The sequence below is a fragment of the Pseudomonas alliivorans genome (assembly GCF_017826695.1).
GTDB classification, from domain to species: domain Bacteria; phylum Pseudomonadota; class Gammaproteobacteria; order Pseudomonadales; family Pseudomonadaceae; genus Aquipseudomonas; species Aquipseudomonas alliivorans.
Window position 1 is genome coordinate 115343 of record NZ_JAFFZW010000009.1, and the last position, 55615, is coordinate 170957.

General features: G+C 60.1%; 57 protein-coding genes and 1 pseudogene (2 of these 58 cut by a window edge). 31 read left to right on the forward strand and 27 right to left on the reverse strand.

Going from position 1 to position 55615, the window contains the following annotated elements; translation table 11 throughout:
- Positions 1–375 carry the 3' portion of a DNA-3-methyladenine glycosylase gene (locus tag JTJ32_RS21160; protein WP_184323527.1) on the forward strand. 297 nt of this gene lie to the left of the window's left edge, so only the last 375 of its 672 coding nucleotides appear in the window; its start codon lies off the left edge, out of view; the stop codon is at positions 373–375.
- Positions 376–378: 3 nt separating this feature from the next.
- Complete coding sequence (locus tag JTJ32_RS21165) at positions 379–1695, forward strand: bifunctional DedA family/phosphatase PAP2 family protein (RefSeq protein WP_210043200.1); 1317 nt, start codon at positions 379–381, stop codon at positions 1693–1695.
- Positions 1696–1757: 62 nt separating this feature from the next.
- Here the strand turns inward: JTJ32_RS21165 and JTJ32_RS21170 are convergent, their stop codons facing one another.
- Genes JTJ32_RS21170 through JTJ32_RS21180 form a run of 3 tightly spaced genes read right to left on the reverse strand, consistent with a single transcriptional unit; the run spans position 1758 to position 3435 of the window.
- A complete protein-coding gene (locus tag JTJ32_RS21170; protein WP_099227103.1) occupies positions 1758–2348 on the reverse strand; it encodes an LON peptidase substrate-binding domain-containing protein in 591 nt (196 codons plus the stop codon).
- An 11-nt stretch (positions 2349–2359) separates the two neighbouring features.
- Positions 2360–3070 (reverse strand): LrgB family protein, encoded by a 711-nt coding sequence (locus JTJ32_RS21175; RefSeq protein ID WP_180274274.1) that lies wholly within the window; start codon positions 3068–3070, stop codon positions 2360–2362.
- Between the two features lie 2 nt (positions 3071–3072).
- Positions 3073–3435 (reverse strand): CidA/LrgA family protein, encoded by a 363-nt coding sequence (locus tag JTJ32_RS21180; protein WP_099227105.1) that lies wholly within the window; start codon positions 3433–3435, stop codon positions 3073–3075.
- 204 nt (positions 3436–3639) lie between these two features.
- On the opposite strand from JTJ32_RS21180, the gene JTJ32_RS21185 reads away from it, so the two are divergent.
- From JTJ32_RS21185 to JTJ32_RS21195, 3 genes are all read left to right on the forward strand, one after another.
- Positions 3640–4095, forward strand: a complete 456-nt coding sequence (locus JTJ32_RS21185) for a MaoC family dehydratase (RefSeq protein WP_099227106.1) — start codon at positions 3640–3642, stop codon at positions 4093–4095.
- 138 nt (positions 4096–4233) lie between these two features.
- The gene (locus JTJ32_RS21190; RefSeq protein WP_184323529.1) at positions 4234–5961 is read left to right on the forward strand and encodes a C13 family peptidase; all 1728 of its coding nucleotides are present in this window, start codon (positions 4234–4236) and stop codon (positions 5959–5961) included.
- A 27-nt stretch (positions 5962–5988) separates the two neighbouring features.
- Positions 5989–6630 (forward strand): oxidoreductase, encoded by a 642-nt coding sequence (locus JTJ32_RS21195; protein WP_184323530.1) that lies wholly within the window; start codon positions 5989–5991, stop codon positions 6628–6630.
- 100 nt (positions 6631–6730) lie between these two features.
- On the opposite strand, the gene JTJ32_RS21200 is transcribed toward JTJ32_RS21195, so the two are convergent.
- The 3 genes from JTJ32_RS21200 to mpl are packed head-to-tail and all read right to left on the reverse strand — an operon-like array spanning position 6731 to position 8983.
- A complete protein-coding gene (locus JTJ32_RS21200; RefSeq protein WP_099227173.1) occupies positions 6731–7015 on the reverse strand; it encodes a YceK/YidQ family lipoprotein in 285 nt (94 codons plus the stop codon).
- Positions 7008–7637 (reverse strand): flavin prenyltransferase UbiX, encoded by a 630-nt coding sequence (gene ubiX, locus JTJ32_RS21205; protein WP_099227109.1) that lies wholly within the window; start codon positions 7635–7637, stop codon positions 7008–7010. Before ubiX ends, JTJ32_RS21200 begins: the two co-directional genes overlap by 8 nt.
- Positions 7634–8983: a UDP-N-acetylmuramate:L-alanyl-gamma-D-glutamyl-meso-diaminopimelate ligase gene (gene mpl / locus JTJ32_RS21210; protein ID WP_210043201.1), complete on the reverse strand. Its 1350-nt coding sequence runs from the start codon at positions 8981–8983 to the stop codon at positions 7634–7636. The genes ubiX and mpl overlap by 4 nt, the downstream gene beginning before the upstream one ends.
- A 226-nt stretch (positions 8984–9209) precedes the next feature.
- Between mpl and exaC the strand changes: the two genes are divergently transcribed.
- The 9 genes from exaC to JTJ32_RS21255 all read left to right on the forward strand — a co-directional run bounded on the left by exaC (position 9210) and on the right by JTJ32_RS21255 (position 18125).
- Positions 9210–10730 carry an acetaldehyde dehydrogenase ExaC gene (gene exaC, locus JTJ32_RS21215; RefSeq protein ID WP_184323533.1) on the forward strand — a complete coding sequence of 507 codons (1521 nt, stop codon included), beginning with the start codon at positions 9210–9212 and terminating at the stop codon, positions 10728–10730.
- 260 nt (positions 10731–10990) lie between these two features.
- Positions 10991–12385, forward strand: a complete 1395-nt coding sequence (locus JTJ32_RS21220) for an ethanolamine ammonia-lyase subunit EutB (protein ID WP_184323534.1) — start codon at positions 10991–10993, stop codon at positions 12383–12385.
- Complete coding sequence (eutC, locus tag JTJ32_RS21225; RefSeq protein WP_210043202.1) at positions 12382–13260, forward strand: ethanolamine ammonia-lyase subunit EutC; 879 nt, start codon at positions 12382–12384, stop codon at positions 13258–13260. Before JTJ32_RS21220 ends, eutC begins: the two co-directional genes overlap by 4 nt.
- Positions 13261–13345: 85 nt before the next feature.
- A complete protein-coding gene (locus JTJ32_RS21230) occupies positions 13346–13807 on the forward strand; it encodes a GNAT family N-acetyltransferase (protein ID WP_184323536.1) in 462 nt (153 codons plus the stop codon).
- A gap of 191 nt (positions 13808–13998) precedes the next feature.
- A complete protein-coding gene (locus JTJ32_RS21235) occupies positions 13999–14646 on the forward strand; it encodes a DedA family protein (protein WP_210043204.1) in 648 nt (215 codons plus the stop codon).
- 3 nt (positions 14647–14649) lie between these two features.
- Positions 14650–15459, forward strand: coding sequence for a M90 family metallopeptidase (locus tag JTJ32_RS21240; protein WP_210043206.1), 810 nt, complete (start codon positions 14650–14652; stop codon positions 15457–15459).
- A gap of 120 nt (positions 15460–15579) precedes the next feature.
- Positions 15580–16107, forward strand: coding sequence for an inorganic diphosphatase (gene ppa, locus JTJ32_RS21245; protein WP_184323538.1), 528 nt, complete (start codon positions 15580–15582; stop codon positions 16105–16107).
- Between the two features lie 339 nt (positions 16108–16446).
- Positions 16447–17184: a LexA family transcriptional regulator gene (locus JTJ32_RS21250; RefSeq protein ID WP_099227117.1), complete on the forward strand. Its 738-nt coding sequence runs from the start codon at positions 16447–16449 to the stop codon at positions 17182–17184.
- A 341-nt stretch (positions 17185–17525) separates the two neighbouring features.
- Positions 17526–18125, forward strand: coding sequence for a histidine phosphatase family protein (locus tag JTJ32_RS21255; RefSeq protein ID WP_099227118.1), 600 nt, complete (start codon positions 17526–17528; stop codon positions 18123–18125).
- Between the two features lie 12 nt (positions 18126–18137).
- On the opposite strand, the pseudogene JTJ32_RS21260 reads toward JTJ32_RS21255, so the two are convergent.
- From JTJ32_RS21260 to JTJ32_RS21270, 3 genes and pseudogenes are all read right to left on the reverse strand, one after another.
- Positions 18138–18470, reverse strand: a pseudogene (locus tag JTJ32_RS21260) (IS66 family transposase); the annotation flags it as partial.
- 80 nt (positions 18471–18550) lie between these two features.
- A complete protein-coding gene (locus JTJ32_RS21265; RefSeq protein WP_236059388.1) occupies positions 18551–19423 on the reverse strand; it encodes an alpha/beta hydrolase in 873 nt (290 codons plus the stop codon).
- On the reverse strand, positions 19423–21663 hold the full coding sequence (locus tag JTJ32_RS21270; RefSeq protein WP_210043240.1) for an autotransporter family protein: 2241 nt from the start codon (positions 21661–21663) through the stop codon (positions 19423–19425). The genes JTJ32_RS21265 and JTJ32_RS21270 overlap by 1 nt, the downstream gene beginning before the upstream one ends.
- A gap of 398 nt (positions 21664–22061) precedes the next feature.
- On the opposite strand from JTJ32_RS21270, the gene yghU reads away from it, so the two are divergent.
- The 5 genes from yghU to dxs all read left to right on the forward strand — a co-directional run bounded on the left by yghU (position 22062) and on the right by dxs (position 27496).
- The gene (gene yghU, locus JTJ32_RS21275; RefSeq protein WP_210043207.1) at positions 22062–22904 is read left to right on the forward strand and encodes a glutathione-dependent disulfide-bond oxidoreductase; all 843 of its coding nucleotides are present in this window, start codon (positions 22062–22064) and stop codon (positions 22902–22904) included.
- Positions 22905–23021: 117 nt separating this feature from the next.
- The gene (gene metC / locus JTJ32_RS21280) at positions 23022–24188 is read left to right on the forward strand and encodes a cystathionine beta-lyase (protein ID WP_210043208.1); all 1167 of its coding nucleotides are present in this window, start codon (positions 23022–23024) and stop codon (positions 24186–24188) included.
- Between the two features lie 126 nt (positions 24189–24314).
- A complete protein-coding gene (locus JTJ32_RS21285; protein WP_004883751.1) occupies positions 24315–24560 on the forward strand; it encodes an exodeoxyribonuclease VII small subunit in 246 nt (81 codons plus the stop codon).
- Positions 24557–25444, forward strand: a complete 888-nt coding sequence (locus JTJ32_RS21290) for a polyprenyl synthetase family protein (protein ID WP_210043209.1) — start codon at positions 24557–24559, stop codon at positions 25442–25444. The genes JTJ32_RS21285 and JTJ32_RS21290 overlap by 4 nt, the downstream gene beginning before the upstream one ends.
- Before the next feature lie 156 nt (positions 25445–25600).
- A complete protein-coding gene (gene dxs, locus JTJ32_RS21295) occupies positions 25601–27496 on the forward strand; it encodes a 1-deoxy-D-xylulose-5-phosphate synthase (RefSeq protein ID WP_210043210.1) in 1896 nt (631 codons plus the stop codon).
- A 119-nt stretch (positions 27497–27615) separates the two neighbouring features.
- Here the strand turns inward: dxs and JTJ32_RS21300 are convergent, their stop codons facing one another.
- From JTJ32_RS21300 to nrdR, 9 genes are all read right to left on the reverse strand, one after another.
- Positions 27616–28035 (reverse strand): MFS transporter, encoded by a 420-nt coding sequence (locus JTJ32_RS21300; protein WP_099227123.1) that lies wholly within the window; start codon positions 28033–28035, stop codon positions 27616–27618.
- A complete protein-coding gene (gene ribA, locus JTJ32_RS21305) occupies positions 28032–28649 on the reverse strand; it encodes a GTP cyclohydrolase II (protein ID WP_099227124.1) in 618 nt (205 codons plus the stop codon). The genes JTJ32_RS21300 and ribA overlap by 4 nt, the downstream gene beginning before the upstream one ends.
- Before the next feature lie 150 nt (positions 28650–28799).
- The gene (thiL, locus tag JTJ32_RS21310) at positions 28800–29765 is read right to left on the reverse strand and encodes a thiamine-phosphate kinase (RefSeq protein ID WP_210043211.1); all 966 of its coding nucleotides are present in this window, start codon (positions 29763–29765) and stop codon (positions 28800–28802) included.
- A 16-nt stretch (positions 29766–29781) separates the two neighbouring features.
- The gene (gene nusB / locus JTJ32_RS21315; protein ID WP_099227126.1) at positions 29782–30279 is read right to left on the reverse strand and encodes a transcription antitermination factor NusB; all 498 of its coding nucleotides are present in this window, start codon (positions 30277–30279) and stop codon (positions 29782–29784) included.
- Positions 30276–30752, reverse strand: a complete 477-nt coding sequence (gene ribH, locus JTJ32_RS21320; RefSeq protein WP_002555427.1) for a 6,7-dimethyl-8-ribityllumazine synthase — start codon at positions 30750–30752, stop codon at positions 30276–30278. The genes nusB and ribH overlap by 4 nt, the downstream gene beginning before the upstream one ends.
- Positions 30753–30881: 129 nt before the next feature.
- Positions 30882–31973 carry a bifunctional 3,4-dihydroxy-2-butanone-4-phosphate synthase/GTP cyclohydrolase II gene (gene ribBA / locus JTJ32_RS21325; RefSeq protein WP_025995567.1) on the reverse strand — a complete coding sequence of 364 codons (1092 nt, stop codon included), beginning with the start codon at positions 31971–31973 and terminating at the stop codon, positions 30882–30884.
- A gap of 21 nt (positions 31974–31994) precedes the next feature.
- Positions 31995–32657 (reverse strand): riboflavin synthase, encoded by a 663-nt coding sequence (locus tag JTJ32_RS21330; RefSeq protein WP_025995568.1) that lies wholly within the window; start codon positions 32655–32657, stop codon positions 31995–31997.
- A 47-nt stretch (positions 32658–32704) separates the two neighbouring features.
- Entirely contained in the window at positions 32705–33850 is a 1146-nt protein-coding gene (ribD, locus tag JTJ32_RS21335) for a bifunctional diaminohydroxyphosphoribosylaminopyrimidine deaminase/5-amino-6-(5-phosphoribosylamino)uracil reductase RibD (RefSeq protein ID WP_099227127.1), read from the reverse strand.
- The gene (gene nrdR, locus JTJ32_RS21340) at positions 33847–34311 is read right to left on the reverse strand and encodes a transcriptional regulator NrdR (protein ID WP_083182360.1); all 465 of its coding nucleotides are present in this window, start codon (positions 34309–34311) and stop codon (positions 33847–33849) included. Before nrdR ends, ribD begins: the two co-directional genes overlap by 4 nt.
- 180 nt (positions 34312–34491) lie before the next feature.
- Between nrdR and JTJ32_RS21345 the strand changes: the two genes are divergently transcribed.
- From JTJ32_RS21345 to trxA, 3 genes are all read left to right on the forward strand, one after another.
- Complete coding sequence (locus tag JTJ32_RS21345; protein WP_099227128.1) at positions 34492–34941, forward strand: YbaY family lipoprotein; 450 nt, start codon at positions 34492–34494, stop codon at positions 34939–34941.
- A complete protein-coding gene (locus JTJ32_RS21350) occupies positions 34938–35594 on the forward strand; it encodes a class I SAM-dependent methyltransferase (RefSeq protein ID WP_210043212.1) in 657 nt (218 codons plus the stop codon). Before JTJ32_RS21345 ends, JTJ32_RS21350 begins: the two co-directional genes overlap by 4 nt.
- Before the next feature lie 82 nt (positions 35595–35676).
- Positions 35677–36549, forward strand: coding sequence for a thioredoxin (trxA, locus tag JTJ32_RS21355; protein ID WP_210043213.1), 873 nt, complete (start codon positions 35677–35679; stop codon positions 36547–36549).
- 57 nt (positions 36550–36606) lie between these two features.
- Here the strand turns inward: trxA and JTJ32_RS21360 are convergent, their stop codons facing one another.
- Together JTJ32_RS21360 and JTJ32_RS21365 are read right to left on the reverse strand one after the other, a co-directional pair.
- Positions 36607–36960 (reverse strand): hypothetical protein, encoded by a 354-nt coding sequence (locus tag JTJ32_RS21360; RefSeq protein WP_210043215.1) that lies wholly within the window; start codon positions 36958–36960, stop codon positions 36607–36609.
- Between the two features lie 61 nt (positions 36961–37021).
- Positions 37022–37444 (reverse strand): nuclear transport factor 2 family protein, encoded by a 423-nt coding sequence (locus tag JTJ32_RS21365; RefSeq protein ID WP_184323550.1) that lies wholly within the window; start codon positions 37442–37444, stop codon positions 37022–37024.
- Positions 37445–37708: 264 nt separating this feature from the next.
- On the opposite strand from JTJ32_RS21365, the gene JTJ32_RS21370 reads away from it, so the two are divergent.
- The 5 genes from JTJ32_RS21370 to JTJ32_RS21390 all read left to right on the forward strand — a co-directional run bounded on the left by JTJ32_RS21370 (position 37709) and on the right by JTJ32_RS21390 (position 41660).
- Positions 37709–38290: a DUF2796 domain-containing protein gene (locus JTJ32_RS21370; protein ID WP_210043217.1), complete on the forward strand. Its 582-nt coding sequence runs from the start codon at positions 37709–37711 to the stop codon at positions 38288–38290.
- A 69-nt stretch (positions 38291–38359) separates the two neighbouring features.
- Complete coding sequence (locus JTJ32_RS21375; RefSeq protein WP_184323552.1) at positions 38360–39070, forward strand: ABC transporter ATP-binding protein; 711 nt, start codon at positions 38360–38362, stop codon at positions 39068–39070.
- 1 nt (position 39071) lies between these two features.
- Positions 39072–40337, forward strand: a complete 1266-nt coding sequence (locus JTJ32_RS21380; protein WP_184323553.1) for an ABC transporter permease — start codon at positions 39072–39074, stop codon at positions 40335–40337.
- Between the two features lie 11 nt (positions 40338–40348).
- Positions 40349–40870, forward strand: a complete 522-nt coding sequence (locus JTJ32_RS21385) for a DUF3299 domain-containing protein (protein ID WP_004883732.1) — start codon at positions 40349–40351, stop codon at positions 40868–40870.
- A gap of 103 nt (positions 40871–40973) precedes the next feature.
- Positions 40974–41660 (forward strand): OmpW/AlkL family protein, encoded by a 687-nt coding sequence (locus tag JTJ32_RS21390; RefSeq protein ID WP_099227136.1) that lies wholly within the window; start codon positions 40974–40976, stop codon positions 41658–41660.
- 318 nt (positions 41661–41978) lie between these two features.
- Here JTJ32_RS21390 and JTJ32_RS21395 read toward each other — a convergent pair whose 3' ends face one another.
- The 4 genes from JTJ32_RS21395 to JTJ32_RS21410 form a co-directional block, all read right to left on the reverse strand.
- Positions 41979–42908: an NAD-dependent epimerase/dehydratase family protein gene (locus JTJ32_RS21395; RefSeq protein ID WP_184323554.1), complete on the reverse strand. Its 930-nt coding sequence runs from the start codon at positions 42906–42908 to the stop codon at positions 41979–41981.
- Positions 42901–43785: a sugar nucleotide-binding protein gene (locus JTJ32_RS21400; protein ID WP_099227138.1), complete on the reverse strand. Its 885-nt coding sequence runs from the start codon at positions 43783–43785 to the stop codon at positions 42901–42903. The genes JTJ32_RS21395 and JTJ32_RS21400 overlap by 8 nt, the downstream gene beginning before the upstream one ends.
- 116 nt (positions 43786–43901) lie before the next feature.
- Positions 43902–46178, reverse strand: a complete 2277-nt coding sequence (locus tag JTJ32_RS21405; protein ID WP_210043219.1) for a mechanosensitive ion channel family protein — start codon at positions 46176–46178, stop codon at positions 43902–43904.
- 124 nt (positions 46179–46302) lie between these two features.
- Positions 46303–46656 carry a DoxX family protein gene (locus JTJ32_RS21410; protein WP_236059394.1) on the reverse strand — a complete coding sequence of 118 codons (354 nt, stop codon included), beginning with the start codon at positions 46654–46656 and terminating at the stop codon, positions 46303–46305.
- A 281-nt stretch (positions 46657–46937) separates the two neighbouring features.
- Between JTJ32_RS21410 and JTJ32_RS21415 the strand changes: the two genes are divergently transcribed.
- Positions 46938–47756: an alpha/beta fold hydrolase gene (locus tag JTJ32_RS21415; RefSeq protein WP_184323557.1), complete on the forward strand. Its 819-nt coding sequence runs from the start codon at positions 46938–46940 to the stop codon at positions 47754–47756.
- A 170-nt stretch (positions 47757–47926) separates the two neighbouring features.
- Here JTJ32_RS21415 and JTJ32_RS21420 read toward each other — a convergent pair whose 3' ends face one another.
- Together JTJ32_RS21420 and JTJ32_RS21425 are read right to left on the reverse strand one after the other, a co-directional pair.
- The gene (locus JTJ32_RS21420; protein WP_184323558.1) at positions 47927–48775 is read right to left on the reverse strand and encodes an ureidoglycolate lyase; all 849 of its coding nucleotides are present in this window, start codon (positions 48773–48775) and stop codon (positions 47927–47929) included.
- 38 nt (positions 48776–48813) lie between these two features.
- Positions 48814–49548 (reverse strand): SDR family oxidoreductase, encoded by a 735-nt coding sequence (locus tag JTJ32_RS21425; RefSeq protein ID WP_210043223.1) that lies wholly within the window; start codon positions 49546–49548, stop codon positions 48814–48816.
- 339 nt (positions 49549–49887) lie between these two features.
- Here JTJ32_RS21425 and JTJ32_RS21430 point away from each other — a divergent pair, with 339 nt between their 5' ends.
- Positions 49888–50700 (forward strand): class I SAM-dependent methyltransferase, encoded by an 813-nt coding sequence (locus JTJ32_RS21430; RefSeq protein ID WP_210043225.1) that lies wholly within the window; start codon positions 49888–49890, stop codon positions 50698–50700.
- Positions 50701–50906: 206 nt separating this feature from the next.
- A complete protein-coding gene (locus tag JTJ32_RS21435; RefSeq protein ID WP_210043226.1) occupies positions 50907–53195 on the forward strand; it encodes a TonB-dependent receptor in 2289 nt (762 codons plus the stop codon).
- Between the two features lie 11 nt (positions 53196–53206).
- Here JTJ32_RS21435 and JTJ32_RS21440 read toward each other — a convergent pair whose 3' ends face one another.
- A complete protein-coding gene (locus tag JTJ32_RS21440; protein ID WP_210043227.1) occupies positions 53207–54337 on the reverse strand; it encodes an ROK family transcriptional regulator in 1131 nt (376 codons plus the stop codon).
- Between the two features lie 167 nt (positions 54338–54504).
- On the opposite strand from JTJ32_RS21440, the gene JTJ32_RS21445 reads away from it, so the two are divergent.
- Positions 54505–55615: the 5' portion of an extracellular solute-binding protein gene (locus tag JTJ32_RS21445; RefSeq protein WP_210043228.1), read on the forward strand. Its footprint extends 200 nt past the window's final position; only the first 1111 of its 1311 coding nucleotides appear in the window; it begins with the start codon at positions 54505–54507; the stop codon falls past the right edge of the window.

Consider the following 55615-nt stretch of genomic DNA (forward strand, 5'->3'; position numbering starts at 1 on the left):
TACCCCTGGACCGACTCGCACAGCGATGAAAATGCGCTGGCGCAAATGCAGCTGAACAACCCTGATGCCAGCGGTGCCATTCGCCCACCACAGCGACTGTGTGCAGGCCAGACGCTGCTGTGCAAGGCGCTGGGACTGAAAGTGCCGATGTGGGACGCAAAGCGTTTCGACCCACTGAGGCTGCTGGTCGAGGATGTCGGCGAGCACCCGACCCGCATCATCCAGACCACTCGACTCGGCATTCCCGCCGGGCGCGACGAGCACCTGATGTACCGCTTCGTCGATGCCGATTACGCCCGTTTCTGTACGCGGAACCCTCTCAGACGCGGTCAGGTCGAAGGCCGCGACTACTTACTTCTCGATCAAGGAAACTGACCCATGGGCGATCTGCTCAATGGCATGACCGGCTGGCTGACGGCAAACCCTTCGTGGGTCGCCGTCGCGATCTTTGTAGTCGCGTTCATAGAGTGTGTCGCGATTGTCGGCATCGTTGTGCCGGGCACGGTCATCATGTTTGCCATTGCCGCATTGGCTGGCAGCGGCATCCTGCCGTTGAGTGAGGTGTTGCTGCTGGGCTTTCTCGGCGGGTTACTGGGTGACGCGGTGTCGTACTTCATAGGCCGCCGCTTCCATCAGAGCATCCGTCAGTTGCCGGGGCTGCGCACACACCCGGAATGGATGACTGGCGCGGAATCCTATTTCCACAAATACGGCATCGCCAGCCTGCTGGTGGGACGCTTCATTGGCCCGCTGCGGCCGATGCTGCCGATGATTGCGGGCATGTGCGACATGCCGTTCCCACGCTTTGCGGCGGTGAGCGTGGTGGCTGCAGCTGGTTGGTCGATTGCTTACCTGATGCCGGGCTGGGCAGCCGGCGCGGCCATCCGGATGCCGTTGCCAGAAGGCTTCTGGCCAGAGGCAGCCTTTGTCGGCGCAGGCCTGGCACTGCTGTTCGGCCTGAGTATTCAAAGCAGCATTCGTCAGAAACGCTACGCGACCAAAGTCATTTCCCTGATCAGTCTTGCGCTGGTCGCCGCGCTGTTCATTGGCTGGCCTTACCTGACGGATTTCGATAACGGGCTGATGACGCTGGTGCAGGAGCACCGCAGCGAGACAGCGCAGCACATTGTGGTGCTGGTCACCAGCATCGGCGATTTCAAGGCCCAGCTGTTGGCTGCTGCGCTGTTGATCATTGTTCTATTGATCGCCAGACAGTGGCGTCATGCAGCATTCGCGCTGGCGACCACGCTGGGCACCGCTATGGCGAATGGCACGTTGAAAGCATTTTTCGCGCGGGCTCGCCCGGAAGTCCTGCTCGAGCCGCTCACCACTTACAGCATGCCGAGCGGGCACAGTTCAGCAGCTTTCGCGCTGTTCATGACCGTCGCGGTACTGGCCGGACGCGGCCAGCCGGTGCGGCTGCGCCTGACCTGGTTGCTGGTCTTCGGGATTCCGGCGCTGGCGATTGCCTTGTCACGCGTGTATCTGGGCGTGCATTGGCCGACAGATATTCTGGCGGGCATGCTGTTGGCGTTCTGCATCTGCGCCGCAAGCCTTGCGATCATCCAGCGCAACGAGCCGCTGCCAGCCATGTCGCCCAAAGTGTGGTGGCTGATCATCCCGGCGCTGACCGCACTGCTCGGCACGTTTGCGGTGCACGCCCTGTCGCATGGCGTGCTGCGTTATCAGTATTGATGGTGCTGGATAGACGCAAAACTTGTGGGGCGGCTCGCGATCTACTGCGGGACGCCACAGGCTCAAGCCTGCAAATCACCCTGCATCTCATCCAGCAATTCCTGAATCGCATCCAGGCGCTCTTCGGGATCGTCGATTTCCAGCAGTTCGATCTTGTCTTCTTCGGTAAACGGCAGCAGGTAAGCCAACTGGTTGGACAGTGACTGCTGACCCGTAGCGCTGACGCCCATGTTCAGCGACGCAACCATCGGGTGTTCGGCCAGCGCTTCGAGCAGCGCAACCAGATCGGCATCCTCTTCCTGCAACGGGCGCTCTTCGGGCTCGTCCAGCCACTCTACCTCTGCCACCAGCAACTGATCGCGCTGCACCTCTGCGGCCACCACGCGAAAGCGCCGTGCGCCGACGACCCGAATGCCCAGCAGACCGTTGTCCTGCTGCTGAAAGTCTTGAACAAGCGCTTCGCAGCCGATCAGCGAGTAGCCGCCCGGAGCAGAACCCGTTTCACTGCCCTGGGTGATGCACACCACACCGAACCCTGCGCCCTGCTTCATGCAGCGACCGATCATGTCCAGATAACGCGCCTCGAACAGTTGCAGGTCGAGCACGCACCCAGGAAACAGCACAGCGTTCAATGGAAACAAAGGCAACGTCATAAAAAGCCCCCTCAAACGACCAACGACATCGCCAACGGCAGAAACACTGCCGTCGCAACCCCCATCAGGCTCATCGCCAATGCGGCGAACGCCCCCGATTCCTCGCCTTCCTGCAGCGCAACGGAAGTACCGACCGCATGCGCTGTCAGGCCCAGGGCCATACCCCGGGCAGCCTGATTCTCGACACCTGCCAGCGACAGCAGGCCGGGCCCGAAAATGGCACCGAAAACGCCGGTAATCAATACGAATACCGCCGCCAGCGCTGCGACGCCACCCATCTGCTCCGCGACCAGCATGGCAATGGGCGAGGTCACCGATTTGGGCGCCATCGTCATCAGAATCATGTGATCGGCCCCGAATAACAGGCCCAGTCCGACACAAAGACCTGTGGCAAAAACGCCGCCAATCACCAGCGTAGTCAAGGTCGGCCATAACAACTGCCGAATGCGACGCAGATTCAGATAAAGCGGCACGGCTAGAGCGACCGTGGCTGGCCCCAGCAGAATCCCCAGTATTTCAGTGCTTTTACGGTATTCGGCGTAATCCAGTCCGCAGGTCAGCAGGATGCCGATCACCACCAGCATCGAGACCAGCACCGGCTGCAGAAACAGCCAGCGGGTTTTCTCGTAGGCGGCCATGGCCAGCTGGTAGGCGCCCAACGTGATGGCGATTCCGAATAGCGGATGATGGATCACCGAGACCCAGGCGCCGTGCCAGTCCAGACTCATGACGGCTCCCGACGGCGAGCCTGACGCTCGATGAGCTTTTGCATCAGCCAGCCGGCGAACGTCAGGGAAATCATCAACGACAGTGACAGGGTGCCGAAAATGGCCCAGAAATCCTCGGCAATGGCTGCCGCATACACCATCACACCCACTGCGGGCGGTACCAGCAGCAACGGCAGGTAACGCAGCAGGCTGCTGGCCGCCATGCTGATGGGCTCACTCACCTCACCGCGCGTCATCAGAAACGCCATGAGCAGCACCAGACCGATGATCGGCCCCGGCAGTATCGATAGAAACAGATGGTTGAGCGCTGTCCCCAACAATTGGAACAGCACCAGCCAGGTCAAACCCCGTAGCAACATGAGCACTCCAGCACACTAGAAAGATCCGGCGATTTCTCGGCCGCATTATAAACATGACGCGCCAGTGCCTATGTGCAGGTATTCGCGTGCATGACCTTCCTTGACCAACCCGCAACCCTCTGCTGATCTAGTGGTTCGCCCGCAGGCAGTGTCCTGCGCAGGCATCGGCATTACGCTACAACATCACATGACAAGGAGAGTGAAATGCCTTTTGTACCGGTTACAGAGCTCAAGAACTACATCGGCAAGGAACTGGGATGTTCTGACTGGCTGACCATCGATCAGGAACGAATCAATCTGTTCGCCGAGGCAACAGGGGATTTTCAGTTCATCCATGTCGATCCGGTCAAGGCCGCCCACACCCCGTTCGGCGCAACCATTGCCCACGGCTTTCTCACGCTGTCGCTGATCCCCAAGCTGATGGGCGATCTGCTGGTCCTGCCCGACGGTATGAAGATGGTGATCAACTACGGACTGGATACCGTGCGCTTCGTTCAGCCGGTGCTGGTCAATTCCCGTGTGCGCCTGAAGGTTGAGCTGACTGACGCTACCGAGAAGAAACCCGGCCAGTGGCTGCTCAAGGCGACCACGACCATGGAGATCGAAGGTCAGGAAAAACCGGCGTTTGTCGCCGAGCCACTGTCGATGTGCTTCGTGTAACACGTCTGAAAAACGAAACAGTCGTAACAGACTGTTTCGTACCCGTTACTCACTGCGGCATACTCGCCGACGGTTGAGACATAACATCTGCATAAGCAGAGCCACGCTCAATCCTGAATCACTCTTCCGGGATCTCACATGCGCGCGCTCGCCCCACTGGCTTTGACACTCTTGATCGCAGGTTGCGGTGATGGCGAATCACTGCTGCCCCCCGATGGCCGTCTGCCCGATGGCGGGCGTTACCGCGGAGACCTGGTAGACGGCGTGCTGCAAGGTCAGGGCCGGATCGATTACCCCAACGGCAGTTGGTACGAAGGCCAGTTTGATCGCGGCCAGAGGCAAGGCATCGGCGAGTTGCATGCCAGCAACGGCGACATCTACAAAGGCGGCTTCGAACAAGGCCTGTTCAACGGCCAGGGCAAGCTCACCACCCGCAGCGGTGCCAGCTATGTCGGCGGCTTCAGGCTGGGTCAACGCGACGGCGAAGGCACCCAGAAAGACAAGGGCCTGTTGTATCGCGGCCAGTTCAAGCAAGGGCTGTATGACGGCCCGGGCCGCCTGGAGATGGAAGACGGCAGTCAGTATCAGGGCCTGTTCGCCAACGGCAAACCCAACGGCGAAGGCATACGCAGTGATGCCAGCGGCAATCAGTACAGCGGGATGTTCGTTGATGGCCAGTTGCAAGGCAACGGCAGCTTCACCAGCGCTGACGGCGATCAATACGTCGGCCGCTTTCGCAACAGTCAGCTCGACGGACAGGGTCGCTATGAAAACAGTGACGGTGACGTCTGGAGCGGAGAGTTCAAGGAAGGCGCGCTGACGGGCAAGGGCGAGTTGCTCGGCTCCGACGGCAGCCGCTATCAGGGCAGCTTCGATAACTGGCGCTTCGCAGGCCAGGGAACTCTGCACCTGCCCGATGGAAGTTCCTATGTCGGTGAGTTTGCCGATGATACCTATCAGGGCGAAGGCGTTCTGACGACGGCTGACGGCACGGTCCAACGCGGTATCTGGGCCAACGGTCAACGCATCCGTGACGCCAAGGGCAAGTTGTTGCCAGACGCATTGGAAACAGGCCTGCTTGTTCAGGGCTCACTGTTGGAGAAGGCGCTGTCTGCTGTGCCCGCCTCTACCGCCGCCCCCGAACTGTACAGCCTGGTGGTGGGCGGCGACGGCAAGCAAAGCGTGTTCATGCGTGAAGCGGACTATGTGAGCAACCTGCTGGCCACGCGCTTTGGCGCAGTCGGGCAGATCAGCCTGGTCAATCATCGCGACCACATGGATGACCGCCCGATGGCGACCCGCGAGACCATTACGCGCGCCGTGCAAACGCTGGCGCAGCGCACCGGTCCTGAAGACCTGATCTTCATCTACCTGACCAGCCACGGCACACAGGACCATGAACTGGTGCTCGACCAGCCGCGTCTGTCGCTGGCCGACCTGCCTGCCGACGCACTGGCCGCCGCACTGGCGCCGCTGAAAAATCGCGACAAGGTTGTGGTGATCTCGGCCTGTTATTCAGGCGGTTTCATACCGGACCTCAAAGACGAGCGAACGGTGGTCATGACCGCATCCCGCGCTGACCGCGTTTCCTTCGGCTGCTCGGAAGAGGCCGACTTCACCTATTTTGGCGATGCACTATTCGGTAAAGCCCTGGTCGAAACCGATGACTTGCAGCAGGCGTTCAATGAGGCCAAAGCCTACGTGGCACGACGCGAAACCGAAGACAACTTCGAAGCATCAGAGCCGCAGATATGGGCCCCCAAAGGCGTCATTGCCCGCTGGCAACTGCTGCGCAAGAATCAGGCAGAACGCGCGCTGAACACGGCGTTGACTCGCAAGGAAGCGAAGACCTCGAGTAGCCGCTAGGCTTATCCGTATCAAGGGAGAAACATTATGTACTTGACGCCGCAACACATCCTGCTCGCAGGAGCCACAGGCCTGACCGGCGAACACCTGCTGGACCGTTTGCTCAACGAACCTACCGTCAGCCGCGTTCTGGCCCCTACACGCCGGGCACTGGCGGAGCATCCTCGCCTTGAAAACCCGGTCGGCGACCTGAGCACACTACTGCCATCGCTGGGTGGCCGGGTGGACATCGCATTCTGCTGTCTGGGTACGACCATCAAACAGGCGGGCTCGCAGGATGCATTCAAGGCGGTCGATCTGGATCTGGTCGTTGCGTTTGCCAAACGAGCGCGTGAACTGGGCGCCCGGCACCTGCTGGTCATCAGCGCGGTCGGTGCCGATGTCAAATCCAGTGTCTTTTACAACCGCATCAAAGGCGAGATGGAGCAGGCGCTCAGGGCGCAGGACTGGCCGCAACTGACCATTGCCCGTCCGTCCCTGCTGGTCGGCAATCGCCCGGAAACCCGCTGGGCCGAGCAACTGGCCGCGCCCATTGCCAAGCTGATTCCCGGCAAATACGGCGCCATCGAAGCCTGCCAACTGGCCCGCGCACTGTGGCGACTGGCGCTGGAAGAGCAGGATGGCGAGCGGGTCGTCGAGTCGGATGAGCTGCGCAAGCTGGGGAAATAAAGAAGGAAATTGCTGATCGTTACCACGCTCCAGCCTGGTAACGCCTTCCGTGACGCTCCGCGTCACAAAGCATCGGTACAGTCGATAAACTCAACGACTGTCAAAGCCCGCCTGTGGCTTGAACGCCGAACCCCAGCGCGGTCAGCACTGACAAGGGCAGCAGCAAGGTATCGAGCAACGCACTGCCAGGCAGATCCAGTCCGGGATAGCTCGGCGCTTCAGCCCCGAAACGGTCGGTCGCACAGCAACCGCCCTGCAGTGCATACAGGTTCAGCCGCGTTCCGGCATAGACCACCGGCGCGCCGGGCTTGGCGGCATTGAGCGTACGTGCGGTGGCGCAGCCGGTCATGACCAGCGCCAACCCAATCACCAGCAGTTTATTCATCGCCACCGACATGATGCTCACCCCAACGCGGCAGCATGTCCTGCGGCACGTTCAGCAGATTGAGAATCCGTGCGACCACGAAATCCACCAGATCATCAATGGTCTGCGGCTGATGGTAAAAGCCAGGGGACGCGGGAAGAATCACTGCGCCCATGTTCGACAGCTTGAGCATGTTCTCAAGGTGAATGCTGGAGAACGGCGCCTCGCGTGGCACCAGAATCAACTGGCGGCGCTCCTTGAGCGTCACGTCGGCCGCACGCTCGATCAGGTTGTTGCAGGCCCCGGTCGCAATCGCCGACAGCGTGCCGGTCGAACAGGGCACCACCACCATAGCGCTGGGCGAGCCCGACCCCGAAGCCACCGGCGACATCCAGTCATCGCGCCCATAGACCCGAATCTGCCCCGCCGCTGCACCGGTGTACTCGGTGAGGAACGCCTGCATCATCATCGGCTTGGGCGGCAGGCGCACATCGGTTTCGGTCGCCATGACCAATTGCGCCGCCTTGGAGATCAGGAAGTGCACTTCCCGATCTTCACGCACCAGACAGTCCAGCAGACGCAGACCATATTGCGCGCCCGAGGCGCCGGTCATCGCGACGGTAATACGCTCCGGCCCGTTCATTTCAAAGCCTCGGCCAGTTTGCCATGCAGGCCGCCGAACCCGCCGTTGCTCATGATCACGATATGCGTGCCCGGCTGTGCCTGGCTCTTGACCCGCGCAATGATTGCTTCAAGCGAATCGCAAACCACCGCAGGCACCGTGCATTCGGCCGCAGTCGCGCCCAGGTCCCAGCCCAGATTGGCAGGCGCGTACCAGACCACCTGATCGGCCTGCTGAACGCTTTCGGGCAGGCCGTCGCGGTGCGCGCCGAGCTTCATGGAGTTGGAACGCGGCTCGATAACGGCAATGATCGGAGCGTCGCCGACCTTCTTGCGCAGACCGTCCAGCGTCGTGGCAATCGCAGTCGGGTGGTGGGCGAAGTCGTCATAGATCGTGATGCCATGTACGTCGGCAACCTTCTCCATGCGCCGCTTGACGCTCTTGAACGCACTGAGGGCCTCGACGCCCTGAACAGGCACCACGCCCACATGACGGGCGGCTGCCAGGGTCGCCAAGGCATTGGCCACATTATGCTGGCCTGTCATGTCCCACTCGACCGTGCCCTGCACCTGTCCTTCAAAGATCACCTCGAAGCGCGAGCCGTCTTCGCTCAACAGACGGGCCTGCCATTGACCGCCGTGTCCGGTGGTCTGCACAGGCGTCCAGCAGCCCATCCCGATGACGCGCGCCAACGCGGGCTCTGTGGTCGGATGAATCACCAGACCTTCGCTCGGAATGGTACGCACAAGGTGATGGAACTGACGCTCGATGGCGGGAAGATCCGGGAAGATGTCCGCGTGATCGAACTCAAGGTTGTTGAGGATTGCCGTGCGCGGACGGTAGTGGACGAACTTGGATCGCTTGTCGAAGAACGCGCTGTCGTATTCGTCGGCTTCGACCACAAAGAAGGGCGTATCACCCAGGCGCGCCGAGACCGCGAAGTTCTGCGGGACACCGCCAATCAGGAAGCCGGGGCTCATGCCTGCGTGTTCGAGCACCCAGGCCAGCATGCTGCTGGTGGTGGTCTTGCCGTGCGTGCCCGCCACGGCAAGAACCCAGCGACCTTGCAACACATGGTCGGCCAGCCATTGCGGGCCGGACACATAAGGCAAGCCTTTATTCAGGACATACTCGACCGCAGGGTTGCCACGCGACAGGGCGTTGCCGATCACGATCAGGTCCGGCGCAGGGTCAAGCTGCGCAGGGTCGTAACCCTGGGTCAGTTCGATGCCCTGGGCTTCGAGCTGCGTACTCATGGGTGGATAGACGTTGGCGTCGGAGCCCGTAACCCTATGGCCCGACTCTTTGGCGAGCACCGCCAGCGAACCCATGAACGTGCCGCAGATACCAAGGATATGAATATGCATGACCAACCTCTCAGAACATCCCGGCAGGTTAACGTAGGGAGGGTGAAATGGCACCCAGAGTTTGTACGCGATGCTGTCGCCCGAGGTCTGGTCGAGGCCGCAAACATGAGGCTAAAGTTCAGGTCCCGAAGGCGCGGCAAATAGCCTACTCTTGATAACCTGCTGCCAGATGTTTGAAAGCTGAATCGATACAGACTTCCTCAAAACAAGAACCAGGAGACATACCATGCGTTACGCTCATCCCGGTACCGAAGGCGCCATCGTCAACTTCAAGGAACGCTACGGTAATTACATCGGCGGCGAGTTCGTCGCCCCGGTCAAAGGTCAGTATTTCACCAACACCTCGCCGGTTACCGGCAAGGCCATCGCCGAATTCCCCCGCTCCACGGCAGAAGATATCGACAAGGCGCTCGATGCCGCCCACGCAGCCGCCCAAGCCTGGGGCTCGACCTCGGTGCAGGCCCGCTCGCTGGTCCTGCTGAAGATCGCAGACCGCATCGAAGCCAATCTGGAAACCCTGGCCATCACCGAAACCTGGGACAACGGCAAGGCGATTCGCGAAACCCTCAACGCCGACATTCCGCTGGCCGCCGACCACTTCCGCTACTTTGCCGGTGTGCTGCGCGCACAGGAAGGCAGCGCTGCCGAGATCGACGGCAACACCGTCGCGTATCACATCCATGAGCCGCTGGGCGTGGTCGGGCAGATCATCCCGTGGAACTTCCCGATCCTGATGGCGGCCTGGAAGCTGGCGCCTGCACTGGCGGCCGGCAACTGCATCGTGCTCAAACCTGCCGAGCAGACCCCGCTGGGCATCAGCGTGCTGATCGAACTGATCGGCGACCTGCTGCCACCCGGTGTCCTGAACATCGTGCAGGGTTATGGCCGTGAAGCTGGCGAAGCCCTTGCGAGCAGCAAGCGCATCGCCAAGATTGCCTTTACCGGCTCGACCCCGGTCGGCTCGCACATCATGAAGCTGGCGGCGGACAACATCATCCCGTCCACCGTGGAGCTGGGCGGCAAATCGCCGAACATCTTCTTCGAAGACATCATGAGCGCCGAACCGGAGTTCATCGAGAAAGCGGCCGAAGGCCTGGTGCTGGCGTTCTTCAATCAGGGCGAAGTCTGCACCTGCCCGTCCCGCGCGCTGGTTCAGGAATCGATTTATCCACAGTTCATGGAAGCGGTGATGCGCAAGGTCGAGAAGATCAAGCGAGGCGATCCGCTGGACACCGACACCATGGTCGGCGCTCAGGCGTCCGAGCAGCAGTTCGACAAGATTCTTTCATACCTCGATATCGCCAAGGGCGAAGGCGCGGAGCTGTTGACCGGCGGCAAGGTCGAGAAGCTGGAAGGTGATCTGTCGAGCGGCTATTACATCCAGCCGACGTTGCTCAAAGGCAACAACAAGATGCGTGTGTTCCAGGAAGAAATCTTCGGCCCGGTAGTCAGCGTCACGACCTTCAAGGACGAAGCCGAAGCCGTGGCAATCGCCAACGACACCGAGTTCGGTCTGGGTGCCGGCCTCTGGACCCGCGACATCAACCGCGCATACCGCGTGGGCCGTGCCATCAAGGCTGGTCGCGTCTGGACCAACTGCTACCACCTCTACCCTGCGCATGCGGCGTTCGGCGGCTACAAAAAATCCGGCGTCGGCCGCGAAACCCACAAGGTTGCGCTCGAGCACTATCAGCAGACCAAAAATTTGCTGGTGAGCTACGACACCCATCCGCTGGGGTTCTTCTGATCCACTGACGGGATGATCATGCCCACGTTCGCGTGGGCATGCAGCCCGCCCCATCGTCGTGCACGCTGTCACCGATCAATGCCCCGACATAACGCATCGCCAGTCAGGCCCACCCGCTACACCCTGCAAACTCGCACTCATCCTCAGGATGGAGTATTAATTGCTTACATAGCTTCCCACAGTCGTTTGAACCGGGACGTCACCGGTTCGACCGAAAGACCACGTCCGACGCGAGCAGCGGGACGTCATGGAGAATCTGTATGGCGAGCTTTTCTCATTCTGTCGGCGCGCAGACGTACCGCTTCGACAGCCTCAAAGCAGTCATGGCCAAGGCCAGCCCTGCGCGTTCCGGCGATTTTCTGGCCGAAGTCGCAGCGCAGAACGACGGCGAGCGTGTAGCCGCGCAAATGGCGCTGGCGAACATCCCGCTCAAGCATTTTCTTGAAGAAGCGTTGATTCCTTACGAAGATGACGAAGTCACGCGCCTGATCATCGATACCCACGACACATTGGCTTTCGCCCCCGTCAGCCATCTGACCGTTGGCGGCTTTCGTGACTGGCTGCTCAGCGATCAGGCCGACGAAAGCAGCCTGCGAGCACTGGCGCCAGGGCTGACGCCGGAAATGGCTGCCGCCGTTTCGAAGATCATGCGCGTACAGGATCTGGTACTGGTGGCGCAGAAGATCCGCGTCGTCACGCGCTTTCGTAACACCATCGGCCTGCGTGGTCGCCTATCGACCCGCCTGCAACCCAATCACCCTACCGACGACCCGTCCGGTATCGCAGCCAGCGTGCTGGACGGCCTGCTGTACGGCAACGGCGACGCCATGATCGGCATCAACCCGGCCACCGACAGCACCTCGTCCATCATCGCCTTGCTGGAAATGCTCGACGCCATCGTCCAGCGCTACGAAATTCCGACCCAGTCCTGCGTGCTGACTCACGTCACGACGTCCATCGAAGTGATCAACCGCGGCGTGCCGGTGGACCTGGTGTTCCAGTCGATCACTGGCACCGAAGCTGCGAACGCCAGTTTCGGCATCAATCTCAAGCTCCTGCAGGAAGGTTACGAAGCAGGCCTGAGCCTGAACCGGGGTACGCTCGGGCAGAACCTGATGTATTTCGAGACCGGACAAGGCAGCGCGCTGTCGGCAAACGCGCACCACGGTGTCGATCAACAGACTTGCGAAACCCGCGCCTACGCCGTTGCGCGGCATTTCAATCCGTTTCTGGTCAATACCGTGGTCGGCTTCATCGGCCCGGAGTACCTGTACAACGGCAAACAGATCATCCGCGCCGGGCTTGAAGACCATTTCTGCGGCAAGTTGCTGGGCGTGCCGATGGGCTGCGACATCTGCTACACCAATCATGCCGAAGCCGATCAGGACGACATGGACACGCTGCTCACACTGCTGGGCGTGGCCGGGATCAACTTCATCATGGGCATCCCAGGCTCCGACGACATCATGCTCAACTACCAGACCACTTCGTTCCACGACGCGCTGTATGCCCGGCAAAGCCTGGGCCTGCGGCCAGCGCCGGAATACGAGGCCTGGCTGGAAAAAATGGGCATCTTCACTCAGGCCGACGGACGGGTGCGTTTCGGCGACAGCCTGCCACCCGCTTTCCGTCACGCCCTGGCGCATCTGGCATGAGGGAACGGCCTGTGAATGAACTGGAAAGCACTGCAACAAGTCCGGACACCACGCCGCCCAATCCCTGGCTGGAACTGCGTCGTCTCACATCGGCCCGTATCGCGCTGGGCCGCACCGGCACCAGTCTGCCGACCTCCGCGCAACTGGACTTTCAATTGGCACATGCCCAGGCGCGCGACGCAGTGCATCTGGCGTTCGATCATGCAGGCATCAGTGCCCAATTGGCTGAAAAAGGCCGCGAAACCCTGTTATTGCATAGCGCGGCCGCTGACCGTGACAATTACCTGCAACGGCCCGATCTGGGAAGACGCCTGAACGATGAGTCTGCCAGCCAGTTGCGCGATTACGCAGCCGCTCATCCGGGCGGGCTTGATCTGGCGATAGTGGTGGCAGACGGCCTGTCGGCGCTGGCCGTTCATCGCCACGCGGTGCCCTTTCTGGTGCGCCTGGAAGAACAGGCTGAAGCAGAAGGCTGGACACTGTCGCCTGTGATCATGGTGGAACAGGGTCGCGTGGCCATCGCCGACGAAATCGGCGAACTGCTGGGTGCAAAGATGGTAGTGATCCTCATCGGCGAGCGCCCCGGCCTCAGCTCTCCCGACAGCCTGGGGCTGTATTTCACCTACGCGCCGAAAGTCGGACTCAACGATGCGCACCGCAATTGCATCTCCAACATCCGGCTGGAAGGCCTGAGCTACGGCATGGCAGCCCATCGCCTGCTGTACTTGATGCGCGAGGCCTGCCGCCGCCAGGTGTCAGGGGTAAAACTCAAGGACGAAGCGGAACTCAAGACTGTGGAATCCGACGAGACCGCCGACAACCTGAGCAGACGCACCGGCAATTTCCTGCTCGCGGGCCCGGACGACCCGCATTAGATTGCGCTTTCTAAAGCCGCCAGTCAGCATCGCTGTGACCATCCTGGCGCATTGCATTAGCCCATAGTGAAGTTGAGGCCCGACCATGCGGATCATCCAAGCCACGCTTGAACACCTTGACCTGCTCTGCCCGTTGTTCGTCAAATACCGCGAATTCTACGGCGAGCTGCCATTCCCCGATTCGTCACGGGACTTTCTGGAGAAGCGCCTGCGCCGCGGAGAGTCGGTGATTTATCTTGCACTGGCGAAAGATGACGAGAACAGACTGTTGGGCTTCTGCCAGCTCTATCCCAGCTACTCCTCGTTGTCGCTCAAACGCGTCTGGATTCTCAACGACATCTACGTTGCCGAAGACGCCCGTAGACAATTGGTCGCCGACCACTTGATGAAAGAAGCCAAGAAAATGGCCAAGGAAACCCAGGCCGTGCGCATGCGCGTGTCGACCAGCAGCAACAATGACGTGGCGCAAAAGGTCTACGAATCGATTGGTTTCAAAGAAGACACCCAGTTCAAGAACTACGTGCTGCCGATCAATTCGGACCGTTGATCCTGTTCGCGAGCAAACCGCAATTCCCCCCGGGTTTGCTCGCCCGCCTCCTTGTCTCGCAACAGTTGTAACATCTCTATTGAAATCTTGCGGTTCCCTGCCTGCATTCTCCTTCTATAATGCCGCGCACACTGCACACGTAGTTTCTTCCGCATGCGACCCGGCTCAGGGTTCTCGCCTCAGGTGCTTCAATGGAATTCAACCCGCTCGACCTCATCCTGCATCTCGATGTTTACCTCGACATGCTGGTGACCAACTACGGCACGTGGATTTACGCGATTCTGTTTCTGGTGATTTTCTGCGAGACCGGCCTGGTGATCATGCCGTTCCTGCCGGGCGATTCCTTGCTGTTCATAGCAGGTGCCGTAGCAGCAGGCGGCGGCATGGACCCGGTTCTGCTCGCCGGACTGTTAATGCTGGCGGCGATACTGGGCGACAGCACCAACTACATCATCGGCCGCACAGCCGGTGAAAAGCTGTTCAGCAACTCAAGGTCGAAGATTTTCCGTCGCGACTACCTGCTGCGGACTCAGGTTTTCTACGAGCGTCACGGTGGCAAGACCGTCACGCTCGCACGTTTTCTGCCGATCATTCGCACCTTTGCGCCCTTCGTGGCGGGCGTCGGCCGCATGTCGTACCCCCGCTTTGTGGGCTTCAGCGTGCTGGGCTCGGTGCTGTGGGTGGGCAGTCTGGTCACGCTGGGCTTCTTCTTCGGCAACGTACCGTTTATCAAGCAGAACCTGACGTTCCTGGTGCTGGCAATCATTGCGCTCTCCCTGCTGCCGATGATCATCGGCGTCGTGCGCAGCCGCACAGGCCGCTCCGTCGACGTCAGCTGACACATGTGGTCATTCAGCAACTGGCGCAGGCAGCGCACGCTGGCGAAGAATCCGGTCCCCGCTGAGCTGTGGCAAACCGTCCGCCAGCACCTGCCGATCCTCGATGGCCTGAGCGCCGAACAGGAGGCGCAGTTGCGCGATGCCTGCGTGCTGTTTCTGCACGACAAACACCTGACCGCGCTGCCGGGTGTGGACCTGAACGATGAACACCGGTTGTTTCTCGCCGCACAGGCGCAACTGCCGCTGCTGAACCTTGGCGATCTGAACTGGTATCAGGGCTTTCACGAGATCGTGCTTTACCCTGACGACTTCGTCAGCCCACAGCGGCATCGCGACGCCAGCGGCATTGAACACGAATGGGATGGCGAACACAGCGGCGAGGCCTGGCTGCAAGGTCCGGTCATTCTCGCCTGGCCGGGTGTGTTATCGAGCGGTGACTGGGACGCCTACAATCTGGTGATCCACGAACTGGCACACAAGCTCGACATGCTCAACGGGGATGCCAACGGCCTGCCTCCGCTGCACAGCGACATGCGCATCACCGAGTGGGCCAGCGCCATGCAGAGCGCCTTCGACGACCTCAACCGCCAGCTCGACCTGAACCCCGACGCGGAAACCGCTATCGATCCCTATGCGGCGCAGGATCCGGCCGAATTCTTTGCCGTTACCAGCGAATACTTCTTCAGCGCCCCCGACCTGCTGCACGCCAGCTACCCCGATGTGTACCAACAGCTCAAAGCCTTCTACCGTCAGGACACCCTGGCGCGACTGCTTGCGTTGCAGACACAGGACCCCGCCTACAAGGCCCATTGACTGATCGCACCATCGCCAAACCCCGTGCATGGCAACGAAAACAGAATATGCCTATAATCCGGACCACTTTTTGGCGGTTCGCGCCAAAATCTGTCTGGTCAACTACGGGGGCAAAGCCCAATGAGCTACAGCAAGATTCCGGCGGGCAAAGACCTTCCGAACGACATCTACGTCGCGATCGAAATCCCGGCCAACCACGCGCCGATCAAGTACGAAATCGACAAAGACTCCGATTGCCTGTTCGTTGATCGTTTCATGGCCACCCCAATGTTCTACCCAGCCAACTATGGCTTCATTCCCAACACCCTGGCGGATGACGGCGACCCCCTCGACGTGCTGGTCGTGACCCCGTACCCGGTATCCCCAGGTTCGGTCATTCGCGCACGTCCGGTCGGCATCCTGCACATGACCGACGACGGCGGCGGTGATGCCAAAGTCATCGCAGTCCCGCACGACAAGCTGTCCCAGCTGTATGTCGACGTCAAGGAATACACCGACCTGCCAGCCCTGCTGCTTGAGCAGATCAAGCACTTCTTCGAGAACTACAAGGATCTCGAAAAAGGCAAATGGGTCAAGATCGAAGGCTGGGGCGACGCAGAAGCCGCACGCGCTGAAATCACCAAATCGGTTGCAGCCTTCAAAGGCTGATTGACAGTTTGCTGTGTCGAGACACCTGCGTTGCGGGTGTCTTGGCATAGACACAAGCAACAAACTCCCCTCGTAACGCCCCCTCTGCCACAGATTTTTTTCAAAAATCGCGTTTAAAAATGCGTTTAACGAATCGCCAACAATAAACATTCCAGCGACCCCCGCACAGCCGGCCTAAACGAAATTCTCAGCGTTTATCCAAAATCCGGCGATTACGGAACATGCCTACACGACAAACATCCCGTCTGTAATACCTCTCGCCACGCACCCCCAGCGACAACGCCGACATCAACACCTCGTTCATTTAAACACCCTGATCACGCCAGTAAACTCGGCCCCATGAATACATCAGGCGATCGACTCCGCATTCTTCTCAAAGAGTGCCACCTCACTGCGACTGATTTTGCTGCCAACCGCAAGATCACGCCGCAACACGTCAATAACTGGTTCAAGCGCGGCGTCCCGATGGCGCGCATTGACGAGGTGGCTGAACTATTAACCGTTAACGCCCGCTGGCTGCGCACCGGCGAAGGCCCCAAGCACCCGACCGATTCCGCCAATGAAAACAACGGCGGCGACACTCGACTGATCGTCCATCAGGATCAAGGAAGAAACATGCTGCGTGGAGACGTGGAAATTCAGATATTCAAGGAAATCGAATCCACCCATGGCGTCAGCAAAACCGTCCTGGCCGAAGCCCCCGGACAAAAAATCCGCCTGCCTTTGCAGGTCTTGCAAACCATGGGCATCGATCCCAAGAACTGCCTGTGCGTCGCCATGGTCGGCAACAGCATGGCTGACAAGATTCAGGACGGCTCGATCCTGGGCGTGGACCGCGAACTCACGCAGGTGATAGACGGCGAAATCTATGCCCTCGAACACGGCGGCATTCTGCGCGTGCGCTACCTCTACCGCCTGCCCAACGGCGGCCTGCGCCTGCGTAGCCACAACGATGCCGAATACCCCGACGAAATTTTCAGCGCCGAAGACATCGAAGATGAACGCATCCGCATCCTGGGCTGGATCTTCTGGTGGTCCACCCTTAACAGCCGACGCAACGCGATGCTGCTGTTCTGACAGTGGCGTCATGACACATCAAGACTGGGCATCGGCGGCAAACATCAGTATGCTGTCCGCCATCCAAAGCATCGCCGCCCCGCAGCGATGCCACAGCACGGCAGATGACACACCTGCCCTGCTCTCTTATCAGCATTCCTCGCGAATGCACCTTTTGCAGGCGATTGCGGTTTACCAAAAATAGACCAAGATTGCCCACGAGAAGCCGGCCACAAGCCGGCTTTTTAACGCCTGCTGAAAGCCAGCGCCAAGGGAGGACACCTGTCCCAAAACCTGATATTGGTGCGTTCACCGGCGATAGAAAGGTACGATCTATTCCTTATTTCGCTGAGACGGATTTCATGCATTTATACATCGTGCGGCATGGTGAAACCTGGGCTAATGCCGAACGTCGATACCTTGGATCTCTTGATCCAGAACTTAACACTCTAGGCCGCCAGCAAGCTCAAACGCTTTGCGAGCAATTACCCGCAAGCCTCGATGTACTTGTCGTTTCTCCACGCCTCAGGGCAGTACAAACCGCGAATATTCTGAACGAACGCCTGAAGCTCTCGCCTGAAATAATGGACTGCTTCAGAGAGCGGGATGTCGGCGTTTTCGAGGGGCTGACCCAAGGCGATGCCATAAAGCGCTATCCGCAACTCTGGTCGCAGAACATCACTCGACTTTGGGACGCTGGGCCGACCGATGGTGAGTCGATCTCTGACGTTGTGAAACGAGTGCGAGACGGTTTAGCTGAACTGGAATCCAAATATCCCTCCAAAACTGTTTTGCTTGTAGCACACGGCTTCGTTGCAAAAGTAGTCCGGGCACTGGCCACAGGAGACTTTTCAGACTTCTACGAATGGCAGCTTTCAAACGGTAACATGCTGTTTTTACGAAATTTCAATATACCTACATACGATCTTGAAACTCTGAGGCGCTCTCTACCCGTAGCGTGATGCGGACTGCTGTCAGCTTTGAGGCAGCAGCTCAGTAATCTCACTTGCCCGCTGCGTCGTTAGAGGAATCAGCACATCCTTCAAGGATGCATACGGATCATGCCTATTCAAGCACACAGACTGAATCAAGCTCATGATCGCTTTCGCTTGTGTGCCGCTGCGCAGCGACCCAGCAAACAACCCGTTGGAGCGCCCAAGTGTCCACGGGCTGATCTGGTTTTCGACATGGTCGTTGTCGATAGGCGCAGCTACGTCGTCCAGGTAGCGGGGCAGCGCTACCCAGCTTTTAAGGCTGTAATCCGGGGCTTTAGCCGTTTCTGATCCGTTGGGCACCAGATCACGCTGCCAGCCCTGACCGCTATGACTGAAGCCTGTCGGTAACCGCACGTCCGTCCGCATATGAAAGTAGCCCGATACGTCGGCCACTAATCCGTACATTCACCTGCCCGTTCAAGATCCCGGTCTCTCCAGAGCCTCCAGACGCTGTCCCACCCGGCCTCATGATTCACGCCCTCAACCACGACCAATCGATTACATACGCCACTGCGCAACCGCTCGCGATACGTTTGCGCCAGCGCCGTCGGAACGACCTTATCCAGCGTCCCTGAAAAATGCCGCTGAGGGATGCCGGCCAACCGACGCTGGTAATCCAGAGGATCAAGCGAGCCTGCAAGAGGTGTCAGATTGTGAGTGTGTGCCCACAACCGTGGGCTTAGGTTGCCTGCGAGCGTCTGGACTTGGGTCACGTCATCGCGCTGAGCAGCCAGCAACAGCGCCAGAGCGCCCCCACCGGAGTAGCCGACCAGTTCGAACGACTGATTGCCGTAACGCTGTTTCAGAAGGTCGAGTGCGTGACTGAGGCTGGTAACGACTTCCTGCGAGAAACGTCGATCTGTCCAGAGCGCTGTCTTGCAGTCAGGCGAGGTGACGAACTGGCAGGGTCGTGCGAGGTAGGCATTGGGTGTCGGGTCGTCGATTGCGAGGCGCGGCACCAGTAACTTTCGGGGGCTGGGGTCGAGGCTGGGTTGGGTCGCGGTGGCCCAGGCGTGACCGTCACCCTCGAGGTAAACGCGCAGACGCCTCGCAGGCTGGACACCCGTCGGTAGCAGCGCAGCCAGCGCAGCCAGCGCAAACGGCTGGCCGGGCAGGATTTGCAGTTGTCGACCGTGCTCATCAGCCAGCTGTTGCAGCGCCTGACGTGGCGATTGGCAGCCTGCGATGAGGGCGCTGACCAGCAGCGCCATCAACGTCTGAAGGCAAACGCCCCAGCGGTGAGGGCTGGGGCGCAGGTGGATCATCAGAAGTCGTAACGCACTTTTGCCGAGAACACGTCGGCATCGAAATCCGACTTGCCGATGTAGTCGTAATTCAAGCCTAAGGTGATCGCGCCCAGTTTGTAGTCCGCACCTATGCCAGCCTCGTAGCTGTCACGTACCGCCTTGGCACCGCTGGTCACGAACGGCGTACTGCCCAGCAGGAAGGTCGATGTGCTCTTGGCCTCGTCGGCGGCGAAATCGTGATACGCCATCAGCCTGGCTTGCGGCTCCAGCGTGCCCGCGCCGAGAACGAAGCTGCCCGCTACGCGCATGCCCGCGCCCAGTTCGATAGCCTCGTAGCGTTGATCTTCGACCTTCAACGCAGCCGACGAGTTTTTCTCGCGATAGCCGTCGATGTTCACCTGGCTGTAACGCGCGGCCAGTCGTGGCTCGATCAGTGTTTGCGGGGTGACATGGTAGGTGTAGCCGCCCACCAGATTCAGGCCCAGCAGGTCGCTGTCATAGTCCGATTTGGCACGAGTACCGGCGATGCTGCGCTTGCCCTGGTTGTCGTTGAGGCCATAGGTCAGGCTTGCATCGACGAAGTAGTTATCCAACTCGAAACCGCTGTACAGGGTGAACGCATGGCTATCGACTTCGGTCTTGTTGCCGCTTTTGCCATTCACGTCGGTATTGATGAAGCTGTACGCCAGACCCAAAGTCAGGTTTTCGTTCAGCTTGCCGTCTGCACCAACCGCAACACCGTGGCTATAAGCGTTATAGCCCGCCACACCATCGCGCTGGCCTTGAGTGGCGTCGCTGTAGAGAGACTGGACCCATACGCCCGCTTCCTTGAAGCCCTCACCCGAAGACGCACCGCGTATCGAGCTGGTACGGCTACCGGTGACGCCGCTGATCAGGCTCTGACTGGTGGTCGCGGCACGGGTTGCGCCGCCGTTGATTTCCGGTGTCAGTTGCGAAGCCAGCTTCGCAACTTGAGCTTCATCAGCGTTCAGCAGGGCTTGTTTGAACGGATCGCTATCGTTCATTTTGCCAATAATGCTGTCATCGACGAGCTTGACCAGTGTTTTCTGGCTGTTGGTCGAACCACCATTGTCTGTGACGATCTGGGCAACCTGTTCCCTGCCTTTGGCCGTCACCACAGCCACCACTTGAGTGCCGCTGACGGTGTAGCTGTCAACGTTGAGCAGCGCCGATGTGCTGACGACATCGAGCTTGCCGTTCGGATCGACCTTCATGCCATCGTTGGCAAGCAGATCAATTCGGCCTGCTTCGAGCAGTTTGTAGGTGGTGCCCTTGGCGTTGAAATCCTCCCCCTTGGCGGCCAGTCTGATCTGGGCACCTGGCTCGAACTGAGCGACGTCGGTGACTCTCAGCACGGCAGTATTCACGTTGGTGGCACTGCTGAGATTCAGGGCCAGCGCAGCGTTGCCCGCGACGTTAAGGCTGCCATTGATGCTGGTGTGCGGAGCTTCCAGAGTAAAGGTCGTCGCCGGGCTGCCCGTATCGCCTACGAGGATGAAACCATCCTTTTTCAGACGGATGTTGTAGCCGTCAGTGCTGGTATTGGTCGCAGTGAAGGACGTGTCACCTTCCAGTTCAATATTACTCAGGTCTATCAGGTTGCCGACGACGACGCTGCCCTTGCGCAGGATCAGTTCGACCGGACGGTTGCTTGCCGACGCATCGATGGCCTTATCGGCAGAAATGATCGAGCCGTTGTTGAAGATATTGAAGTCGCCTCGTTCGATAAACCACGGCTGGGCGTTCGGCAAGTTGAAGCGAGTATTACCGATGGCAATGGCGGTACCCTGCCCGCGTATAGCCCCGTCGTTGGTCAGGTGTGTCGTGTGGCCGGTGAAGCTGGCGCCGTCGATCCGCACACCTTCAGCGCTCTCGCCTGTAGCGACGATGGTGCTCTGGTTGCTGAAATAGCCGAGTTCTGCAAACGCACCCGAGTTGCTGGTGGTCAGGTCAATGCCGGTTGCGCCCTTGCCGGACACCTCGATCTGGCCACGGTTGAACAGGCTGCCGACGATCTTGCCGCCTTCTACGCTGACACCCTTTACCCCTTCGCCGCTGCTGGTGATCGCGGTGTTGAGGATCAGGTCCTTGTCGACTCTAGAGCCGTTGAGATCGACGATATTCTGTAAACCGCTCCCGCTGTAACTCCCGCTCATGTCGAGGTTGCCCGTGTGAGTCTGGCCCTGGCTTTTGAAGCCGGCATTGGTCAGTTGAACGGCTTCGGCGAATGCGGGCATCGCGTAGGCAGCCACCGAGAGGGCAAGCAGTGTTTTGCGGAGTACTGGGATCACAGATCATTCCTTTAACAGCGTAGTGGACAAGCTTCCGTGCGTGGTGGGACCTGACTGTAATAGCGGGTAGTAGTGGCGCGCAGAAGAGCGCGGCGAGGATACAGAAATGCCATCACAATGGCATCACTTATTTGACGTCATAAAAACGGCAACAGCCTGTACGCGAGACCGCGAGTAAATAAAATAAATTACGTCATCCGCGATTTGTGCAGCAATCTGCTGCACAACAGAACAGCACGCCCTTGCAGACAGGGATGTCTGGAATCGAACGCCTGACACCGTTTTCAACTCATACCTTCAGCATCAACGATGATTTCCTCACACCCTTCAATGAGGCCTCCTGCATGACTGACACTCCCTACACACCGCCCAAGGTCTGGCAGCACGAAGCTGCGTCAGGCGGCACCTTTGCCAGCATCAATCGTCCCACAGCCGGCCCTACGCACGACAAGGAACTGCCGGTGGGCAAGCATCCGTTGCAGCTGTATTCGCTGGCCACGCCGAACGGCGTCAAGGTCACCATCATGCTGGAAGAGCTGCTGGAGCTGGGCCACAGCGGCGCGGAATACGATGCATGGCTGATCAAGATATCCGAGGGTGATCAGTTCTCCAGCGGGTTTGTCGGGGTCAATCCGAATTCGAAGATCCCTGCGCTGCTGGATCGCAGTCACGACACGCCAGTGCGTGTGTTCGAGTCCGGGTCGATTCTGCTGTACCTCGCGGAGAAGTTTTCCAGCTTCCTGCCTGCCGATCCTGCCGGGCGGACCGAGACGCTTAACTGGCTGTTCTGGCAGATGGGTGCAGCGCCTTATCTGGGCGGCGGTTTCGGGCATTTCTACGCTTACGCACCTGAGAAGCTGGAGTACCCGATCAACCGTTTCGCGATGGAAGCCAAGCGTCAGCTGGACGTGCTGAACCGTCGCCTCGGAGAAAGCCGCTATCTGGCGGGCGACACTTACACCATCGCCGACATCGCCGTCTGGCCCTGGTATGGCGCGCTGGTGCAGAACAAGGTGTATTCAGCGGCTGAATTCCTGTCGGTGCACGAATACCCGAACCTGATTCGCTGGACCGAAGAAATCGCGGCACGGCCTGCCGTTATACGCGGCAAGAAGGTCAACCGCACCTGGGGCGAGGAATCGGAGCAGGTTCCGGAGCGTCATCAGGCATCCGATCTGTACAAATAGGGCGTCACGCGGCGCTGATGCGATGCTTGAAACGGCATCACATCAGTGCCGACACGATGGCCAACATCGCTTAACCTTATGCACTGTTGATCCGCCATCTCACACCCGGAGTTCCACATGCCGCACGACAAAGACCCTCGCGCCCACACCGCCCTGTCGCAACGCGGCCGCAGTGCCGGGAGCGGACCGGGGTTGTCGGTCAACCCGCCGGTCGTACGAATCAGCACGGTCCTGTTCGACAGCCTCGCCAGCCTGCGTGAGGCTGAAGTGCGGACGGCCGGCCCGGAACGCTCTCTGACCTACGGTGCCAATGGCAACCCGACGGCGTTCGCCTTGCAGGATCTGATCAGCGAACTTGAGGGCGCCCATGGCACCTGCCTGTATCCCACCGGGCTGGCGGCGGTGGCACAGATGTTTCAATCGTTTTTGCGTCCGGGCGATCATGTGCTGATAACCGAGTCGGTCTACGGACCGGTACGGCGCCTGGCAAAAACCATGCTGACGGCATTCGACATCGAATTCGATTATTACGCTGCAAATGGCAGCGACATCGAATCCCTGATCAAACCCAACACGCGCATGGTCTACGCCGAAGTGCCCGGTTCGCTGACCTTCGACATGTGTGACCTGCCTGCGCTCTCGCGACTGTGCAAAGCGAAAAAGCTGCTGCTGGCTGTGGATAACTCGTGGGGCTCGGGCGTGTTGTTCAAGCCGCTGGAACTGGGGGCGGACATTTCGCTGATGGCGCTGACCAAGTACGTCGCCGGGCACTCGGACGTGATGATGGGCAGTGTCAGCGTCACCGAAGCCCATTGGAAAACCCTCAAGACCATGAATACTGCGGTTGGCAACACGGTCAGCCCGGACGATGCGTATCTGGTGCTGCGCGGCGCTCGCAGTCTGGCGGCGCGTATGGCGATGCATGAGCGTCATGCCCTGCAGGTTGCACAATGGCTGCTGGAGCAACCGCAGGTGGCGCGTGTGCTGTATCCGGCGCTGGAGAATGACCCGGGCCATGCCATCTGGAAGCGGGATTTTCACGGCTGCAACGGTTTGCTCAGTTTTGAATTCAAGACAACTGACAGGCAGGTGCTCGACCGTTTCGTCGGTGCTCTGAAGCTGTTCGGGATCGGTTATTCGTGGGGCGGCTTCGAAAGCCTTGTCACGGAGATTGAACAGCATGGCCCTGATCGCGGAAACGGCCCGATGCTGCGCCTGCAGATCGGCCTGGAAAGTCCGGACGACCTGATCGCAGACCTGCGGTCCGGTTTCGCGGCAGCCTGACCCCCAGCGACTAGCCTGATGGTGCAACAGCGCTGTCATTCGGTCACCGAACAGATCACCGTCATTTGCCCCACGGGCGTCGCTCTGCTAGTGTCGCCCGGTTTAATCTCTACCGGAAATGCCCTCATGGCCCGCAAGAAAGCTGCACTGGATTTCGAACAGTCCCTCGCTGATCTGCAAACGCTGGTAGAGCGACTGGAGAATGGCGAGTTGTCACTGGAAGACTCCCTCACCGCCTTCGAACAGGGCGTGCGCCTGACGCGCGACTGTCAGAGCGCTCTGACCGCTGCCGAGCAGAAGGTTCAGGTGCTGCTGGAGCGCGACGGTGAACTGGCCGAAGAGCCTTTCGACGATGCGGAATTGCCTGAATGATTGCGAACTATCAAGCGCAAAGTCAGGCCCGCGTCAACGCGGCGCTTGAAGGTCTGTTTCAAGCCCCAACTCCTGAATTGACCCGCCTCTACGACGCCATGCGCTACAGCGTGATGAATGGCGGCAAACGCGTGCGCCCGTTGCTGGCCTATGCCGCCTGTGAGGCACTGGGTGGTGTTGCGGAAGATGCCAATGGCGCGGCCTGCGCGGTCGAACTGATCCACGCCTATTCGCTGGTCCACGATGACCTGCCCGCAATGGACGATGACGATCTGCGTCGCGGCCAGCCCACGACCCACAAGGCGTTTGACGAAGCCTGTGCGATTCTGGCGGGCGATGGTTTGCAAAGCCTGGCCTTTACCGCGCTGCTGGCACCGCACCTGACCTCGCGCGATGCAGAGACGCGTCTGCAGATGGCCAGCACCCTGGCGACGGCTGCCGGTCCGGCCGGCATGGTGGGTGGTCAGGCGATCGATCTGGGTTCTGTGGGTCTGAAGCTGGATCAGGCAGCACTGGAATACATGCATCGCCACAAGACCGGCGCACTGATCGAAGCCAGTGTCCGGCTTGGCGCACTGGCCAGTGGCCGTGCCGACCAGACTCAACTTGATGCGCTTCAGGTGTATGCCCGAGCCGTAGGTCTGGCTTTTCAAGTGCAGGACGACATTCTCGACGTGGAAAGTGACACCGCCACCCTCGGCAAACGCCAAGGTGCCGATATCGCCCGTGACAAGCCGACCTACCCGGCCCTGCTGGGGCTTGAAGCCGCCAAGGACTACGCCCTGGAGCTACGCGATCAGGCACTGACTGCACTAGACTTGTTCAGTAACGCAGCAGAACCTCTGCGCGAACTGGCCCGCTACATCGTTGAACGCCGTCACTGATCAGCATTACCGACCATCGAAATCGGGTGAATCAACAGGGCTTCATCCGGTCACAGTCATCAGGTCCGGTCAGCCGGACGCCGCTGATGCACTTCATGGGCAGCTTGCGATGCATAAGGTAAACTGCCGCCTCTTTTACTTATAACGATTCGCCTGATGCCCACGACGTTCAAAGAGATTCCCCGCGAGCGCCCGGTTACGCCGTTGCTCGACCGAGCCAATACACCGGATGGCCTGCGCCTTCTGGGTGAAGCCGAGCTGGAAACCCTGGCCGATGAGCTGCGCCTGGAACTGCTCTACGCCGTCGGCCAGACCGGAGGGCATTTTGGTGCCGGTCTCGGCGTCATTGAGCTGACCATCGCGCTGCATTACGTATTCGACACGCCGGATGACCGTCTGGTGTGGGATGTAGGCCATCAAGCCTACCCGCACAAGATTCTGACGGGGCGTCGCGCGCGCATGTCCACGCTACGCCAGAAAGACGGTGTAGCGGCATTCCCGCGTCGCAGCGAGAGTGAATACGACACGTTCGGCGTCGGTCATTCCAGCACCTCGATCAGCGCGGCCCTGGGCATGGCGATTGCCTCGCGCCTGCAGGGCAGCGACCGCAAATCCATTGCCGTGATCGGTGATGGCGCGCTAACGGCCGGCATGGCATTCGAGGCGTTGAACCACGCCCCGGAAGTGGCCGCGAACATGCTGGTCATCCTCAACGACAACGACATGTCGATTTCGCGCAACGTGGGCGGGCTGTCGAATTACCTAGCCAAGATTCTTTCCAGCCGTACGTACGCCAGCATGCGTGAAGGCAGCAAAAAGGTGCTTTCGCGCCTGCCCGGTGCCTGGGAAATCGCCCGTCGCACCGAGGAATACGCCAAGGGCATGCTGGTTCCCGGCACGCTGTTCGAAGAGCTGGGCTGGAACTACATCGGCCCTATCGACGGCCACGACCTGCCGACCCTGATCGCCACGCTGCGCAACATGCGTGACCTCAAGGGTCCGCAGTTCCTGCATGTGGTCACCAAAAAAGGCAAAGGTTTCGGTCCGGCCGAAGTTGACCCGATCGGCTACCACGCGATCACCAAGCTTGAACCGCTCAATGCGCCTGTCGCGATCCCGAAAAAGGCCAGCGGTCCAAAGTATTCCGGGGTGTTCGGGCAATGGCTGTGCGACATGGCTGAAGCCGATTCACGGCTGGTGGGTATTACTCCGGCCATGAAGGAAGGCTCGGACCTCGTCGATTTCAGCGAGCGTTACCCCGAGCGTTATTTCGACGTCGCGATTGCCGAGCAGCACGCCGTGACGCTGGCCGCAGGTATGGCCTGCGAAGGCAGCAAGCCTGTGGTTGCGATCTACTCCACATTCCTGCAACGCGGTTATGACCAGCTGGTGCACGACGTAGCGGTGCAGAACCTTGATGTGCTGTTCGCCATCGACCGTGCCGGTCTGGTGGGTGAAGACGGCCCGACGCATGCGGGTAGTTTCGATCTGTCTTACCTGCGTTGCATCCCCGGCATGGTAGTGATGACGCCGAGCGATGAGAACGAGCTGCGCAAGATGCTCAGCACCGGCTACCTGCACAATGGCCCCGCCGCTGTGCGCTACCCGCGTGGAACAGGTCCGAACGCCACGATTGAAAAGGATCTCGAGCCTGTCGAGATCGGCAAGGGCATCGTGCGTCGTCAGGGCCAGGGCGTCGCGATCCTGGTGTTCGGCGTGCAACTGGCTGAAGCCTTGATCGTGGCGCAGAAGCTGGATGCAACGGTCATCGACATGCGCTTCGTCAAACCCCTGGACGAGGCTCTGGTGCGCGAAGCGGCAGCCAATCACGAGTTGTTGGTCACACTCGAAGAAAACGCCATCATGGGCGGCGCGGGCGCGGCGGTCAGTGAGTTCCTGGCGCGGGAAAACATCCTCAAGTCCGTGCTGCACATTGGTTTGCCGGACGTCTACGTCGAACATGCCAAGCCTGCGCAGATGCTGGCCGAGTGCGGGCTGGACGCGCAAGGCATCGAAGCGGCGATCAACCGGCGGCTGACGCTGATTGGCTGATGGACGCGAAAACATTCAAAGCGCTCATTGAGCGCTTTTTTTGTGTTTAACCCCAGGAAGCTCCGCATTCACGGGGAAGCATGCCCACTCGAAGTGTGGGCACGATCTCCCCACGGCCATCAGCCCAACTGCCGCGGAATCCGGTACAGGTACAGCAGCACCACGCTCGAAAACGCCAGCAGACAGACAGGCAAGGGATGCAGACCGAAGAGCACAGCGATGGCGGCTGTCCAGGCGGGGAGCCCGGCGTAGAGGAAGGCCAGACGCCGAACGGCGGCAAGGTGCAGCCAGGCGGCAGGTTCCTGAGGGGTGTCGAGTGCAGTCTGGGTGGTGACCAAGGCCCGCTTGTAAGCCCCGAAAGGTTTGAGGCTGACGAACATCGAGCCGACACCTGCAATGAACAGAGGCATGGCCAAGACGGTCATCATCGGTTCGTTACTGCCGAAAAACAGGCAGACGACCAGCAACGGCGCAAGGGTGAGACCAAGCTGGCGCCACCATGCCATCGCCAGTCGCTGGCGAACCTGACTACGCGTCAAACGGGCCCAACCTCGCTTTGGTGCTCGTTGCCCATCATGTGGCCCAGCTTGCCGGCCTTGGTGGCCAGGTAAAGCTTGTTGTGAGGATTCTGGCCGGTGTGCAGCGGCACGCGCTCGGCGACCTTGATACCCATCTCGGTCAGGGCTTTGACCTTGCGCGGATTATTGGTCATCAGACGCAGCGACTCCACGCCCAGGTGCTGAAGCATCGGCAGGCAGATTGCGTAATCACGCTGATCAGCGGCAAAACCCAGACGCTCGTTGGCTTCAACGGTGTCGGCACCGCCGTCCTGCAATTCGTAGGCACGGATCTTGTTCATCAGGCCGATGCCACGCCCTTCCTGACGCAGGTACAACAGCACGCCACGGCCTTCGGTGGCAATGGCGCGCAAGGCCGCCTCAAGCTGGGAACCACAATCGCAACGCTGACTGAACAGGGCGTCGCCGGTCAGGCATTCGGAGTGAATACGACCCAGAACGGGGGCGCCATCTGCCACGTCACCCAGACTCAGGACAACGTGTTCACGCCCGGTTGCCGACTCGATGAAGCCGTGCATGGCAAATTCTGCAAAAGGTGTGGGCAGTTTGGAAGCGGCGACAAATACGACGGGCACCGTGTGCTCCTAATCAGTATGAAGACTGGAAATTCGCAAGATTTGCATTGTAACAGCAGGTTCCTGCAGACGCTTAGGCTGAATTCTCGGGCATTCAGATCGTAAAGTTCGATCAATAGACCCCAAAAGAATCCCGAACGAACCGTACATTCACGACCCGCTCCGAAAATGCTGGTAGCCGCGTATCGAGGGCGTGACGTCCTGTCCATCGCCATCGATCAGCGCGACGCCCTGCCCTGCCACGACTCGACCGATGACGTGCACCGGCCAGCCGGCATCAAGCAATGCCGCCAGGCAGCCCGGCGGCAAGGTGAACGCCAGCACGTAATCATCTCCGCCGCTTAGGGCCTTCTGCCGAGCGGCTTGCGTATCGAAAAGCGTGAGCAGTTCGGCGGACATTGGCAACGAGTCTCGCTCGATCAACAGTCCGACGTTCGATGCGCGGGCGATGTGTCCACAGTCGGCAAGCAGACCGTCGGAGATATCCAACGCGGACGTCGCCTTGCCACGCAACGCCTGACCGAGCGCCAGTTGCGGCTGAGGCGACCAATAGCGCGCCAGCAAAGGCTCTGCAACAGACGGCTCGGCGCTGCACTCATCCAAAACCAGCGGCAAGGCTCCGGCGGCGTCACCCAGCGCGCCACCGACACACAGCAGATCGCCTTCCTGCGCACCGCTGCGGGTCAGCGCAAGCCCCGCAGGCACACCGCCAAACACGGTCAACGTCAGGCTCAACGGTCCACGGGTCGTGTCGCCGCCGATCAGACTCAACGAACACTGCTGTGCCATCCGGCTCAACCCGAAAGCGAACGCTTCGAGCCAGTCGATATCGACGTCCGGCAAGGTCAGGGCCAGGGTGAAGCCGACGGGACGTGCGCCCATGGCCGCCAGATCACTGGCAGACACTGCCAGCGCACGCTGGCCGAGCAGAAAGGGGTCGCAGACTTCGGGGAAATGCACCCCGGCAACCAGAGTGTCGGTGGAGATCGCCATCTGCTCACCGGGCGGCAACGCCAGCAGGGCGCAGTCGTCACCAATGCCCAGCACCACTTCTTCGCTCGCCTGCGCACAAGGCGCAGCGGCGAAGTAATGACGGATCAGCTCGAACTCTCCCATGAAGGTCAGGCGCTGATCAGCGCTTGTGAGCCTTCACTTCGACTTCACGCAGGCGCGGCGCCAGCTTGTCCAGCACACCGTTGACGAACTTGTGGCCGTCAGTGGAGCCGTAGACTTTTGCCAGCTCGATGCCTTCGTTGATCACGACGCGGTAAGGTACGTCGATGCGCTTGAGCAGTTCGAAGGTGGACAGGCGCAGAACCGCCAGCTCGACCGGATCGAGTTCTTCGATGGTCAGGTCCAGGCAAGGTGACAGTGCGGTGTCGATCTCGGTCTTGTTGGTGGCCACGCCGTGCAGCAACTCACGGAAGTAGGCGCCGTCGACGTTGCTGAAATCGTTGTCGACACGGAACTGTGCCTCGATTTCATTCAGCGAATGACCTGCCATGTGCCATTGGTACAGGGCCTGGGTCGCCAGCTGACGCGCTTCGCGACGCTTGGCGCTCTTGCCTTTGGCGGCCTCGGGCGACTTGGCATCGCGCGGGTTGAACTGGTCGGTATCGTCGGAAATCACTTGGCCTCCAGCTGCGACAGCAGACTGACCATTTCGATAGCGGACAACGCAGCTTCAGCGCCCTTGTTGCCCGCCTTGGTGCCGGAACGCTCGATGGCCTGCTCGATCGAATCGACCGTCAGCACGCCGAAGGCAACCGGAACACCGAACTCCATGGAAACCTGAGACAGGCCTTTGACGCACTCACCGGCAACGTATTCGAAGTGCGGGGTGCCGCCACGAATGACCGCGCCCAGCGCGACAATGGCGGCGAACTCGCTGCGTTGCGCAACTTTCTGCACAACCAGTGGAATCTCGAAAGCACCCGGCGCACGGATGATGGTGATGTCGCTTTCGCTCACGCCATGGCGTACCAGCGCATCAACGGCACCGCTCACCAGGCTTTCCACGACGAAGCTGTTGAAACGGCCAACCACCAAGGCATAGCGGCCTTGGGGGGCGATGAAGGTACCTTCGATGGTCTTCAAGGTCATTCGGTGAGTCTCATATTAAAGAGCAAGCCCGCCTTGAGGCGGACTTTGGAGGATTTTAGGCCACGAATCACAACTGCCAGGCCGATGGACACGAAAAACAGGCTTTCGCGGGCATCGACCTGCCGGTATTTATTCGGAGGGCACGTATTCTACAACTTCCAGATCGAAACCGGATATCGCATTGAACTTCATTGGCGAACTCATCAGGCGCATTTTGCGCACGCCGAGGTCACGAAGGATCTGCGAACCCGCACCGACGGTGCTGTAAGTGGTCGGCGTCTTGATCGGTTGTTGCCCGGCCGTTTCGCGAATGTGGGCCAGAACCACGTCGCCATCCAGCGGATGGCCCAGCAGCAGAACCACACCACTGCCAGCCTTGGAGACCGCGCTCATGGCGGCTCTCAGGCTCCAGCGGCCTGGCTGCTTGACCATCAGCAGATCGCGCAGCGGGTCCATGTTGTGCACACGCACCAGGGTCGGTTCTTCAGCGCAGATCTTGCCCAGGGTGAGTGCCAGGTGGACGTCGCCTTCGACCGAATCGCGGTAGGTCACCAGGTTGAAATGCCCCAGTTCGCTGTCCATTGGCTGCTCGGCAATCCGCTGAACGGTACGTTCGTGGATCATCCGATAGTGGATCAGGTCGGCGATGGTGCCGATCTTGATGTCGTGCTCGAGTGCAAATGCCTCAAGTTCCGCACGACGCGACATGGTGCCGTCATCGTTCATCACTTCGCAGATCAGGCCGCTCGGTTCGAAACCGGCCATGCGTGCAAGGTCGCAGGCGGCTTCGGTATGACCGGCGCGGGCCAGGGTGCCGCCAGCCTGAGCCATCAGCGGGAAGATATGACCGGGGCTGACAATGTCATCGGCCTTGGCATCCTTCGCAGCAGCAGCCTGCACGGTGCGCGCCCGGTCTGCAGCCGAGATGCCGGTGGTCACACCTTCGGCGGCTTCGATGGAGACGGTGAACTTGGTGCCGAAACCGGAACCGTTGCGCGGCGCCATCAGCGGCAGCTTCAGGGTCTCGCAGCGCTCGCGGGTCATCGGCATGCAAATCAGGCCACGCGCGAAACGGGCCATGAAGTTGATGTGCTCGGGCTTTACGCATTCGGCGGCCATGATCAGGTCGCCTTCGTTCTCGCGGTCTTCGTCATCCATCAGGATGACCATCTTGCCCTGGCGAATGTCTTCTACCAGTTCTTCGATACTGTTGAGCGCCACGCGGCACCCCCTTCAATCAATTCAGGATTTGAGGTAGCCGTTCTCGGCCAGAAAACTTTCGGTGATGGTGCCGTGACCCGGCTCTGCGGCCTTGTCGCCCAGCAGCAGACGCTCCAGATAGCGCGCCAGAAGGTCGACTTCCAGATTGACCTTACGGCCTGGACGGTAGTCGGACATGATGGTCTCGCTCAGCGTATGCGGCACGATGGTCAGTTCGAACTCGGCACCGTTGACCGAGTTGACGGTCAGGCTGGTGCCATCGACCGTGATCGAACCCTTATGGGCGATGTACTTGGCCAGCTCACGCGGCGCACGCACACGAAACTGAATAGCGCGGGCGTTATCTTCACGCGAGACGATCTCGCCCACGCCGTCGACGTGACCGCTGACCAGATGGCCGCCCAGACGCGACGTCGGCGTCAGGGCCTTTTCCAGGTTCACGCGGCTGCCGGCCTTGAGGTCAACGAAGGCGGTAACGGTGAGGGTTTCACGACTGACGTCGGCCCAGAAACCGTCGCCGGGCAGTTCAACGGCTGTCAGGCACACGCCGTTGACGGCGATGCTGTCGCCCAGCTGGACGTCGCTCAGGTCGAGCTTGCCGGTTTCCACATAAACGCGGACATCGCCGCCTTTGGGGGTCAGTGCGCGGATGCTGCCGATGGAAGCGATGATGCCGGTAAACATGAGTCCTCCTGGAGAACAAGGGCTTCGCGTTTGGCGAAAGTCGGGAATTATACGCCGGGTACAGGAACAGGGAGAGCAATGACTCGCCAGTCATTGCCGACGGCGCGCATTTCTACAATGTTCAGTTCCAGTGCTTCGCTCATTTGCGCCAGCGGCAGGTCGAGCAGGGGGCGGGCCGATGAGCCGAGAAACTTGCCAGCGATGAAAATCTGGAATTCGTCGACCAGCCCAAGACGCGTGAACGCACCCGCCAGTCGCGGGCCGGCTTCGACCAGCACTTCGTTGACGCCGCGAGCCCCCAGCTCGGTGAGCAATTTGCGCAGGTCCACATGACCGGCGCTGTCAGCCATGGCAACAATTTCATGGCCTTCATCGTGATAACGGCCCCGGGCCGACGCGGCGGCACAGGTCGCGACCAGGGCGCTACCGGCCTGAAAGAATGGCGCGTCGAGCGGCACGCGCAGGCGGCCGTCGATCAACACCCGCAGTGGCGCACGAGCCGCAGCCAGCGCGCTCAATTCGGCATTCAACCCCAGTTCGTCCGGGCGTACGGTCAGGCGAGCCTTGTCGGCCAGCACAGTATCGGCACCGGTCAGCACCACACTCGATTGCGCCCGCAGACGCTGAACCGCCGAGCGCGCCTCGGGACCGGTAATCCACTGGCTTTCACCGCTGGCCATGGCCGTCCTGCCGTCCAGACTCATCGCCAGCTTGACTCGCACATAAGGCTGGCCGGTTTCCATGCGTTTGATAAAGCCCTTGTTCAAGGCTCGCGCTTCGGCTTCGAGCACGCCGCACTGAACAGCAATGCCTGCGGTCATCAATCGCAGCAGGCCACGACCGGCAACTTCCGGGTTGGGGTCCTGCATGGAAGCCACGACCCGCGTGATCCCGGCATTGACCAGCGCATCGGCGCAGGGCGGCGTACGCCCATGATGGCTGCACGGTTCGAGGGTAACGTAGGCGGTTGCGCCTCTGGCCTGTTCGCCAGCCTGACGCAGCGCGTGGACCTCGGCATGAGGCTCGCCAGCAAGGGCATGCCAGCCCTCGCCGACGATCTGCCCTTCCCGCACGATCACGCAACCGACCCGAGGGTTGGGGTGCGTGGAATACAGCCCCTTGCGCGCCAGTTCCAGCGCTCGGGCCATGTAATGAACGTCCAGAGCAGCCTGTTCAGTCAGCAATGCACTCATTCCTTGCCAGGCTCGCGGGCCAGGCGGTCAATTTCTTCACGGAATTCGTTGAGGTCCTGAAAGCGCCGGTAGACCGAGGCAAACCGGATGTAGGCCACTTCGTCGAGCTTCTGCAACTCGGCCATGACCAATTCGCCGACGACGAGGGATTTGACTTCGCGCTCCCCCGTGGCCCGCAGCTTGTGCTTGATGTGCGCCAGCGCCGCTTCGAGGCGTTCGACGCTGACGGGGCGTTTCTCGAGGGCACGCTGCATGCCGGCACGCAGCTTCTCTTCATCGAAGGGCTGACGGCTGCCGTCGGTCTTGATCAGACGCGGCAGGACCAGCTCGGCGGTCTCGAACGTGGTGAAGCGTTCGCCGCAGGCCAGACACTCGCGACGGCGGCGGACTTGTTCGCCTTCGGCGACTAGGCGGGAGTCGATGACTTTGGTGTCATTGGCACCGCAGAAGGGACAGTGCATGGTGGCAGGCAACAAAAGAATGAGGAGCGCCATGGTAGCGCATCCCGCTGGCAAGACAAGGCTTGGGGTTTACGGTATATAGACGCGCAATATCGTGATGTGAAATTGCCCGAGCTCGGTAATACTGCATCGGTATCCGGCGTCGTACAGCCTTTCGTTCTTTTTGTTGTGGAGCTCTTGATGACGCTACGCCCCCTTTTTCTGCTCGGACTGTTCGGCTTGTTGGCCGCCTGCAGCAGCAACGACGCACCCGAACCCGTCCCGGCCAAGCCTGTTGCGCCAGCGATCAAGCTTCCCACCGGCCCAGGTCCGCTGCAGCCTTATCAGCGCGAATTGAGCGGTCAATTGCTGGGCGTACCGGCTGGTGCCGAAGTCGAGCTGGCGATGCTGGTGGTCGATGAACGTAATCGCCCGCAAAAACTGCTGACCAGTACCAAGCTCCAAGGCAACGGTCAGTCACTGCCGTTCCAGTTGCGCTTCAACCCGGAAGCCTTTCCGGTGGAGGGTCGTGTCGAATTGCGCGGCCGCGCCAGCCAGTCGGGGCAGTTGATTCTGCACCTGCCCTCGATGCGTATTCAGCAGGCCACCACCCAGGCGCTGGGGCAGTTGCAGTTCGTCAAGGCACCATGACCGCCCCGCTACACCTTCAGCAGGCGCTGTACGAATTGCTCGGCGATGCCCGGCTGGTCGTGGCGGCGCTGCCGCAGACCACGCTGAAGCTGTGGCTGATCGACGCCGACAACATGGACCGCGCGTTCAGCCCGGAAGAGACTCGACGCATCCTGGAAGAGCCGCCGTACTGGAGCTTCTGCTGGGCGAGCGGTCTGGCGCTGGCGCGCTTTCTGGCTGAGCAACCGCACTGGGTAAAGGACAAGCGCGTACTGGACTTCGGTGCGGGCTCAGGCGTCGCGGGCATTGCCGCCGCCAAGGCAGGCGCACTGGAAGTGGTGGCCTGCGATCTTGACCCGCTGGCGATTGCTGCGTGCAGAGCCAACGCTGAGCTCAACGACGTGCAATTGAACTACTCGACGGATTTCTTCGCCGAGGCCGATCGCTTCGACCTGATCCTGGTCGCCGATGTGCTCTATGACCGCGCCAACCTGCCACTGCTTGATCACTTCCTGAGCCGGGGCCGTGAGGCACTGGTGGCCGATTCCAGGGTTCGGGACTTTCAGCATCCGGCTTACCAACGCCTTGGAATGCTGCACGCGCTGACCCTGCCCGATCTGGCCGAGCCGCACGAGTTTCGGGATGTGAGCCTGTATCACGCCGTGCGCTTATAACAGCCCTCTCGCCGAGACATCCCTTTCAGCATTCCCCGGCGGGCTTTATAGTTGGCGGCATTCAGATTCTCCGAGACGCGCCATGAGCCAGGACACTGCTTACATCTTCGATGCAACCACGGCGACTTTCGATCAGTTGGTGATCGACAAGTCATTCGACCAACCCGTGCTGGTGGATTTCTGGGCCGAGTGGTGTGCGCCGTGCAAGGTGCTGATGCCCCTTCTGCAACAGATTACCGAGAGCTATCAGGGCGAATTGCTGCTGGCCAAAGTGAACTGCGACATCGAACAGGACATCGTCGCCCGTTTCGGCATCCGCAGCCTGCCAACCGTGGTGCTGTTCAAGGATGGCCAGCCGGTGGACGGTTTTGCCGGTGCCCAGCCGGAATCGGAAATCCGCAAGATTCTCGAGCAGCATGTGGTCATGCCACCGCCGCCCGCTGCCGATCCGCTCAAGCAGGCCCAGGAACTGTTCGCAGAGAGCCGTTTTGCCGACGCCGAAGCCATGCTCAAGGTCGTGCTGGGGGAAGACAACACCAACGCGGCGGCGCTGATCTTGTATGCGCGCTGTCTGGCAGAGCGTGGCGAGCTGAGTGAAGCGCGTCAGGTGCTGGATGCCGTCAAGAGCGACGCCCACAAGGCTGAACTGGCGGGCGCCAGGGCGCAGCTGACTTTCCTTGCCGACGCCGCGACGCTGCCGGATGCGGCCGAGCTGAAAAGCCGTCTGGCGCAGAATCCGCAGGACGATGAAGCGTCCCATCAACTGGCCGTCCAGCAACTGTCCCGTCAGCAGTACGAGGCAGCGCTGGATGGACTGCTCAAGCTGTTCATCCGTAATCGCAACTACGCCGAAGGCCTGCCGCATAAGACCCTGCTGCAGGTGTTCGACCTGCTGGGCAACGACCATCCGCTGGTGACGATGTACCGTCGCAAGCTGTTCGCAGCGCTGTACTAAGCAAGACGTTGGCCGGCGCCGGTATCCGAAAGATGCCAGACGCCGGCCGGCATTGAATCATTTGGCAGCGACCCAACTGTACAGCGGCGCATCCGCCCCGCTCTCGACTTTCACGTTCGCGCAATGCCGCAAGCGCACCAGCAGGCGTTTGCCCGCTGCCGTGCTGCCCGCCACGCCTTCCAGTTGCGCCAGCAGGTCCGGCCCGCTCATTTGTCCGGCCTTTTGCAACAGGTCCTGCGCCACCTGCCAGCTCTTGTCGTCCTGATTGACCGGCCTGCTTTCGACAACGACTGCCGCCGCTTCAGGCGTCGAGGCCTTCAACTGCGCACCCAGTTGAGCCCAATCGCTTTCGTCCAGCTCCAGAGTCAAATCCACTGGCCACTGGCCCACGGTTCCACGAATACGCAACATGATATGCACCTGCTGACAGTCAGACGCACATGCTCCCACACGTGAGCGCGTATTCCCACGCTCAGTCGCACAGCCAGCGACTCATCAATAAATCATCGCCCATCATGAAGCTGCCAAACGCTCTGATGTCGTAAACGTTTTCCCAGTGCTCGACGATTTTCCCATCACGAAAGCGCCACAGGCCGCAGAACGGCATGGCAATTTTCCTGCGTTCGCAGGTGGCGCGCATGTACCCCATGACCGAACCGAAGTGATCGTCGGCGACGATCTCGTGAACGTCCATATACAGGGTCTGGCGGGTGTGCTCGATCAGGTCCAGCTCATGGTTCTGCACCGATCGCCTGCCGATGACCATGGACAGCCCGCCCCTGGCGCCTCGGTCTGCCTTATGCAACACAATATCGTGATCCGCGAACTCGGCGATGCGGGCCAGATCCTTGTAGACCGCACGCAGGGTTTCGACGTTGGGATGAAGCTTTTTCATGAGAGGTCTTCCTTGAGGCGGTGCAGGTCCCTGGGTGTATGGCTGCCACTGACGACGCATCCTGCATCCATTCAGTGGCTACCCATTCAGGGTAGGATCTGACGACCCTGTTCGTGAGAACGGTTCGGCATAATCCAGACCTGCGCTATTCCAGCCCTCGTTACTGGAAGCACCGTAGTTCAGGAAAAAACACCTCACCCCACACATGACTTGTTATAAGATCACATAACGATTTTTCCCGAAAACCGCTCACCGGAGTCTGTTATGCGTCGTTTGCTGCTCGCCCTGCCCTTCGCCCTGCTGCCACTCGCTGTCGCCCACGCCGCCGAAGAACACGATCACAGTGCAGAACACGGCAGCCTTGGCGCCCATGAGCACGGTGTCGGGCGCCTGGACGTGGTGCTGGAAGGCAAGACGCTGGAGTTCGAGTTCGACAGCCCGGCCATGAACATTGTCGGTTTCGAGCACGAGGCAACATCCGCTGAAGACAAGGCCAAAGTGGCCAAGGCTCGCGAGCTGCTGCTCAAGCCCAATGCGCTGTTCAGCATTGCCGATGCCGCCAACTGCTCGGCCACTTCGGTCAAACTCGAGAGCCCGCTGTTCGGCGACAAAGATACTGATCACGAAGAACACGCCAAAGACGGCGACGCAGATCATCATGAACACAGTGAAATTCATGGCACCTACAAATTTGTCTGCGATGCACCTGCCATCCTGAAAAAGCTGGACCTGTCGCAGATATTCAAAACATTCCCCGACACCAGGAAGCTTCAGGTACAACTGATCTCGCCAAGTGGCCAGTCGGGTGCAGAAGTGATTGCAGCGAACCCTACGCTGAAGTTCTGATCCTCTTTCGCGGCACAATGACCGGGCCTGGCCCGGTCTTTTGATTTTCAACCGAGCGTGAGTCAGACCATGACCCAAGCACTGATCGAGCTGTCCGACCTGAGTTTCAATTGGCCGGGTCAGCCGCAGCTTCTGGACATCCCCGAATTTCGCCTGGAAACCGGCGAAAGCCTTTTCCTCAAAGGTCCGAGCGGCAGCGGCAAGACGACGCTGCTGGGCCTGCTGGGCGGCGTGCAAAAACCCGTCAGCGGCAGCATTCGCCTGCTGGGGCAGGAGCTGTCGAGTCTGTCGGCAGCGGCACGTGACCGTTTCCGTGTCGATCACACCGGCTACATCTTTCAGCAGTTCAACCTGCTGCCGTTTCTGTCGGTGCGCGAGAACATCGAACTGCCCTGCCACTTTTCCAAAGTCCGCGCCGAGCGTGCGAAACAGCGGCACGGCAGTGTCGAAAAAGCGACCACCACCCTGCTCACTCACCTGGGTTTGAAAGACCCGGCCATGCTGACCCGACGTGCAGACTCGCTGTCCATCGGTCAACAGCAACGGGTCGCCGCTGCACGCGCCCTGATCGGCCAACCGGAACTGGTGATCGCCGACGAGCCAACCTCTGCGCTGGACGCCGACTCACGCGAAGCCTTCATTCGGCTGCTGTTCGCCGAATGCCGCGAAGCCGGCGCCAGCCTGTTGTTCGTCAGCCATGACCAGAGCCTGGCACCGCTGTTCGATCGCAACCTGTCGCTGAGCGACCTCAATCGCGCCGCCGTTGCCGTGGAGATTTGAGATGTATCTGTTTCGTCTGGCCATGGCCAGCCTGGCCAACCGCCGTTTTACCGCTTTCCTGACCGTTTTCGCCATCGCCCTGTCGGTCTGCCTGCTGCTGGCCGTCGAGCGGGTACGCACCGAGGCGCGTGCCAGTTTCGCCAGCACCATCAGCGGCACGGACCTGATCGTGGGCGCACGCTCCGGCTCGATCAACCTGCTGCTGTATTCGGTGTTTCGCATCGGCAATGCCACCAATAACATCCGCTGGGACAGCTTCGAGCATTTTGCCGAGAGCAAGCAGGTGAAATGGGCAATTCCGATTTCACTCGGCGACTCCCATCGCGGCTACCGGGTGATGGGCACCAACGCGTCGTACTTCGAGCACTATCAGTTTGGCCGTCAGCAGCATCTGGAACTGGCTGAAGGACGTGAATTCAAGACCGATCCCTTCGAGGTCGTGCTCGGTTCAGAGGTCGCCAAAGCGCTGCATTACAAACTGGGCGACAAGCTGGTGCTGGCTCACGGCGTAGCGGCGATCAGTCTGGTCAAGCATGACGACAAGCCCTTCACCGTGGTCGGCATCATCAAACCCACCGGCACGCCGGTAGACCGTACATTGCACATCAGCCTGGGCGGCATGGAGGCCATTCACATCGACTGGCACAATGGCGCGCCCGCTCGTGGCAATGAACGCATCTCTGCCGATCAGGCACGCAACATGGACCTAACGCCGACCGCCATTACAGCGTTCATGCTCGGCCTGAACAGCAAGATCTCGACCTTCAGCCTGCAGCGCGAGATCAATGAATACCGTGGCGAGCCCATGCTCGCGATTCTGCCGGGCGTGGCCTTGCAGGAGCTGTGGAGTCTGATGGGCACGGCTGAAAAAGCCCTGTTCGTGATTTCGCTGTTCGTAGTGCTGACGGGACTGATCGGCATGCTGACGGCAATTCTGACCAGTCTCAACGAACGCCGTCGCGAGATGGCGATTCTGCGGTCGGTCGGAGCCCGGCCCTGGCACATCGCAAGCCTCCTGATACTCGAGGCTTTCGCGCTGGCGCTGGCAGGCGTTGTCAGTGGCCTCGCACTGCTCTATATCGGGATCTTCGTGTCTCAGGATTACGTAATAAATACTTACGGTTTGTACCTCTCGCCTATGCCACCTGGCCAATATGAATGGAAACTGCTGGGTGGCATCCTCGCTTGCGCGCTGTTGATGGGAACCGTGCCAGCCTGGCGAGCCTACAGGCAGTCACTGGCAGATGGTCTGTCGATTCGTTTATGAGGACCTTCATAATGCGGCGCATGCTACTCACTCTGCTGCTCTCGGTTTCCACATCACTGTGGGCCGCCGAGCCGCGTGTACTGACCTGGGCCGAGATGATTCCGCCTGATGCACCTGTCGTGAAACCGGTGACCACACCGATGCACGACTTGTCGAAGATGTCCGATGCACTGGCCATGGAACAAGCACCCGCGGCCAGCCAGCTGGCGCCTCATGCGCCGGTGGTCAAGGCACTGGATGGCAAGCAGGTGCGTTTGCCGGGTTACATCGTTCCACTGGAGGTCAGTGAGGAAGGCAGAGTGATCGAGTTTTTGCTGGTGCCGTATTTCGGTGCCTGCATCCATGTGCCGCCGCCGCCGGCGAACCAGATCGTGCATGTCACGAGTGAGCTGGGTGTGAAGGTCGATGAGCTGTATCAGCCGTACTGGATCGAAGGACCGATGCAGGCCAAATCGTCTTCAAGCGAACTGGCAGAAGCGGGTTATCAGATGCAGGCAGACAAGATTTTTGTCTACGAATTGCCAGACACGTGAAGAGAACGGGGTTCCCAGCGATTTCATTGAGCTGAGTCAAAGTCGCCGCTCGACAGCGCTTTAACATTCCGCCCATAAATTTCGACTGATTCCTGGAGCCCCAATGAACACATACCTGCTTCGCGCCTCGCTCGTCGCGCTCGCCATCGCCGCTCCCACTGCCGCCAATGCATACGAGGCTGGCGACTTCATCGTTCGCGCTGGCGCGGCGCACGTACAACCCAACGAAGACAGCGGCGAGGTCAGACTCGACGGTTCCAAGGTTTCAGGCACCAAAGCCACGCTCGACGGCAATACACAGCTCGGCCTGACGTTTGCCTACATGCTGACCCCGCACATCGGTATCGAACTGCTGGCCGCCACACCGTTCAGCCACACCGTTGCGGTGAAGGGTCTGGGCCCTGGCCTTGACGGCAAGCTGGCCGACATCAAGCACCTGCCCCCAACCCTTTCGTTGCAGTACTACCCGATGGAGCCTTCCTCCAGATTCCAGCCTTACGCGGGCGTGGGCATCAACTACACCATGTTCTTCGACGAAGACCTGACGGGCGACCGCAAGAACCAGGGCTTCAGCAACCTCAAACTGCAGGACTCGGTCGGCCTGGCTGCGCAACTGGGCATGGACTACATGATCACCGACAACGTGCTGGTGAACGCCTCGGTCTGGTACGTCGACATCAACACCCAGGCAACGGTGGACGGACCGTCGGCACTGGCGGTCGGCAGAACCAAGGTGGATGTGGAAATCGACCCGTGGGTCTACATGGTCGGCGTGGGTTACAAGTTCTGATCCACCGCGCTTCAATCGTTTAAAACAGAAAGGCACCCGGATGGGTGCCTTTGCTTTTATGGGCGTTCGACAACAAACTCGCCAGGCACCTCGCGCACCACCATTCCGGGGCGCTTATCCACATCGTTTTCGTCCTGCATGCCGTACGTCCGCTGTAAAAGGGCGACGGATACCAGGAGTCGTTATGCCGACTGAGAAGATCAAAAGTCGCAACTACAAAAAAGACAGAATGATCCTACAGCTCGATACCGAGCGCGGACGCGGAGCGGCCTGGGCGGCATGCCAGCCCGGAGCCTTGGCACGATCCGGATCGTGTGATCAGCGTTCCATCAACAGCGCCAGCCCTGTATTCAAAGGCGTAGGTTCGTCGATGTTGAAGTGTTCGAGGAGCCGCTGATTGCTGGCCCGCGAATGCTTGATATCACCTGAGCGCGGTGCCTGATAACTGACCTGCGGTTGCTTGCCTGTCACCTGCGCCAGCGCGGCGAGCAATTCGTTGAGCGAGGTGGTCTGGTTCAGGCCGACATTGACGGCACCGTCGATGGCGCTTTTCAGATTTAGTCCCTGCAACAGCAGCTTGACCAGATCGCCAATGTAGAAGAAATCGCGGGTCTGCTCGCCGTCGCCGAACACCTTGATGGGCAAGCCCTTTTCGATGCGCTCGGCAAAGATGCTGATCACACCGGAGTACGGCGACGAAGGATCCTGACGCGGCCCGAAGATGTTGAAGAAGCGGAAGACCACCGGTTCAAGGCCGTGCTGGCGACGATAGAAGTCCAGGTAGAACTCGCTGGCCAGCTTGTCCGATGCATAGGGTGTCAGGGGGGCTTTGGTAGTGTCTTCGGTGATGGCCTGGCCTTCGCCGTTATTGCCATAGACCGCCGCGCTGGATGCAAAGACCACTCGTTTGATGCCTGCCTCGCGCATGGCTTCGCAGACATTCAGTGTGCCGATGAAATTGCTCTGGTGGGTACGCACCGGGTCGTCCACCGACGCCTGTACCGAGGCCACCGCCGCCAGATGCACAACCGACTGACAGCCCTGCGCCGCTCGCTTGACCAACGCAGCATCCGCGACATCGCCTACGATCAGCTCGACCTTTGGATTATCCAGCGGCAGGTTGCTGCGTTTGCCCGCCGACAGGTCATCGAGAATGCGCACGGCATACCCGCAAGCCAACAACGCGTCGGTCAGGTGCGAGCCAATGAAGCCCGCGCCGCCAGTGATCAGAACAGGAGCATCAGACATGTCGGTAGTACCGATCCAGCAGGCTCGGCAGACCGGCGCGCCAGGCGCGGGGCTTGATGCCGAAGGTATGGAGAATTTTCTTGCAGGCCAGCACGGCGTGCTGCGGCTCTTCGCCCGCATCGGGACGAGCGGCGTGGGCCTGCGCAGTGGGGGACTCGACGGCCAGGGGATGCAGCAGACGTGCTTCGGTGAGCACCGCCTGTCCCAACGCCAGCGGCGTAGTGGCCTCGTGGCCGGCGTAGTGGTAAGTGCCCCACAACGGCGCTTCGCAGTCGAGCTGCTTGAGCACTGAAATAAGCACGCGGGCTGCGTCGTCTACCGGCGTCGGATTACCACGACGGTCATCGGCCAGCAGCAACTCCTGGGGTTTCTCGGCACTCGACAGAAAACGGCCCAGCACGCCATCGATGCTGTCATCCAGCAGCCAGCCGAAACGAACCAGCACGTGTTGCGGACAGGTTGCACGTACGCTTTGCTCGATACGCCACAGCGCCTGACCGCGAAGGCCAAGCGGCACTGGCTCGTCCTTTTCACTGTAGGCAGTGGCACGCGAGCCATCGAACACTCGATAGCTTGAAGGCTGGACCAGCGTAATGTTGTGGTGCTGACACAATTCGGCCAGCCGCTCGACGGAGCGTTCCTGGCGGGTCAGACGCGCTTCACTTACCGTCTCCGCCTGAAACCAGTCGAAGTAGTAAGCAAGGTTGATCAAGGCATCGGGACGGGTGTCATCGAGCAGTTGCGTCAGGCTCGCTGCATCCCAACCGTCTTGCGGTGGACGCGGCGCGAGGAAGCCAATGTCTTCCTCGGCACCCAGACGAATCAACGCCTGCCCGAGGGCATTCCCGCCGCCCAACAGCATAAGGCGCATTCGCATAGAGTCAGCAGGCTCGGTATCAGAATCATCAAATAGATAAATGAAAAACGCCTGCAAACATAACACGTTGGCCGCCAACCCCCAACAGTTGCGCAGCCTGGCGGGTTAATGACGCGTTACGTGGCCGCCGGACCTGGCGCACCGCCGCCCTTGGGCAGGCTCAGCGGTGCCGGGGACGCCGGTGGTGCTGATGGCGCTGGCGGCCCTTCGGCTTCGGTACCGGCCTGTAGCGCAGCGATGCCAGGGCTCATCACCATCTGTGGATAAGTCTGGGCAAAGCGTACGCTGGGGTGTTTATCCACAAGCCGCTTGAGCCGCTCGTTGAAGGCACGACCCACCGCGTATTGCCCGCCGGATGAGGTGCGGAACTGCGCAGTGAGGACCACACCATTGAGGTCCATGCGGTCCACACCGAACACTTCCAGCGGACCTTGCAGGTTGTTCTTGAGCAGAACGTCTTCGGTGATCGAATGGCCGACTTCACGGATCAGCGACAGCGCATCATCGATGTCCGAGTCGTAGGTGAACTGTACCGAGAAGAACGCATAGGCAAACTGGCGGGACTGGTTGGTGACGGCCTTGATCTGTCCGAACGGCACCGAGTGCACGAAGCCCTTGCCATCTCTCAGGCGTACGGTACGAATGGTCAGGCTCTCGACCGTGCCGGAGTGCCCGGTGCTGAGCACCACCCAGTCGCCGATGGAAAAGGTGTCTTCCACGATGATGAACAGGCCGGTAATCACGTCCTGGACCAGTTGCTGCGAACCGAAACCGATCGCCAGACCGACCACACCGGCACCGGCCAGCAACGGTGCGACGTTGATGCCCAGGTTGGCCATGGTGGTGATCGCGCAGATCACTACCAGCACGATCTTCACGGCGTTACGCAACAGCGGCAGAATGGTCTTGACTCGGGTGCTCGGCTGACGACCGCTGCGATGGTTGATTGGCGGCTTGAGCGCCTCCTGGATAGCCGTGTCCAGCACGACCCACAACAGCCAGGTCACCAGGAAAATCAGACCGATGCTGCTCAGCGATTCACTGATGACCCGGCCCAGGGTATTGCGCTGGGCGAATTCGAACATCGAAAAGCCCCAGATCCGGCCCAGTACTTCGATGAAGGTGATCGCCAGAGCGATGCGCATCACCGCATACACCAGGCTCAGCAAACGCGCCTTGTACACATGCCCGCCGCGCCCGAGTTCTTCGGCAGGCTTGAACATGTGCTGGAAAACGGTGCTCATGAACACCGTGGCAATCAGCAGGATGGTGGTGAACAGGGCGCAACGCAGCGCCTCCTGACTGTCTTCGCCGGCACCGATCAGGTTGATGGCCGACACCAGAATCATCAGCAGAATGGGCAGGTGCCACAGGTTCGAAAAGATTTTCAACGACTGCTGCAAGGCCGGACGCTGCAGACGGCTGCTCAACGAACGGTTACGAATGAGGTGCGCCACCGGGCGACGCACCTTGATGATCAGCATGCAGAACACGACCGAGGCAAACAGACCGGTGAACACGGCCACACTGGTGGTCACGTTGCTGCCCAACTGGCGGGCAATCTGCGGGCTGGTCAGCGCATCACTGAGCGCCGCCAGAAAGCCGACCACAAACAACGGCCTGGGCGCATAGCGGCGGATCATGCGCACCGCGGCACGCTTGTGCCCGGAATTGAACATCACGATCACGCACAGCAATACCGACGTCGAGACAATGCCGCTGCTGGTGGCGTAGGCGAAACACAACGCCAGAGCCCGTCCGACCGACGAGGGCATGAAGTGACTGACGTAGAGCGTCAGGGGCAGACAGATAATGGCGGGCAGCGTGAACGGCAGGACGTACTTGAGCAGCGCCTGACTGCGCTGGCGGACACGCAGGAACGGCGTCCGACAAAGACGCACAGCCACAAACCGCCCGACGGTGGTCAGGACCGCGAAGGCACCGATCCAGACGAAAGACAGAATCAGGAAATCGCCGACGACACTCCATGGCGAACGCGTGGTGCGCTTGTTGACCAGTTTTTCGATTTCGTCGGCCGCACGGTCAGCGCGCAACCGCCAGGCGTCCAGCAGATTCTCATCGAGATTGAGCTTGTCCTGCACGTCATCGATGCTGGTGCTGATCGCCCCTAGCAAGCCACCCTGCACGAGCAGCTCGGCTGCAGGTTCGGTGGCTGCGGGGTCTGCCTCATCCGCCGGTTTGGCATCGGCCTTGTCGGTTGCCTTGGCATCGGCCTTGTCCGCCGCTTTGCCATCCGGTTTTTCGGCGGCCTTGTCGTCGGCGGGAACTGCCGCACTCATGGGCAATGCAGGTACATCCGCCGCCAGAACATGGAAACTGCCCGTGAACAGCAGCAGCCCCGTAAGGATCAAGGTTTTCAGCTGAGACGCCACGCAGTTTTCTCCTTCGATGGACAGGCAGGGCTTCAACCCCAAGGAACTGATTCCTGTTTGCGTGGCAAGTTCGGTTTTGACACTGGAAATAGATGAGCCGATGTTTCCGATGGCCTTGTGCCTGTTAACGCTTGTGCAGCGCCTTGCCGATAACCAGCGGGCCGGGGCCGGTGATTGCGAGCCCGGCAAAGAGGATCATCAGCAGCCAGGCGAATTGTCCCTGTTCCAGTGACCATTCGGGGTGAACGAAGAGCACCGCCACGGCCAGCACCGCCAGGACCGGCAGACACGCCAGTCGCGCCCACACGCCGAGTATCAGAAGCACCGGGCAAATCACTTCGGCAAAAACAGCCAGCCCCAGCGTCAAGGTGCCGCCGAGACCGAACGGGTCTTCGATGCGTTGTACTTCCACACTCCAGTGCATCAGCTTCGGCAATCCGTGCACTTGCAGTAACAGCAGCGAAACACTGACGCGCATGAACAGAAGTCCCCAGGCCAGCAGGGCCTGAGTGTATTTCGGCGACACGCCGGACTGAAGGTGCGATGCGTTGGGCAACATGGTCTAGGATCTCTCGGGCAGGCTGGGCGTTGGCGAATTATGCGGCGAGCCGGTCGCCGGAAATTGTTTTGATGTGCCGAGTTCGCAGACAGGCAGATGGGCACATACACGCAATTACTGCGAGCGGACTGGATCGATACTGCTGCAGTGCGCCCGGACAACTGCGCCAGCCCGATCAACCCGACACGAGAGAGAACTGCATGAGCACTTTCAAGACAAAAGACGGCACCGAGATCTATTTCAAGGACTGGGGAACGGGCAAGCCAGTGCTCTTCAGTCACGGCTGGCCGCTGGACGCGGACATGTGGGAATACCAGATGGAATACCTCAGCAGCCGGGGCTATCGCACCCTCGCGTTCGACCGTCGCGGATTCGGCCGTTCCGATCAGCCCTGGACCGGCTACGACTATGACACCTTCGCCGATGACATCGCCGCGCTGATCGAACACCTGGACCTGCGCGACGTGACGCTGGTGGGCTTTTCCATGGGTGGCGGTGACGTGACCCGCTACATCGGCCGCCACGGCACCGGCCGTGTCGCCAAGCTGGCACTGCTGGGTGCGGTGACACCCTTTTTCATGAAAACCGATGACCACCCGCAAGGCGTGGACAAGTCGGTTTTCGATGGCATCAAGGCAGGCCTGCTGAAAGACCGCGCGCAGTTCATCTCCGACTTCGCCACCCCGTTCTATGGCACCAATCAGGGCCAGACCGTTTCTGAAGGCGTGCTGACCCAGACGCTGAACATCGCACTGCTGGCTTCGCTCAAGGGCACCGTAGACTGCGTGACTGCGTTCTCGGAAACCGACTTCCGTCCCGACATGGCGAAAATCGACGTACCCACGCTGGTCATTCATGGCGACGGCGACCAGATCGTGCCGTTCGAGGCAACCGGCAAATTGGCTGCCGAGATGATCAAAGGCGCTGAGCTGAAGGTCTACTCCGGCGCACCGCATGGCTTTGCGGTCACCCACGGTCAGCAGCTCAATGAAGACCTGTTGGCGTTCTTGGCTGATTGATGCCCACGCCAGCTGCCTGACAGTTGACCAGACCGTGGGCGGCGGATTGCCGGCGATGCCATCGGCTCAGGCACTGAGATAGCGCCTGAACAAACGCATCGCCGACAAGCCGCCGCTCACAATAAGCAGCGTTTACCCCGTCAGCCATGCGCTGACTGAAGAGACGGGGGTCAGTCGGCCTGCACGGTCAGTTGATTCTGCTCACCCAGTCCGGCGATTCCCAAGCGAATGCGCTGGCCTGCCTTGAGAAAGACCGGTTCAGGTTTCACGCCCAGCCCCACACCGGGCGGTGTACCGGTGGAGATGACGTCGCCCGGCTGCAGGCTCATGCAGCGGCTCAGGTAAGCAATCAACTGCGCGATGTTGAATACCAGCGTGCGGGTGTTGCCGTTCTGATAACGATGGCCGTCTACTTCCAGCCACAGGTCCAGCGAATGAGGGTCGGCAACCTCGTCGCGGGTCACCAGCCAGGGACCGAGCGGACCGAACGTGTCGAACCCCTTGCCCTTGTCCCAGGTACCGCCGCGCTCCAATTGCCATTCACGCTCGGACACGTCGTTGATCACGCAATAACCCGCCACATGCTCCATGGCATTGGCTTCGTCAATATTGCGCCCGCCCTTGCCGATCACCACGCCCAGCTCCACTTCCCAGTCGGTCTTGACCGAGCCTCGGGGAATCTCGATGTTGTCATTCGGGCCGCAGATGGCACTGGTCCACTTGTTGAAAATGACCGGCTCCCTGGGCACCTCCATATTGGACTCAGCCGCATGGTCGGCGTAGTTCAGGCCGATGCACACGAACTTGCCCACGTGGCCGACACAAGCCCCGATGCGCGGCTGGCCTGTGACCAGCGGCAGGCTCACGGGATTGATCGTTGCCAGGGCGGCAAGACCGGCCGGGGTCAGCACCTCGCCCGCAATGTCTTTGACATGGCCGGACAGGTCACGAATCTGATTGTCGGCGTCCAGCAGGCCGGGCTTTTCCGAGCCTTTGTCTCCGTAACGTAGCAGTTTCATCGGGTTCTCCTGTTGTCTGTCGAACATGCAAACCGGGGTCAGACGCTCATGCCGCCATCAATGACGTGCACCGCACCCGACGTGTATGAAGACGCGTCAGAGCCAAGGTAAAGGACCAGTTGCGCGATTTCCTCGACGCTGCCTATCCGCCCCATCGGCTGGCGGTCGACGAACTGTTGATAGACCTGAGCCTCGCAAACACCTTGTTGTTCGGCCTGGGCAGCGATGCGCATTCGCAGCGAAGGCGAATCCACCGTACCCGGACAAATGGCATTGCAGCGAATACCCTGCCCAATGAAATCTGCCGCCACTGACTTGGTCAGCCCGATCACTGCCGCCTTGCTGGCAGTGTAGGCGAAGCGATTCGGCACGCCCTTCACACTTGAGGCCACCGATGACATGTTGATGATCGAACCGCCGCCACAGGCAAGCATGCCGGGCAGAAACGCCTGAATCATGCGGTACATGGCTGTGACATTGAGGTCCATGGAGCGCTGCCACGCGGCCTCGTCGCAGTCCAGAATAGTTCCTGCGTGCACGTATCCTGCACAGTTGAACAGCACATCCACCGTGCCGATCCGCTCGCAGGCCAGCCGAATGTCCTGCGCCGACGTCACGTCCAGCCGAACGGCTTCAATTCCGTCAATGCCTTGCAGATTGTGCAGATCGATGTCGGTCGCAATGACCTCGGCGCCAGCGCTTGCGAACGCCTTGGCACTGGCCAGGCCAATGCCCTGCCCCGCCGCCGTGATGAGGACTCGCTTGTCGTTCATGATGCTTCTCCTTGCGAAAGAACAGCACCGACAACCCTAGTTTGCCAACACCCTGCGCGCCGAGAATCGGACCGATGCCGCTGATTGACGCTGAACTGGAAAGTCTGCACGCAGACGCCTTCATTTCGATGACGTCGAACCGGGCTTACTGTGCAGATACGGTCGAAGCTAACGCGGCAAACCTTTCAGATGCCTGAACGTAAAGGCCAATGAGCGAGTTGCCACATGGCGTTTTCTTAATAAATCGAATCTGCCGTTGGTGATAAAAACGGTCGATCTGCAACAGCGCAAGCAGCGCTGAATAGCGCCCTTGTATTCTATCCGCCGGAGGTTCCTCGCATGAACGACTATCTGTTAGGTCATTCTTCAGCAGAACTGGAACGCCTTAAATTCCAGGCGAACATTCTGTCGCCCATCACCACGCGCCTGTTGATAGAAAGCGGTCTGGAGCAAGGCATGCATGTGCTGGATCTCGGTAGCGGGCCGGGCGACGTCGCCATGCTGGCGGGCAGGCTTGTCGGGCCGAACGGCAGCGTCACGGGAATCGATCGCAGCCCGGAGGCCGTCGAACTTGCAAACTTCAGAGCCGCGGAAGCGGGGTTGAGAAACGTCAGGTTTGAAGTCTGTGATATTCAGGACTTTCAGAGCCCGTCACCTTTCGACTGCGTCGTGGGGCGCTACGTGATGATTCATCAGAGCGATCCGGTCGCTTTCCTGCGTCAGGCGGCAAGCCTGGTCAGGAAAGGAGGAGCGCTGGCGCTCCATGAGGTGTTCATGTCGGGCACGCCGATGGAGTCGTTTCCAGATATTCCCATGCTGACCGATGCGGGGCAATTGATCGCCGCGGCCTTCGACACCGGTGGCGTGCGCCACGCTACGGCGGCACACCTGGTCAAACACTTTTCAGAGGCAGGGCTGTCTCAACCTGAACTCTTTTGCCAGCGACACATTGGAGGGGGTGAGCACTCCTTCATGTACCACTGGGCCGCAGAAACGTTGAGAACCGTTTACCCGCATCTGATCAGTATCGGGCGGGTCACCGCCGACCCGGGATACCTGGAAACGTTTGAAGATCGCTTGAAAGCCGAGGCAATGGCGAGCCATGCGCAGATTTTCGGACCGAACCAGGTCACCGCCTGGGTCAGGTTATGACAACCGGCGTTTGAGAAGAAAAATCGAGGTGCAACACCTGCGGTCATAATTAATACACATCATGAGTACTAATATCGCAGCCAGTCGAACGGCCCCTGCGCTTCGTGCGCCGGGGCCGTTCTTTTTTAGCTGGCAAGCGGCGTCCAGACCCAGCCTGAACCTGCTCCAACCAGCGCAGAATCCTTGATGTCATCAGGAAAAACGTCATGAACAACTGTTCGATAGCGCGCTCCCGTCGATTTCCGGTCACGCGTCTTGCGCTGCTCGTCTCTCTGAATTCAGTGTGCCTGTTCAGCCCGCCCAGCCAGGCCGATGAAATCCCTGCGGCACCCGCTGACGAAGCGGCAACGACGCTAGGCACGGTGTCGGTCATCGGGCAGGGCGAGACGCGGCAGGTGCAGCGTGTCACGCAGAAAGATGTCGAGGCCTATTCCGCCGGCACAAGCCCGTTGAAAGTCCTGCAGCGTCTGCCTGGGGTCAATTTCCAGTCCGGCGATCCGCTGGGGCGTGAAGAAGGCAGTCAGCGCATCAGCCTGCGCGGATTCGACATGCACCACCTGGGCTACACGCTGGACGGCGTCACGCTGGGCAACATGAGCTTCGGCAATTTCAACGGCCTGAGCATCACCCGGGCGATCATTGCCGAGAACATCAAGGGCAGCGAAGTGGCACCGGGCATCGGATCGTTGGGCACCGCATCGAACAGTGATCTGGGCGGCACCATCCAGTTCACCACGTCCGATCCGGACAAGGAGTTCGGCGCGCGCCTGTCGCAAACGCTGGGCAGCTACGACACCCGCCGCGAATTCATTCGCGTGGACACCGGCGAGTACAACGGCCTGTCGGCCTATGTGTCGGGCGAAAAATATGACGCAGATGCCTGGAAAGGCCATAACAATCCGCAGCAGTCGGACGCGGTGAACGCCAAGGTCAATTACAACTTTGGCGACAACCGCATCAGTTTCTTTCACAGCACCTCATCCCACGATGAGGCCAACCTGCCTTCGTTGTCGCAGAGCATCATTCAGCGGCTGGGGTACAACTGGAGCTATTACACGCCGGACTGGACTCGCGCGGTCAATGCCGCCAACGGTATTTACACAGGCGGCGTGACCAGCGCGTCGGATGCCACTTACAACGCCAGCAGCCTGCGCGATGACGAACTGGACATTCTCAATGGCAACTTCTCCCTCACCGACGATCTGGTGCTGGATGCCACGGTCTATCACCATCACGACTCCGGGCGGGGCAACTCGTATTACCCTTTCATCTTCACCAGCGGCTCGACGACGGTGCCCAGTAACTCGATCCGCAGCACGGTGTATGGCATCGACCGTACCGGCTTCCAGACGTCGCTCACCTATTACCTGGGCCAACATGAAATCCAGGGCGGCTTCTGGATTCAGTCGAACAAGAACGACATCGCCCGCTACCTGTTCGATACCACCAACGCAACGCCGCAGAACCACATCGTCAAAACCAACGGCCTGCCATTGGCGGCCACCGTACTGGATCAGGATTACAACGACCTGACCCGACAGTTTTACCTGCGCGACACCTACACCCTGCTCGATGACCGATTGAAGCTCGAGTTCGGCGCCAAGAACACCGTGACCACGTCCACCGCCAGAGGCAAGGGCGGTGGTTACGCCAGCGGTTCGCTGGAAGCGCGGGATCGATTCCTGCCGCAAGCCGGTGCGACGTACAAGCTCGACGACGAGGACGAAGTCTTCACGTCCTACTCTGAGAATATGGCCGCATTCCCCAGCGGCGGCTACAGCCCGTTCTTCACCACGCAGGCCGCCGTCGATGCGCAAAACGGTTTCAAGGACCTCAAACCGGAAACCTCAAAAACCGTTGAACTGGGCGTGCGGCGCAGCACTGCGCTGTATTCGGCCTCGGCGGCGATCTACAGCACAAAATTCGATAACCGTCTGGTGGCCATCACCAATTGCACCGGCATTGTGATCTGCCAGAACGGCGTCGCCAATGTCGGCTCCGTGACCAGCCGGGGCATGGAATTGTCATTCGGCCTGACGCCCGATGAGCACTGGCGCTGGTCCAACTCCCTGTCCTACAACCACAGCACTTACGATGACGACTACGTCAGCGCAGGCAATACGGTAGCGGTGAAGGGCAAGACGGTCGTCGACACGCCAAAGCTGATGTACGCCAGCAACCTGGACTGGAACTGGGAGCACTGGAACGCAGGCCTGCAGGGTAACTACCTCAGCAAGCGCTATTACACCTACACCAACGACTCGAGCGTCAGCGGCTACTGGGTGGCGAACGCCAATCTGGGGTATGACTTCGGCAAACTGGGCGCGGTGAAAGACACGAACCTGTCGCTGAACGTGGTCAACCTGTTCGACAAACGCTACATCTCCACCCTTAACACCGACGCCAGCGCAGCCACCGATCCGTTGGGCAACCTGCAGATTCTGCAGGTCGGTACGCCGCGCAGTGCGTTCGTGACATTGGGCGTGAAGCTCTGAGGCGGCCGCCTTCAGACGAAAAAACGTTCCTTGAGAGGCACCAGCGCTGCGCCGATGGCTGCGGCATCACCATTGGCTTCGCTGAGCAGCAACTGCGGACGCGGTGGCGGTGCCTGATAACGATGCGTACCCCAGAAGGTGGTCGACGCGATCAGACGCCGTCCCAGCGCAGGCGGCAACTGCCCGCCGAACACCACGGCCTGAGGATCGAACATGCCCGCCAGCGCATTGACCAGACGGTCCAGCGTCGGCTGGGTGCGTTTGATCCAGGTTTCGACACCCGGCCAGTCAGGATCGAAGCGTGCGCGCAGGTCCTCGACAGAGTCCACTTCAATGCCATTTGTGTGCAGTTCCTCGACCAGATAACGCAACGCCGGTCGATTGGCCGCTTCCTCATCGGTGTAGAGCGTGATCTCGCCCGCGTTGCCATGACTGCCGAAGTAAGGCTTGCCGTTGATGACCACGCCAGCGCCGAAACCGTAATTGAACGACAGGTAAATGAAGTTGCTGGCCCAGGCCCCTGCGCCCACCAGGCTCTCGCCAATGGCGGCCGTGGTCGCGTTGTTTTCGAGCCAGACTGGCATCTTGAACCACTCTTCCAGCACGGGCTGCAGATCCATCAACGACCAGTCGCGCAAAGGCTCTGGCGCATTGACCTGACGGTTTTCGAGAAAGAAGCCAGCGATGGCGAAGCCCATGCCCACCACCCGCTCGGGCTTGATGCCGTTGCGCTGCAGGACCCGTTCAATGGTCTTTTGCAGCGTATCCAGCGTGCTGTTACGGCTCAAAGGCGGCGTACGCAGGATTACCTGCTCCAGCACATTGCAGCCCAGATCGGCCACGCAGACCACCGCAGATCCGGTGTTGATCGAAACGCCGATGGAATAGACCGCCTCGTTGACCAGTTCGATGCGCGGGCTGGGCTGACCACGGCCGTTCCTGACCCGCTCGCCACTGCGCAGCAACCCACGACCGATCAATTCCTCGATCAGTCGGTGTACGGATTGCTGCGCCAGATCCATCTCTGCCGAAACGGAGGCGCGAGTGATCGAGCCCCGACGACGAAGGATATCCAGCAGTTTGCGTTCATTGAGGCTCAGCGAAGGGGATGTATCAGGTGGAGTATCGAGATCAAAGGGCATGGGTTCGACAGTCAGAGGGATGATTAAAACAGTCCGTGTGTAGAGCAGTGTATCGCCCGCCGCAGAAACGAATACTTCAATCATGAAAATTTAATAATGGAGCTACAGGTAACAAGTACTACACATTACCTGTATTAGATAGCTTCCAGTTCACGCGGAGTGCTTTCATGCTTTCCATAAGTCACACGCTATGGGCGCTGACACTGGTGGCCATTGCCGGCCAGGCCAGCGCCACAGAGTTCTGGTATAGCCATAGCGGCCCGACAGCCTCGGCCATTGCGGACCTGTGCAGGCAGTTCAATGCCGAACGTGATGAACAGGATCGCTTGCACTGCATCCGTCAGGGCACCTATGAACAGACCCTGCAGAAGACCGTAGCCGCTTACAGGGCTGGTATCAGTCCGGTGCTGGTCGAGATCTACGACGTCGCCACCCCTGACATGCTGCTCGGGGACGCCACTGTGCCTGTCGAAACCTTGATGGCCCGGCAGCAGCGAGCCTACTCGGCCGACACCTTTCTGCCTGCGCTCAAACGCTATTACTCCGATGAGCATGGCGTGCTGGCAGCCCAGCCGTTCGCCGCTTCGACCGCCGTGCTCTATGTCCACCGCGACGCACTGGCGGCCGCGGGAATCAACGAGACACCGACCACCTGGGCCGCCTTCTCCACAGCATTGCGGGCGCTCAAGAACAATCATCACGACTGCCCCATGGCCACTGACTTTTCGCCGTGGATCTGGCTGGAGCAGACCAGTGCGGCGCAGGGTTCCGCCATCGCGGTCAGGTCCGATGGCGTGGACAGATATCGATTCGATCAAGGCACGCACTTGCAGCTGATGAACGATCTGGCGCAATGGACCCGTGAAGGCCTGGTGCGGCATCAGGAGTCGACCCGCAGCGGTCAGCAGGCACTGGCGTTTGCCAGCGATGAATGCGCGATGCTGCTGGACTCCACAGGCTCATGGAACACGGTACGCAGCACACTCAAGCCCGATATCGACGTAACCCTGCTGCCCATCTACGCCAACACCCAACGGCAGTCCAACCTGCCGGGCGGCTCTTCGCTGTGGGTCATGCAGGGGCATTCCACCCATGAGTACGACGTCGCGTCGGAGTTTCTCGCGTTCGTGCTACGCCCCGATAATCAGCGTGCATTCAGTTCCCGCACGGGCTATCTGCCGGTGACTCAAGCCACAGCCAGAGCGGTTCGAGCCGACGAACACGCCGCGCTGGCGATCAAAGTCGGACTCTCGTCTCTCGATGACATCAACAGCCCGA

Excerpts from the sequence above, each read along its gene's own strand:
- JTJ32_RS21165 (WP_210043200.1), top strand. The coding sequence starts at position 379 with ATGGGCGATCTGCTCAATGGCATGACCGGCTGGCTGACGGCAAACCCT.
- JTJ32_RS21170 (WP_099227103.1), bottom strand. The coding sequence starts at position 2,348 with ATGACGTTGCCTTTGTTTCCATTGAACGCTGTGCTGTTTCCTGGGTGC.
- JTJ32_RS21180 (WP_099227105.1), bottom strand. The coding sequence starts at position 3,435 with ATGTTGCTACGGGGTTTGACCTGGCTGGTGCTGTTCCAATTGTTGGGG.
- JTJ32_RS21185 (WP_099227106.1), top strand. The coding sequence starts at position 3,640 with ATGCCTTTTGTACCGGTTACAGAGCTCAAGAACTACATCGGCAAGGAA.
- JTJ32_RS21190 (WP_184323529.1), top strand. The coding sequence starts at position 4,234 with ATGCGCGCGCTCGCCCCACTGGCTTTGACACTCTTGATCGCAGGTTGC.
- JTJ32_RS21195 (WP_184323530.1), top strand. The coding sequence starts at position 5,989 with ATGTACTTGACGCCGCAACACATCCTGCTCGCAGGAGCCACAGGCCTG.
- JTJ32_RS21200 (WP_099227173.1), bottom strand. The coding sequence starts at position 7,015 with ATGAATAAACTGCTGGTGATTGGGTTGGCGCTGGTCATGACCGGCTGC.
- ubiX (WP_099227109.1), bottom strand. The coding sequence starts at position 7,637 with ATGAACGGGCCGGAGCGTATTACCGTCGCGATGACCGGCGCCTCGGGC.
- mpl (WP_210043201.1), bottom strand. The coding sequence starts at position 8,983 with ATGCATATTCATATCCTTGGTATCTGCGGCACGTTCATGGGTTCGCTG.
- exaC (WP_184323533.1), top strand. The coding sequence starts at position 9,210 with ATGCGTTACGCTCATCCCGGTACCGAAGGCGCCATCGTCAACTTCAAG.
- JTJ32_RS21220 (WP_184323534.1), top strand. The coding sequence starts at position 10,991 with ATGGCGAGCTTTTCTCATTCTGTCGGCGCGCAGACGTACCGCTTCGAC.
- eutC (WP_210043202.1), top strand. The coding sequence starts at position 12,382 with ATGAGGGAACGGCCTGTGAATGAACTGGAAAGCACTGCAACAAGTCCG.
- JTJ32_RS21230 (WP_184323536.1), top strand. The coding sequence starts at position 13,346 with ATGCGGATCATCCAAGCCACGCTTGAACACCTTGACCTGCTCTGCCCG.
- JTJ32_RS21235 (WP_210043204.1), top strand. The coding sequence starts at position 13,999 with ATGGAATTCAACCCGCTCGACCTCATCCTGCATCTCGATGTTTACCTC.
- JTJ32_RS21240 (WP_210043206.1), top strand. The coding sequence starts at position 14,650 with ATGTGGTCATTCAGCAACTGGCGCAGGCAGCGCACGCTGGCGAAGAAT.
- ppa (WP_184323538.1), top strand. The coding sequence starts at position 15,580 with ATGAGCTACAGCAAGATTCCGGCGGGCAAAGACCTTCCGAACGACATC.
- JTJ32_RS21250 (WP_099227117.1), top strand. The coding sequence starts at position 16,447 with ATGAATACATCAGGCGATCGACTCCGCATTCTTCTCAAAGAGTGCCAC.
- JTJ32_RS21255 (WP_099227118.1), top strand. The coding sequence starts at position 17,526 with ATGCATTTATACATCGTGCGGCATGGTGAAACCTGGGCTAATGCCGAA.
- JTJ32_RS21265 (WP_236059388.1), bottom strand. The coding sequence starts at position 19,423 with ATGATCCACCTGCGCCCCAGCCCTCACCGCTGGGGCGTTTGCCTTCAG.
- JTJ32_RS21270 (WP_210043240.1), bottom strand. The coding sequence starts at position 21,663 with ATGCCCGCATTCGCCGAAGCCGTTCAACTGACCAATGCCGGCTTCAAA.
- yghU (WP_210043207.1), top strand. The coding sequence starts at position 22,062 with ATGACTGACACTCCCTACACACCGCCCAAGGTCTGGCAGCACGAAGCT.
- metC (WP_210043208.1), top strand. The coding sequence starts at position 23,022 with ATGCCGCACGACAAAGACCCTCGCGCCCACACCGCCCTGTCGCAACGC.
- JTJ32_RS21285 (WP_004883751.1), top strand. The coding sequence starts at position 24,315 with ATGGCCCGCAAGAAAGCTGCACTGGATTTCGAACAGTCCCTCGCTGAT.
- JTJ32_RS21290 (WP_210043209.1), top strand. The coding sequence starts at position 24,557 with ATGATTGCGAACTATCAAGCGCAAAGTCAGGCCCGCGTCAACGCGGCG.
- dxs (WP_210043210.1), top strand. The coding sequence starts at position 25,601 with ATGCCCACGACGTTCAAAGAGATTCCCCGCGAGCGCCCGGTTACGCCG.
- thiL (WP_210043211.1), bottom strand. The coding sequence starts at position 29,765 with ATGGGAGAGTTCGAGCTGATCCGTCATTACTTCGCCGCTGCGCCTTGT.
- ribH (WP_002555427.1), bottom strand. The coding sequence starts at position 30,752 with ATGACCTTGAAGACCATCGAAGGTACCTTCATCGCCCCCCAAGGCCGC.
- JTJ32_RS21330 (WP_025995568.1), bottom strand. The coding sequence starts at position 32,657 with ATGTTTACCGGCATCATCGCTTCCATCGGCAGCATCCGCGCACTGACC.
- ribD (WP_099227127.1), bottom strand. The coding sequence starts at position 33,850 with ATGAGTGCATTGCTGACTGAACAGGCTGCTCTGGACGTTCATTACATG.
- nrdR (WP_083182360.1), bottom strand. The coding sequence starts at position 34,311 with ATGCACTGTCCCTTCTGCGGTGCCAATGACACCAAAGTCATCGACTCC.
- JTJ32_RS21345 (WP_099227128.1), top strand. The coding sequence starts at position 34,492 with ATGACGCTACGCCCCCTTTTTCTGCTCGGACTGTTCGGCTTGTTGGCC.
- JTJ32_RS21350 (WP_210043212.1), top strand. The coding sequence starts at position 34,938 with ATGACCGCCCCGCTACACCTTCAGCAGGCGCTGTACGAATTGCTCGGC.
- trxA (WP_210043213.1), top strand. The coding sequence starts at position 35,677 with ATGAGCCAGGACACTGCTTACATCTTCGATGCAACCACGGCGACTTTC.
- JTJ32_RS21360 (WP_210043215.1), bottom strand. The coding sequence starts at position 36,960 with ATGTTGCGTATTCGTGGAACCGTGGGCCAGTGGCCAGTGGATTTGACT.
- JTJ32_RS21365 (WP_184323550.1), bottom strand. The coding sequence starts at position 37,444 with ATGAAAAAGCTTCATCCCAACGTCGAAACCCTGCGTGCGGTCTACAAG.
- JTJ32_RS21370 (WP_210043217.1), top strand. The coding sequence starts at position 37,709 with ATGCGTCGTTTGCTGCTCGCCCTGCCCTTCGCCCTGCTGCCACTCGCT.
- JTJ32_RS21375 (WP_184323552.1), top strand. The coding sequence starts at position 38,360 with ATGACCCAAGCACTGATCGAGCTGTCCGACCTGAGTTTCAATTGGCCG.
- JTJ32_RS21380 (WP_184323553.1), top strand. The coding sequence starts at position 39,072 with ATGTATCTGTTTCGTCTGGCCATGGCCAGCCTGGCCAACCGCCGTTTT.
- JTJ32_RS21385 (WP_004883732.1), top strand. The coding sequence starts at position 40,349 with ATGCGGCGCATGCTACTCACTCTGCTGCTCTCGGTTTCCACATCACTG.
- JTJ32_RS21390 (WP_099227136.1), top strand. The coding sequence starts at position 40,974 with ATGAACACATACCTGCTTCGCGCCTCGCTCGTCGCGCTCGCCATCGCC.
- JTJ32_RS21395 (WP_184323554.1), bottom strand. The coding sequence starts at position 42,908 with ATGTCTGATGCTCCTGTTCTGATCACTGGCGGCGCGGGCTTCATTGGC.
- JTJ32_RS21400 (WP_099227138.1), bottom strand. The coding sequence starts at position 43,785 with ATGCGAATGCGCCTTATGCTGTTGGGCGGCGGGAATGCCCTCGGGCAG.
- JTJ32_RS21410 (WP_236059394.1), bottom strand. The coding sequence starts at position 46,656 with ATGCGCGTCAGTGTTTCGCTGCTGTTACTGCAAGTGCACGGATTGCCG.
- JTJ32_RS21415 (WP_184323557.1), top strand. The coding sequence starts at position 46,938 with ATGAGCACTTTCAAGACAAAAGACGGCACCGAGATCTATTTCAAGGAC.
- JTJ32_RS21420 (WP_184323558.1), bottom strand. The coding sequence starts at position 48,775 with ATGAAACTGCTACGTTACGGAGACAAAGGCTCGGAAAAGCCCGGCCTG.
- JTJ32_RS21425 (WP_210043223.1), bottom strand. The coding sequence starts at position 49,548 with ATGAACGACAAGCGAGTCCTCATCACGGCGGCGGGGCAGGGCATTGGC.
- JTJ32_RS21430 (WP_210043225.1), top strand. The coding sequence starts at position 49,888 with ATGAACGACTATCTGTTAGGTCATTCTTCAGCAGAACTGGAACGCCTT.
- JTJ32_RS21435 (WP_210043226.1), top strand. The coding sequence starts at position 50,907 with ATGAACAACTGTTCGATAGCGCGCTCCCGTCGATTTCCGGTCACGCGT.
- JTJ32_RS21440 (WP_210043227.1), bottom strand. The coding sequence starts at position 54,337 with ATGCCCTTTGATCTCGATACTCCACCTGATACATCCCCTTCGCTGAGC.